Source organism: Streptosporangium sp. NPDC050855 (assembly GCF_044456585.1).
GTDB classification, from domain to species: Bacteria; Actinomycetota; Actinomycetes; order Streptosporangiales; family Streptosporangiaceae; genus Streptosporangium; species Streptosporangium longisporum.
The window spans coordinates 1-57137 of the sequence record NZ_JBITFY010000001.1; the positions used below are offsets into that span (position 1 = coordinate 1).

44 protein-coding genes and 2 pseudogenes are annotated in these 57137 nt (G+C 72.9%); 20 read left to right on the forward strand and 26 right to left on the reverse strand.

What is annotated here, in order from left to right:
* Positions 1–268 precede the first annotated feature (268 nt).
* Positions 269–1321 (reverse strand): hypothetical protein, encoded by a 1053-nt coding sequence (locus ACIBCT_RS00005; RefSeq protein WP_399185149.1) that lies wholly within the window; start codon positions 1319–1321, stop codon positions 269–271.
* 359 nt (positions 1322–1680) lie between these two features.
* On the opposite strand from ACIBCT_RS00005, the gene ACIBCT_RS00010 reads away from it, so the two are divergent.
* Positions 1681–3021: an aspartyl protease family protein gene (locus ACIBCT_RS00010; protein ID WP_399185150.1), complete on the forward strand. Its 1341-nt coding sequence runs from the start codon at positions 1681–1683 to the stop codon at positions 3019–3021.
* Positions 3022–3267: 246 nt separating this feature from the next.
* Here ACIBCT_RS00010 and ACIBCT_RS00015 read toward each other — a convergent pair whose 3' ends face one another.
* A complete protein-coding gene (locus ACIBCT_RS00015) occupies positions 3268–4203 on the reverse strand; it encodes an isopenicillin N synthase family dioxygenase (RefSeq protein ID WP_399185151.1) in 936 nt (311 codons plus the stop codon).
* Positions 4204–4582: 379 nt separating this feature from the next.
* On the opposite strand from ACIBCT_RS00015, the gene ACIBCT_RS00020 reads away from it, so the two are divergent.
* Positions 4583–6112, forward strand: a complete 1530-nt coding sequence (locus tag ACIBCT_RS00020) for a carboxylesterase/lipase family protein (protein WP_399185152.1) — start codon at positions 4583–4585, stop codon at positions 6110–6112.
* Positions 6113–6678: 566 nt separating this feature from the next.
* Complete coding sequence (locus ACIBCT_RS00025; protein ID WP_399185153.1) at positions 6679–10302, forward strand: tetratricopeptide repeat protein; 3624 nt, start codon at positions 6679–6681, stop codon at positions 10300–10302.
* Here the strand turns inward: ACIBCT_RS00025 and ACIBCT_RS00030 are convergent.
* Together ACIBCT_RS00030 and ACIBCT_RS00035 are read right to left on the reverse strand one after the other, a co-directional pair.
* Positions 10265–10825 carry a DUF1697 domain-containing protein gene (locus ACIBCT_RS00030; RefSeq protein ID WP_399185154.1) on the reverse strand — a complete coding sequence of 187 codons (561 nt, stop codon included), beginning with the start codon at positions 10823–10825 and terminating at the stop codon, positions 10265–10267. The genes ACIBCT_RS00025 and ACIBCT_RS00030 overlap by 38 nt on opposite strands.
* Positions 10826–10834: 9 nt before the next feature.
* Positions 10835–12304, reverse strand: a complete 1470-nt coding sequence (locus ACIBCT_RS00035; protein WP_399185155.1) for a PLP-dependent aminotransferase family protein — start codon at positions 12302–12304, stop codon at positions 10835–10837.
* A 46-nt stretch (positions 12305–12350) separates the two neighbouring features.
* Here ACIBCT_RS00035 and ACIBCT_RS00040 point away from each other — a divergent pair, with 46 nt between their 5' ends.
* Positions 12351–13493, forward strand: coding sequence for an MFS transporter (locus ACIBCT_RS00040; protein WP_399185156.1), 1143 nt, complete (start codon positions 12351–12353; stop codon positions 13491–13493).
* On the forward strand, positions 13490–14062 hold the full coding sequence (locus ACIBCT_RS00045) for a dihydrofolate reductase family protein (RefSeq protein ID WP_399185157.1): 573 nt from the start codon (positions 13490–13492) through the stop codon (positions 14060–14062). The genes ACIBCT_RS00040 and ACIBCT_RS00045 overlap by 4 nt, the downstream gene beginning before the upstream one ends.
* Positions 14063–14197: 135 nt before the next feature.
* On the opposite strand, the gene ACIBCT_RS00050 is transcribed toward ACIBCT_RS00045, so the two are convergent.
* Positions 14198–15145 (reverse strand): helix-turn-helix domain-containing protein, encoded by a 948-nt coding sequence (locus ACIBCT_RS00050; protein ID WP_399185158.1) that lies wholly within the window; start codon positions 15143–15145, stop codon positions 14198–14200.
* Positions 15146–15246: 101 nt separating this feature from the next.
* Here ACIBCT_RS00050 and ACIBCT_RS00055 point away from each other — a divergent pair, with 101 nt between their 5' ends.
* On the forward strand, positions 15247–16278 hold the full coding sequence (locus ACIBCT_RS00055; protein ID WP_399185159.1) for a saccharopine dehydrogenase family protein: 1032 nt from the start codon (positions 15247–15249) through the stop codon (positions 16276–16278).
* A gap of 49 nt (positions 16279–16327) precedes the next feature.
* Here the strand turns inward: ACIBCT_RS00055 and ACIBCT_RS00060 are convergent, their stop codons facing one another.
* Genes ACIBCT_RS00060 through ACIBCT_RS00085 form a run of 6 tightly spaced genes read right to left on the reverse strand, consistent with a single transcriptional unit; the run spans position 16328 to position 21346 of the window.
* Entirely contained in the window at positions 16328–17386 is a 1059-nt protein-coding gene (locus ACIBCT_RS00060) for a VWA domain-containing protein (RefSeq protein ID WP_399185160.1), read from the reverse strand.
* Positions 17387–18337: a VWA domain-containing protein gene (locus tag ACIBCT_RS00065; RefSeq protein ID WP_399185161.1), complete on the reverse strand. Its 951-nt coding sequence runs from the start codon at positions 18335–18337 to the stop codon at positions 17387–17389. It abuts the gene before it with no gap.
* Positions 18334–18474, reverse strand: a complete 141-nt coding sequence (locus ACIBCT_RS00070; RefSeq protein WP_399185162.1) for a hypothetical protein — start codon at positions 18472–18474, stop codon at positions 18334–18336. The genes ACIBCT_RS00065 and ACIBCT_RS00070 overlap by 4 nt, the downstream gene beginning before the upstream one ends.
* Positions 18471–19463: a DUF58 domain-containing protein gene (locus ACIBCT_RS00075; protein ID WP_399185163.1), complete on the reverse strand. Its 993-nt coding sequence runs from the start codon at positions 19461–19463 to the stop codon at positions 18471–18473. Before ACIBCT_RS00075 ends, ACIBCT_RS00070 begins: the two co-directional genes overlap by 4 nt.
* A 5-nt stretch (positions 19464–19468) precedes the next feature.
* Positions 19469–20458, reverse strand: coding sequence for an AAA family ATPase (locus ACIBCT_RS00080; protein ID WP_399185164.1), 990 nt, complete (start codon positions 20456–20458; stop codon positions 19469–19471).
* 42 nt (positions 20459–20500) lie between these two features.
* A complete protein-coding gene (locus tag ACIBCT_RS00085; protein ID WP_399185165.1) occupies positions 20501–21346 on the reverse strand; it encodes a S1C family serine protease in 846 nt (281 codons plus the stop codon).
* A 175-nt stretch (positions 21347–21521) separates the two neighbouring features.
* On the opposite strand from ACIBCT_RS00085, the gene ACIBCT_RS00090 reads away from it, so the two are divergent.
* Both ACIBCT_RS00090 and ACIBCT_RS00095 read left to right on the forward strand, forming a co-directional pair.
* A complete protein-coding gene (locus ACIBCT_RS00090) occupies positions 21522–22646 on the forward strand; it encodes an ATP-binding cassette domain-containing protein (RefSeq protein WP_399185166.1) in 1125 nt (374 codons plus the stop codon).
* On the forward strand, positions 22643–23479 hold the full coding sequence (locus ACIBCT_RS00095; protein ID WP_399185167.1) for an ABC transporter permease: 837 nt from the start codon (positions 22643–22645) through the stop codon (positions 23477–23479). Before ACIBCT_RS00090 ends, ACIBCT_RS00095 begins: the two co-directional genes overlap by 4 nt.
* Before the next feature lie 1689 nt (positions 23480–25168).
* On the opposite strand, the pseudogene ACIBCT_RS00100 reads toward ACIBCT_RS00095, so the two are convergent.
* Positions 25169–26632, reverse strand: a pseudogene (locus tag ACIBCT_RS00100) (BTAD domain-containing putative transcriptional regulator); the annotation flags it as partial.
* A gap of 458 nt (positions 26633–27090) precedes the next feature.
* On the opposite strand from ACIBCT_RS00100, the gene ACIBCT_RS00105 reads away from it, so the two are divergent.
* On the forward strand, positions 27091–28563 hold the full coding sequence (locus ACIBCT_RS00105) for an MDR family MFS transporter (protein WP_399185168.1): 1473 nt from the start codon (positions 27091–27093) through the stop codon (positions 28561–28563).
* 146 nt (positions 28564–28709) lie between these two features.
* Here the strand turns inward: ACIBCT_RS00105 and ACIBCT_RS00110 are convergent, their stop codons facing one another.
* The 8 genes from ACIBCT_RS00110 to ACIBCT_RS00145 form a co-directional block, all read right to left on the reverse strand.
* Positions 28710–30314 carry an ABC-F family ATP-binding cassette domain-containing protein gene (locus tag ACIBCT_RS00110; RefSeq protein ID WP_399185169.1) on the reverse strand — a complete coding sequence of 535 codons (1605 nt, stop codon included), beginning with the start codon at positions 30312–30314 and terminating at the stop codon, positions 28710–28712.
* 285 nt (positions 30315–30599) lie between these two features.
* Positions 30600–32639: a cellulose binding domain-containing protein gene (locus ACIBCT_RS00115; RefSeq protein WP_399185170.1), complete on the reverse strand. Its 2040-nt coding sequence runs from the start codon at positions 32637–32639 to the stop codon at positions 30600–30602.
* Positions 32640–32908: 269 nt separating this feature from the next.
* Positions 32909–34033: a polysaccharide deacetylase family protein gene (locus tag ACIBCT_RS00120; protein WP_399185171.1), complete on the reverse strand. Its 1125-nt coding sequence runs from the start codon at positions 34031–34033 to the stop codon at positions 32909–32911.
* A 333-nt stretch (positions 34034–34366) separates the two neighbouring features.
* Positions 34367–34528, reverse strand: coding sequence for a hypothetical protein (locus ACIBCT_RS00125; protein ID WP_399185172.1), 162 nt, complete (start codon positions 34526–34528; stop codon positions 34367–34369).
* Positions 34529–34660: 132 nt separating this feature from the next.
* On the reverse strand, positions 34661–35119 hold the full coding sequence (locus ACIBCT_RS00130; RefSeq protein WP_399185173.1) for an SRPBCC domain-containing protein: 459 nt from the start codon (positions 35117–35119) through the stop codon (positions 34661–34663).
* Entirely contained in the window at positions 35116–35451 is a 336-nt protein-coding gene (locus ACIBCT_RS00135; RefSeq protein ID WP_344891666.1) for a metalloregulator ArsR/SmtB family transcription factor, read from the reverse strand. The genes ACIBCT_RS00130 and ACIBCT_RS00135 overlap by 4 nt, the downstream gene beginning before the upstream one ends.
* A 62-nt stretch (positions 35452–35513) precedes the next feature.
* Positions 35514–36008 carry a GNAT family N-acetyltransferase gene (locus tag ACIBCT_RS00140; RefSeq protein WP_399185174.1) on the reverse strand — a complete coding sequence of 165 codons (495 nt, stop codon included), beginning with the start codon at positions 36006–36008 and terminating at the stop codon, positions 35514–35516.
* 11 nt (positions 36009–36019) lie between these two features.
* A complete protein-coding gene (locus ACIBCT_RS00145; protein ID WP_399185175.1) occupies positions 36020–36562 on the reverse strand; it encodes a CGNR zinc finger domain-containing protein in 543 nt (180 codons plus the stop codon).
* 84 nt (positions 36563–36646) lie between these two features.
* Between ACIBCT_RS00145 and ACIBCT_RS00150 the strand changes: the two genes are divergently transcribed.
* From ACIBCT_RS00150 to ACIBCT_RS00165, 4 genes are all read left to right on the forward strand, one after another.
* Positions 36647–37552, forward strand: coding sequence for an alpha/beta fold hydrolase (locus ACIBCT_RS00150; protein ID WP_399185176.1), 906 nt, complete (start codon positions 36647–36649; stop codon positions 37550–37552).
* A 676-nt stretch (positions 37553–38228) separates the two neighbouring features.
* Positions 38229–38636, forward strand: a complete 408-nt coding sequence (locus ACIBCT_RS00155) for a hypothetical protein (RefSeq protein ID WP_399185177.1) — start codon at positions 38229–38231, stop codon at positions 38634–38636.
* Positions 38637–38767: 131 nt separating this feature from the next.
* Positions 38768–39952, forward strand: a complete 1185-nt coding sequence (locus tag ACIBCT_RS00160) for an acyltransferase family protein (protein WP_399185178.1) — start codon at positions 38768–38770, stop codon at positions 39950–39952.
* 108 nt (positions 39953–40060) lie between these two features.
* Entirely contained in the window at positions 40061–40882 is an 822-nt protein-coding gene (locus tag ACIBCT_RS00165) for an alpha/beta fold hydrolase (RefSeq protein ID WP_399185179.1), read from the forward strand.
* Here ACIBCT_RS00165 and ACIBCT_RS00170 read toward each other — a convergent pair.
* Positions 40834–43230: a DEAD/DEAH box helicase gene (locus tag ACIBCT_RS00170; protein ID WP_399185180.1), complete on the reverse strand. Its 2397-nt coding sequence runs from the start codon at positions 43228–43230 to the stop codon at positions 40834–40836. The genes ACIBCT_RS00165 and ACIBCT_RS00170 overlap by 49 nt on opposite strands.
* A gap of 216 nt (positions 43231–43446) precedes the next feature.
* Between ACIBCT_RS00170 and ACIBCT_RS00175 the strand changes: the two genes are divergently transcribed.
* Both ACIBCT_RS00175 and ACIBCT_RS00180 read left to right on the forward strand, forming a co-directional pair.
* Positions 43447–43974 (forward strand): GNAT family N-acetyltransferase, encoded by a 528-nt coding sequence (locus ACIBCT_RS00175; RefSeq protein ID WP_399185181.1) that lies wholly within the window; start codon positions 43447–43449, stop codon positions 43972–43974.
* Between the two features lie 158 nt (positions 43975–44132).
* A complete protein-coding gene (locus ACIBCT_RS00180; RefSeq protein ID WP_399185182.1) occupies positions 44133–44606 on the forward strand; it encodes a hypothetical protein in 474 nt (157 codons plus the stop codon).
* A gap of 174 nt (positions 44607–44780) precedes the next feature.
* Here the strand turns inward: ACIBCT_RS00180 and ACIBCT_RS00185 are convergent, their stop codons facing one another.
* Complete coding sequence (locus ACIBCT_RS00185; RefSeq protein ID WP_399185183.1) at positions 44781–45704, reverse strand: NAD(P)-dependent oxidoreductase; 924 nt, start codon at positions 45702–45704, stop codon at positions 44781–44783.
* Between the two features lie 190 nt (positions 45705–45894).
* Here ACIBCT_RS00185 and ACIBCT_RS00190 point away from each other — a divergent pair, with 190 nt between their 5' ends.
* A complete protein-coding gene (locus ACIBCT_RS00190; protein WP_399185184.1) occupies positions 45895–46248 on the forward strand; it encodes a winged helix-turn-helix transcriptional regulator in 354 nt (117 codons plus the stop codon).
* A 10-nt stretch (positions 46249–46258) separates the two neighbouring features.
* Here ACIBCT_RS00190 and ACIBCT_RS00195 read toward each other — a convergent pair whose 3' ends face one another.
* Positions 46259–49594: a BTAD domain-containing putative transcriptional regulator gene (locus ACIBCT_RS00195; RefSeq protein WP_399185185.1), complete on the reverse strand. Its 3336-nt coding sequence runs from the start codon at positions 49592–49594 to the stop codon at positions 46259–46261.
* A 140-nt stretch (positions 49595–49734) separates the two neighbouring features.
* On the opposite strand from ACIBCT_RS00195, the gene ACIBCT_RS00200 reads away from it, so the two are divergent.
* Positions 49735–50331: an NADPH-dependent FMN reductase gene (locus ACIBCT_RS00200; protein WP_399185186.1), complete on the forward strand. Its 597-nt coding sequence runs from the start codon at positions 49735–49737 to the stop codon at positions 50329–50331.
* A gap of 152 nt (positions 50332–50483) precedes the next feature.
* The gene (locus ACIBCT_RS00205) at positions 50484–51059 is read left to right on the forward strand and encodes a dihydrofolate reductase family protein (RefSeq protein WP_399185187.1); all 576 of its coding nucleotides are present in this window, start codon (positions 50484–50486) and stop codon (positions 51057–51059) included.
* A 135-nt stretch (positions 51060–51194) separates the two neighbouring features.
* Here ACIBCT_RS00205 and ACIBCT_RS00210 read toward each other — a convergent pair whose 3' ends face one another.
* The gene (locus ACIBCT_RS00210) at positions 51195–52679 is read right to left on the reverse strand and encodes an MFS transporter (RefSeq protein ID WP_399185188.1); all 1485 of its coding nucleotides are present in this window, start codon (positions 52677–52679) and stop codon (positions 51195–51197) included.
* A 106-nt stretch (positions 52680–52785) separates the two neighbouring features.
* On the opposite strand from ACIBCT_RS00210, the gene ACIBCT_RS00215 reads away from it, so the two are divergent.
* Positions 52786–53601, forward strand: coding sequence for a winged helix-turn-helix transcriptional regulator (locus ACIBCT_RS00215; protein ID WP_399185189.1), 816 nt, complete (start codon positions 52786–52788; stop codon positions 53599–53601).
* A gap of 197 nt (positions 53602–53798) precedes the next feature.
* Positions 53799–54308: a hypothetical protein gene (locus tag ACIBCT_RS00220; RefSeq protein WP_399185190.1), complete on the forward strand. Its 510-nt coding sequence runs from the start codon at positions 53799–53801 to the stop codon at positions 54306–54308.
* A 196-nt stretch (positions 54309–54504) separates the two neighbouring features.
* On the opposite strand, the gene ACIBCT_RS00225 is transcribed toward ACIBCT_RS00220, so the two are convergent.
* Together ACIBCT_RS00225 and ACIBCT_RS00230 are read right to left on the reverse strand one after the other, a co-directional pair.
* A complete protein-coding gene (locus ACIBCT_RS00225; protein WP_399186074.1) occupies positions 54505–55533 on the reverse strand; it encodes a LacI family DNA-binding transcriptional regulator in 1029 nt (342 codons plus the stop codon).
* Positions 55513–56916, reverse strand: a pseudogene (locus tag ACIBCT_RS00230) (GH1 family beta-glucosidase); the annotation flags it as partial. The gene ACIBCT_RS00225 and the pseudogene ACIBCT_RS00230, both read right to left, overlap by 21 nt.
* Positions 56917–57137 lie beyond the last annotated feature (221 nt).

The window sequence follows — 57137 nt, forward strand, 5'->3', positions numbered from 1 at the left end:
CGCATCCGCTGGGAAGTCCGCGACGACATCCACGAAGCCTTCCTCAGCCTCGGCTGTGCCCTGATCTGCTGGCGTCGCCTCAGCTCATTGTGTTAGCGGCTCTAATAGGGCCTCCTCCCTACTCGCCGACGGCGTCCGCGAAGACATCGGCTACGGAGGCTTCCGCTGCTCGGATCACGTGAGCGTAGACGCGGAGCGTGATGGACGGATCGGCATGGCCGGGTCGAGCGACGACGTGGACCGGGGCGCCGGCCAGGAGCGCGTCTTCCTACCACCAGAACGGGAGGTTGGTTCGGCGGTCCTGTACGTCGTCGTGAACCGCACGCAGCCATGGCTGACGAACCTCCGGCAGTCGTGCCAGCGCGTCGAGGAACATTTGCCGGTCGAGCCGGAACGGGCTGGGTGGCGGCGGTGGTGGAGGGTCATCGCGGTAGACGCCGTCAGGTAGCCCGCCCGACGCGGGGCGGAGCCGCCGATTGCCGCTGAAGGCCATGTACGTCCACACCTCGGCGGCCAGTGGCACCACCGCCTCCGTGCCGGACGGCCATGTCTCCCCGGTCTGCGGGTGTCGCGGAACCAGGGCGATGTCCGTGACCGTGTCGGGCAGGCCCGGTCCGGCCAGGGCCAGGCTCCTCGTCGGCGGCCCGGCAGGAAGCAGGACATCGAGCGCCGGACGGAACGCATCGGCGACAGGGCCGTCGGGAACCACGACCCGCGCACCGCCCGACGCGGCCAGCAGGTGTGCCAGCGCCACCGAGACCGCGGCCTCCCACACCGGACTCCACGCCCCGATCGGATCAACCGGTGGCCTCTCCGGCTGCTCCCGCAGCTCCTCCCAGCCGAGCACTCGGCGAGCGGGCGCATCGACGTCGAGGAGACGGACGGCGCACGGGTCCAGCCACACCACCTGCCAGTGCCCGCAGTCGTCGATGAGGGTGGCCACGGCATGACCGCACCGCGCGCACGCCAGGTTGGGGCCGTTCCTGCTGTCCAGACCGCAGCAGAGGCCGTCGCATCGCTCCGGAATCAGAACGGTCCCGCGAATGTCACCCAATGTGATCGCGACCGCTCCCGGCGGCCCGTACGACAGGGCGAAGACCGGTGCGTACACACCTCGGGCCTCTGCCTCCTCCGCGCCGATCTCCTCCCATCGACGCCACGGCGGTCCGAAGGGTTCCGGATCCACCGCGTAGGTCCCAGGTTCCATGAGCGCGGGCAGGAGTTCGTGGCCGTACCTCTGATGGGCGTGAGCGGGGAGCACGACCCGCGACACGGGCAAGGTCAGCGAGGCATCACAGCCCGTACACGCGAACACGATCACGCACCCTCCCGGATCAGGGGACTCAGGTCATCTTGGCTCAAAGCCGATCCCGAGAGGGTCGCTCGACGGCCGCCACCGCCGACGCGGCCGTGACACGACCATGACACGGCACGAACGGGGCGGGGACACGGCTCGGAGACAGTGGGTGGCGTCGACGGGCGAGCCGCGGGCCGGTCACCGAGGGCGCGGTAAGACCCGGCGGCGTGTCGCGAGTGTTGTCGATCGGAAACGACCCGGCCGTGCGAGAGGGCCTTGAGCCGGTCTTCCCGGGCTGTCCACGGCGGACGGGAGCCCAGAGCCGCTGTGTCCGTCCGCCCGGCGGAACGTCACGGTGAAAATGATCATGAATAGGAGAAGGCATGGCTGATGACAGGCGATGGGACCGGCGTTCGCTGTTGCGGGGCGCCGCCGTGCTGGCCGGTACGGCCGCGACGGTGCCGCTGCTCGGCAAGGCGGCCACGGCGGTGACCGGCGGCGGTGACACCGACGCGTTGTTCAAGCCCGACGGCGGTGACGCGGACGCGTTGTTCAAGGCCGGGAGGTTCGAGCAGGCCGGCCGCGCGTACGAGGAGATCCTGAGAAAGAATCCCGGGAACGTGCACGCGGCTCGCCAGCGCGGTTACGTGGGGCTGCTGGCCAACCGGTTCCCCGACGCCGAGAAGTACCTCAAGCTGGCCGTCGAGCTGGCACCCGGGGACAAGCAGGCCAACCGGCTGCTGGCCGACTGCTACATCCGGCAGGACAAGCTCTCCCTCTCGGCACCGCACTGGCGAGTCGCCGGCGAGGAGAGCTACGCCAAATGGTTCGCGGCGTTCTCCGGCGAGCCGTACCAGGTCCACGGCGGCACCGCGCAGCTGCCCTGGAAGCAGATGGACCCGGGACCGCTGGTGGAGGCCTCGGTCAACGGCGGATCGCCGAAGCGCTTCACGTTCTACACCGGCGCCCCGTCGCTGCAGGTGTCGGCGAAGGTGGCCAAGGAGGCCGGGCTGAGCCCTGTCGTCAGCGAGAAGATGGATTTCCTGGACGGCGTCGTATGGGCACACTACGGGGTCCTGGACTCGTTCAGGCTGGGCGGCATCGAACTGCGCAACGTCCCCGTGAGCTGGTCGACGGCGGAGTCGGGCGGAGATGTCAGCACCGACAACGACGGCATGATCGGCATGTGGGTCTTCTACCACCTGCTGACCACCTTCGACTACGCGGGCCGGCAGCTGATCCTGCGGCGCCGGACCCCCGAAACGGCAGGTAAGGCACGCGCCGCCGCCAAACGGGCGGGTGCCGATCCCTTGCCGATGTGGATGGCCCGCGAGCACGGGCTCCACAGCAGGGGCGGCATCGCCGGTGCCGCCGGCTCCGGCACGGGGGTGGTGGGCGTGCTCTTCGGCGGACACAGCGAGGTCGCCGGGATCGTGAAGAAGGAGACGGCCAAGCAGTTGCGGGTCCGCGTCGACCGCGATCGCCCGGTCGAGACCTTCGCCGGCAGCCACCCGGCCGTCGCCTACCCCTGCTACCCGAAGGAGATGCGCCTCGGCGACGTCGCCGCCGATGACATCTACTGCTTCACGAACCCGGACGCGCCGCTCGCCCCCGACGGGTTCGACGTGCCGGCCGTCTTCTTCCACAGTTTCCACAAGCCCAACACCATCACCCTCGACTTCACCGACATGAAGCTCTACGTCACCCGCGGGCAGGCCGCCTGACCACCGCGACTGCAGGGATGTCGCGGGAGCCGGACCCGCAAAGGAGCCGGTCACCTCGGATGACGGGGCGTCCGCCGGTGCCGTGAGCGGAAACGTCGGCCGGGTCGGCGGTCAGGCTCGGATGTGAGAGGGTGTCCGCCTCGGTGGACGCCCTCTCGCTGCGGGGCCGAACGGGCTTCTCCTGCCTGCTTCGAGCCGGCGCACCGGAGTCCGCGCGCTCGGCCGCGCTCCCCGCCGGGTCCCCCCTCAGATCTCGGCGGCCAACTCGGGGAAGACCTTGGCGACCTTGGCCGTCAGGTAGTCGCCGTACCTGCCGGAGAAGGCCCTGAGGTCTTGGCCGTCCCAGCGAGGGCGGTCCTCGCGGCCGGGGACCGACGGGAGGGGCGGGACCTCGTCGTGCCAGCCGGGGTCGAAGAAGAACGGGAACGACAGGCGGTCGCGGCCGGAGGCGTTGCGGACGCGGTGCGGCGTGGAGCGGTAGTGGCCCGCGGTCAGCCTGTCGAGCATGTCGCCGATGTTGCACACGAACGTGCCGGGGATCGGCGGGGCGTCGATCCAGCCGTCGCGGGTACGGACCTGGAGGCCGGCGTTGTCGTCCTGGAGCAGCAGGGTCAGCAGCCCGTAGTCGGTGTGCTCGCCGACGCCCCACTCCTCGGCGGCGCCCGTGCCGGGCGGATAGTGGAAGATCCGGAACAGGATCGTCGGGTCCCTGGTGTACCCGTCGGCGAAGTAGCGCTCGGGCAGGCCGAGGCTCAGCGCGATGCCGCCCATCACCCGCTGCGCCGTCGTGGTCATGACGTCGAGGTACGTCAGGACGGCCGCGCGCAACTCGGGGACGTCGGCGTCGGGGAACAGGTTGCGGCCCTTGAGCGGGGTGCCGTCGGGCTCGGCCTCGGCGCCGAAGTAGACGCCCTCCTTCAGGTCGGGGCGGCCCGAGGTGAGCTCGCCGCCGACGGGGAAGAAGCCGCGCCAGGCCCGGCCGCCGCGCGCCATCGCGATCTGGAGCTTGCGCTCCTCGGGCAGCGCGAAGAAGCGGCGCGCGGCCGCGTCCAGCTCGGCGATCAGGCTCTCGGGGACGCCGTGGCCGCTGACGTAGAAGAAGCCGTTGTCGACGCACGCGGCCTCGATACGGGCAGGGACATCGGGGCCCGACAGGTCGACGACCGGCAGTTCTCTCGTCATACAGGCATTGTGCCGTCTTCGTCCGGTCGGTGTTCGAGCCGTCGGTGGGCGCGGACCCCGGCACGGACCACATCGGGTGTGATGCGCCCTCCACGGGTCATCGGCCCGGCGGGGGCCGCGATCACCGGGTCGAAGGACCGAGCGAGAACACGTCGCCACCCGGATCACGGTGCTCGGACGAGAGCCGAGACGATTCGGGACAGGAGCCGCCCGGTCTGCCGGGAGAAGGGCTCCGGCACGCGGAGGAACCGTTTTCCGAAGGCGTTCACGGTCAGGCCGACGCGGGTCTCGGGCTCAGGCAGGCCGCCCCCAAATGCTTTGCCCGCGGCCTGCGCGCGCTGGGATGCTCGGTGAGGCCGAACGGAGAGGAAAGCGCGAAATGGCCGTCACCGCCTCCCGCAAGCCGTCCGAGTCCGAGCCGGAGGTCCGCACGAGGGCCGGCGTTCTCCGCGGCGGCCGTGAGGCGGGCCTGGCGGTCTTCCGCGGCATCCCGTTCGCCGAGCCGCCGGTCGGCTCCCTCCGTTTCGCCGCGCCAGAGCCGGCGCGTGGCTGGGACGGGGTGCGCCCGGCGGTCGCGTACGGCCCGCCGCCCCCGCAGTCCGGCGTGCTCGGGGCGTCCCGGGACGCCGTCGGCGACGACTGGCTGACGGTCAACGTCTGGACACCGGAACCGGATCCGGAAGCGGGACTTCCGGTGATGGTGTGGATCCCCGGCGGCGGTTACGCCATGGGCCACTCCGGCTTCCCGGAGTACGACGCCGGGCACCTGGCCGGGAGCGGGGTCGTGGTCGTGACCCTCAACTACCGTCTCGGTGTCGAGGGTTTCGCGCAGATCGAGGGAGCCCCGGCCAACCGGGGACTGCTCGACCAGGTCGCGGCCCTGCGGTGGGTGCGGGACGACATCCGGGTGTTCGGGGGCGACCCGGACCGGGTCACGGTCTTCGGCCAGTCGGCGGGCGGCGGATCGGTCGCCGCGCTGCTCGCCATGCCGCGCGCTGCCGGGCTCTTCCACCGGGCGGTCGCGCAGAGCGTGCCGGGGACGTTCTTCTCCCCCGAGCTGGCCGCCGACATCGCCGCCACCTTCGCCGCCGAGCTGGGGGTAGGGCCCACGGTGTCCGGCCTGTCGGCGGTGGCCCCGGCCCGGCTGCTCGCCGCGGGCGATGCGGTCTTCGCCAGGACGGCGCGGTCGCGGGAGCGCTGGGGACGGATCACCCACCGGCCGATCCCGTTCGCACCGGTCGTCGACGGTGACGTCCTGCCGATGACCCCATGGCAGGCGCTGGCGGGCGGCGCCGCCCGGGGAGTCGGGCTTCTCGCCGGGCACACGCGTGACGAGCACCGGTTGTTCGGCCTGATCGACGGCGTGCTCGGCCAGGTCACGCACAAGCAGGCCGAGACCGCCCTGCGCATGCTCGCCCCCGGCCCGGACGGGGCGCGCCGGTACCGGGAGGCGTTCCCGGCCGCGACCGACGAGGAACTGTACGAGCTGGTGAACGCGGACTGGTTGTTCCGCATGCCGAGCCTTCACCTCGCCGACGCGCAGATCGCGGGCGGTGGCCGGGCTCACCTCTACGAGCTGACCTGGCCCGCCCCGGGACTGGACGGTGTCCTCGGCGCCTGCCACGGCCTGGACGTGCCGCTCGTCTTCGGCAACCTGGGCAGCGGGCAGACCGCCGCGCTGATCGGCGACCCGCCCTCCCCGGAGGCGGAGGAGTTGTCCGCGCGGATGCGCCGGGCGTGGACGGCGTTCGCCGCTCACGGCGACCCGGGCTGGCCCCCGTACGACGCCGATCGCCGCCTCGCGCACCTCTTCGACACGCCGTCGACGGTCGCCGCCTACCCGGAGGAGACCTCGCGGCTGCTGTGGCGGCACCACGGCTTCCCGGCGCTGCCGCTGCTCGCGCGATGACGGGGGCGGAAGGCCGCTTCCCGTCGTCGCCTCCCGTCCTGTCGCGGTGGACGGCGTGGCCGTGCGTGACCTCGCCGCCGACGGAGGTGCCGGCAGCGCCGGATCGCCGTCGACCCGACCACGTGGCCGAGGGCGACCTGTCCGAGGCTGTCCAAGGCTGTTCGAGGCTGTTCGAGCGGTCGTACACCCCGTGACGGCGTCCGGACGGAGATTCGCTCCGGGGCGCGAACGGGGCTGTCATCGCCGATGCGACGTGACGGCCTTTCTCCGGTGACATCGGCCCGAAACGGATCACCGTCTTCGCATGATCGCGGTCACGGGCCGTCCCTTCCGAACGAAACGGAACCTCCATTGTCGCCTTCGGGCCATGGTTTTTCGGCGAGCCGGGCGTACGGGACCGACGGCCGGAGATCGAACATCACCTGGACGACGCACCTGCGCCGATGCCACTCAAGAAGGGATATATCGCTATAAGTCGCTTACTGCTAGAGAAATCACGATGCCTTAAACGGTGGTGACGCAGTAGTTTGTCGAATTGACGGGGATCATGTCTCGGGGGAGGCGCCATGACGCTCGGTGAAATGCTGCTCGCGTACCGGAAGAGATCAGGCGTCACCCAGCGGGAACTGGCCGATCGTGCCGGCGTCGGCATCCGGACGCTGCGCGACATCGAGCAGGGCACGGTCCAGCGCCCCCACGCCCGATCCGTGCGCAGGCTGATGGAGGCGGCCGGCCTGTCCGGCGCCGATCTCGATCTGCTCCGGGAAACCGGCGACGGCCGGTCGCGGCACCCCAGGGACCCGGTGCTGCGGATCGACCTCCTGGGGCCGCTGGCGGTTCGCGTGCACGGGCACGCCGCCGACCTGAAGCCTCCCATGCAGCGCCGTCTCCTGGGCCTGCTCACGCTTCAGGCCAACCGCGTCGTCACCCAGACGGAGATCGTCGACTTCCTCTGGGGAGAGGAGATCCCCGCCACCTACGCGAATCTGGTGCACACCCATGTGTCACGCCTGCGGAGGTTCCTCGACGGCGGCGCGGGCGAGGGGCCGATCAGCCGTACCGGCGCGGGCTACCGCCTCACCCTCGCGGACGGTCAGAGCGACCTGCTGGACTTCGCCGACCTGACGGCACGGGCGGCGGCCCATCGTGACGCGGGCAGGACCGAGGACGCCGAACAGGCCTATGAGCGGGCGCTGTCGTTATGGCGGGGGCAACCGCTGGCCGACCTCGCCCCGCACGCGCTCCACCATCCGGTCATCGTCGCCGTGTCCCAGCAACGCCTCGCCGCGGTCCTGGACCACGCCGATCTGGCCATGGGGCGAGGACACCATCAGGCCGCGCTGGAGCGGCTGCGTGAAGTCCTCCCGGCTGAACCGCTGCACGAGGGACTGAACGCGCGGATCGTGCTGGCACTGGCCGCGTCCGGGCAGCGGGCCGCGGCGCTGCGCTTCTTCGGCGACCTCCGCGATCGGCTCAGGAACGACCTCGGCATCGAACCGAGCCCCGAGCTGCAGGACGCCCACGCAAGGGCCCTCGGCCGGGAAACCGCGGCGGACAGGCCCGTCTTCCTCCCGTCGAACCCCCGCCCCGGCGTCCCTTCCGGCCGCCGCGCCGGCACTCCCTCGGGTCCCCGCGCCGATGCTGCTTCCGGCCCCCGCCCCGGCACCGTCCCCGCCGAGCTCCCGGCCGACATCGCCACCTTCACCGGCCGCGAGCGGCAGATCAGGCAGCTGAACGCCTACCTGACCACCGCGGAGGCCCATCCCACCGCGGCCAGGCTGTCAGTGATCAGCGGTACGGCCGGCGTCGGCAAGACCTCGCTCGCCGTGCACTGGTCCCACCGCGTGCGCCACCGCTTCCCCGACGGCCAGCTCTTCTACAACCTGCACGGTTACTCCGACAGTGCCGCCAAGACGGCCGCCGACGCGCTGGGCAGCTTCCTGACGTCCCTCGGCGTGCCACCGGCGAGCGTCCCGCTCGACGTCGACGCCAGGATCTCCCTGTTCCGCACCATGACGGCGGATCGCCGGCTGCTGCTGGTGCTCGACAACGCGACCGATCCCGAGCAGGTCCGCCCGCTCCTTCCGGCCAACCGCGACAGCGCGGTCGTGGTCACCAGCCGCAACGACCTGTCCGGCCTGAAGGTCCACCACGACGCCCTGATCGTGGAGCTGGACGTGCTCGACGACGAGGAGGGCGTGGCCCTGCTGACCCGGCTGCTCAGCGCGAGCCACCACGAGGCGTCGCCCGGCCTGCTGGGCGAACTCGCCCGGCTGTGCGCCCATCTGCCGCTCGCGCTGCGGATCGCGGCGGCGAACATCAGCCGGGGCGCCTACGGCACGGTGCGGGAGTACCTCACGGCGCTTCGCGCCGGTGACCGGATGGCCGGACTGGCGATCGACGACGCCGGGAGCACGGCGGTGGAGGCGGCGTTCGCCCTCTCCTACGCCGCGCTGCCGCCGCGCGCGGCCCGGCTGTTCCGGCTGCTCGGGCTCGTCCCCGGGGTGGATTTCACCCTCGACGCGGCCGCGGCCCTCACGGGGTCCCTCCCGGCCGGGACCAGGCAGGAGCTCACCCGGCTGGCCACCGCACACCTGGTCGACCAGTACGAGCCCGGCCGTTACCGCTTCCACGACCTGTTGCGGCTGTACGCGGCGGAACGCGCCGTCGAGGACGAGCGCCCGGAGGACGTCGCGAAGGCCAGGCAGCGCCTCTACGACTGGTACCTGCTGAACGTCCGGGCCGCCGTCGGGCAGAGCCACGCCCACTGGGTCAAGCTCCCGCCGGGCGCGACGTCCGAGGGCGTGACGCTCACCTCGTTCGCCGACCCGGCCTCGGCTTCTGCGTGGCTGGCCGCCGAACATCGCAACCTCGTCGCCGCCGTCCACCAGGCGGCCCGATCCGGTCCCCGGCCGTCCACCTGGCTCCTGGCCGACGCGATGCGCAGCCATTTCTGGGCCAGCGGGAGCACGAGCGACTGGCTCTCCTGCGCGCAGGCGGCCGTGACGGTCGCGGAGGAGGAGGGGGACGTGCCGGGCCTGGCCGCGGCCATGCTGGCCCTGGCGAACGCGCACGCGTTCCAGGTACGGCCCGACGCGCTCTCGCTGCTCGACCGCGCTCGCTCGCTCGCCGAGCAGGGCGGGTGGACGGAGGGCGCCGCCGCCATCCGGAACAACCTCGCCGCCTACTACCTGCGCGCCGGGCGGCTGGACGACGCGGCCCGTTGCCTGGTGGAGGGCATCGCGCTGGACGAGGAGGCCGGCCGGTCGGGCATGCAGGGCATCAAGCACATCAACCTCTCGCAGGTCTACGTGCAGATGGGCCGGCTGGAGCCCGCGCTTGGCCACCTCGACCGGGGCCTGGAGCTCCACCCGGACACGGACGGCATGACCGCGCTCAACCTCGGCGAGGTCTGCTACCTGCTGGGAAGGTTCGACGACGCGCTCCGGCATCTCCATCGGGCGCATTCGCTGTCGAAGGAGGCCGGATCCCACGCCGTCGAGCTGCACTGCCTGGCCTACCTCGCCGACGTCCACTGCGACCTGGGCCGGTACGAGGCGGCGCTGGCCTACGGGGAACGAGCGCTGCGACGCAGCCGCGACATCGCGGACCGCTACTTCGAGTCGCTCGCGCACATCGCGCTGGGCAGGCTCAGCCACACCTCCGGCCGTCACGTCCAAGCCGCCGAACACCATCGCCGGGCGGTGGAACTGGCCGGTGACACCCACGTGTTCGAGAAGACCATCGCTCTCGTCGGGCTGGCGAACGCGACCCGCGAGCTCGACGTGACCGAGGCCCTCTCCTTCGCCGAGCAGGCCCTGCGGATCGCCCGCGAGCGATCCTTCCGCCTGCTGGAAGGGCTCGCCCGTACCGCGCTCGCCGACATCGCGCTGACCGCGGGAGACCCCTCCGAGGCGGTACGGCAGGCCCTGCCGGCCCTGGAGATCCACCGTGACACCGGCCATCGGCTGGGAGAGGCCCGCGTCCTTCGCACGCTCGGTGAGGCCACCTCCGGAGCCGACGCCGACGCCTACAGGAACCGGAGCGTGCGGTTGTTCCACGAGCTCGGCAGCGCCGAGGCCGCCCGGCGGCCCGTCGGCCCGGCGCGGGCCGGTGAAGGCGACGACGGTGACCCGCCGCTCGCGGCTGTGGTCAGGCGGGATGGGCCCGGGTCAGTTCCACCAGCTTGACGACGGTGTTCCAGTTGCGGGTGGTGGCGATGACACCGTCGGCGGGCGCGGACCTCGTCAGGGCCTCCGCGAGCCTGGAGCGGCCCAGACCGCCCGGGGTGTAGAGGTAGAGCGCGCGGTCGCCGAGCCGGCACTCCTCGGGGAGGTACATCGCCGCGTCGAGGAACGCCAGGCGCGACGCGGTGACCGGCTCGGAGAAGTACGTGACGTGCAGCTGCCTGCCTTCGAGCGAGGCCGCGGGGAACGGGCAGCTGTCGGCCACCGCCCTCAGATACGCGTGATCACGCACTAGGACGTCGACGCCGAAGCCGAAGCGCTCCTCGACGGCCTGCTCCAGCCGTGCCGCGAGCGCCTGCTCGTCGTCCAGGGCGCTGGTGAAGACGGCGTTGCCGGTCTGCAGGTAGGTGCGTACGTCGCCGTGGCCGAGGTCGGTGAGCAGCGTTCGTAGTTCGGCCATCGGGACCCTCTTGTGGCCGCTCACGTTGACGCCCCGAAGGAGTGCCGCGTACGCCTTCGTCGTCATCTCCACACCTTACCGACGATCAACGGCGCCGTGGCGGGCAGCGGCCTTCGTCCCGGGCGGTTCCGGCGAGGCGTCGGCCACGTCCCGGGCAGGAACTCGGCCGCCGATCAGGTCGGCGACGGCGGCGACACCCTCGGAGATGGCGTCGGGGGTCAGGTTCCCGAACCCCAGGACGAGCCGGGGACGACCGTCCCGGACCCGGTAGGGCTCCATGCCGTACAGGCCGACCCCCCGTTCCAGGGCCGTGGCGACGACGGAACGCTCGTCGGCCCCGGCGGGCAGCGGGACGACCGCGTGGAACCCGGCGGCGAGGCCGAGGAGTTCCACCCCGGGCGCGTGGCGCGCCAGGGCGCCCACGAGGGCCGCACGGCGAGCCGCGTACCGCTGCCGCATCCGGCGAAGGTGCCGGTCGTACTGCCCGTCGCGGACGAGGCTCGCCAGGGCCAGCTGGTCGAAGCCCGGAGAACCCAGATCCGCGAGCCGCTTGTTCCGCGCGACCGCCGCGGACAACCGGGGCGGGGCGACGACCCAGCCCAGCCGCAACGCCGGCGAGAGCGACTTGCTCACCGAACCCAGCAGCGCGACCCGGTCGGGAGCGAGCCCCTGCAGCGCCCCGACCGGCTCCCGGTCGTACCGGAACTCCGCGTCGTAGTCGTCCTCGATGATCGTCGCGTCACGGGAGGCCGCCCAGGTGATCAGGGCCTGCCGCCGGTCGGGCGCGAGGACCACGCCGGTCGGTGACTGGTGCGCGGGCGTGAGGACCACGGCGCGCGCGCCGGTGGCGGCCAGGGCGTCGACGTCCATGCCGTGTTCGTCCACCGGGACGGGGACCACCTCCAGCCCGAGCATGCCCGCGATCGCGCGGTGGTCCGGGTCGCCGGGATCCTCGAAGGCCACGGTCCGTACGTCGCCCAGCGAGCGCAGGACCAGCTGCAGGCCCTGCGTGTAGCCCGCGCTGACGATCGTGTGGGCCGGGTCGGCGGCGGCACCCCTGACCCGCCGCAGGTAGGCGGCGAGGACCTCGCGAAGTACGGGGCTGCCGCGCGGGGGCGAGTAGCCGAGCTCCTCGGTGGAGGCCTCCCGGCAGGCCCGACGAAGAGCCCGGCTCCACTGCTCGCGGGGGAAGCTCCCCAGGTCGGGGACGCCGGGACGGAAGTCGACGCGGATCGGGGGCGGCGGCGCCGGCCGGGCGGGAGCCGCCGGGGACGCGTGCCCGGTGGCGGCGACCCGGGTACCGGAGCCGGGGCGGGTGACCAGGTAGCCCTCGGCGTGCAGCTGCGCGTACGTCTCGGTGACCAGGCCGCGCGAGACGCCGAGCGCGCGGGCCAGCGCGCGGGAGGAGGGCAGCCGCTCGCCCGCGGCCAACCGGCCGGTGCGGACGCCCTCGCGCAGGGCCAGTTCGAGCTGTACGCGCAACGGCCTGTCCCGGTCCAGCGGGACGAGCAGTTCGGGACCGGAACCGGTCCACTCGACGGGCATCGAACTGGACCTCCTTTCCGGACCGGTCGGATTCTAGGCTCACGGCATGAGCAACGTCGAGGCGCCGCGGCAGCCGATCGTCACCCGCCCGATCGCCATGCTCCTCATCTTCTCCGTCGGCGCCATGTCGGCCTTCTACCTGCTGATGCCCGTCGTCCCGCTGTACGCGGCGGGCATCGGCGCGGACGACGTCGGCGCGGGCCTGGCCACCGGCACCCTGATGCTCGGGACGGTGCTCGCCGAGTTCGCGGTCGTGCGGCTGCTGGCCAGGCTCGGCCACCGCACGGTCGTCGGGCTGGGCCTGCTGCTCCTCGGGGTTCCCGCCCTCCTGCTCGCGGCCCATCCACCGCTCGTCGTCGTCCTGGTCGTCTGCCTGTTCAGGGGCGCCGGACTGGGAATCGTGGTCGTGTGCGGTGCCGCGCTGATCGGTGACCTCGTCCCGGCCGAGCGCAGAGGCGAAGGACTGGGCCTGTACGGCCTCGCGGTCGGGGTCCCGTCGATCGCCTGCCTGCCGGCCGGGCTCTGGCTGCAGGAGCGGTTCGGCTTCACCCCGGTGTTCCTCCTCGGCGCGGGGCTGGCCCTGCTCGTGCCGGTCGCGGTCCTCGGCCTGCCCGCCAGGGGCACGCGGCAGGAACACCACGGCGGCGTTCTTGCGGCCCTCCGTGACACCGACCTGGTCAGGCCCGCGTACATCTTCGCCACCATCACGATGGCGAGCGGAATCCTGCTGACCTTCCTGCCGCTGGCCGCGGGCTCGGCCGCGACGGCCCTGCTCGTGCAGTCCTGCGTGACCCCCCTGGCCCGCTGGTGCGCGGGCTGGTTCGGGGACAGGTACGACCAGGGCGTCCTTCTCCTGCCGTCGGTCCTGTCGGCCGCCGTCGGCGTCTCCCTGATGGTCCTCGTCCCGCACCAGGGGGCCCTGCTCGCCGGAACGGCCCTGTTCGGGATCGGTTTCGGCGCGGCCCAGAACGTCACGCTGTCGCTGATGTTCGCGCGGGCCTCCCGCGCGAACTTCGGCCAGGTCAGCGTCGTGTGGAACCTGGCCTACGACGCCGGGATCGGGATCGGCGCCCTCGGGTTCGGCCTGCTGGTCCACCCGCTCGGCTACCCCGCGGCCTTCGCCCTCACGGCCGCCGTCCTGTTCGTCTCGCTCGTTCCCGCCCTCAACGACAGGAAGAAGACCCGATGACCGTCATCATGCAGTCCTCGATCTCGCTGGACGGCTTCAGCGCCGGCCCCCGGATCAGCCGCGACCGTCCGCTGGGCGAGGGCGGCGAGCGCCTCCACACGTGGATGCCGGACGAGCCCGAGCTGACGGCCGCGCTGTCCGCGGAGTCCGGCGCGACGATCATCGGCCGGCGCATGTACGACGTCGGGGCCGGCCTGTGGAAGGACGTCCCCTTCCCCGGCCGCTGTTTCGTGCTCACCCACGAGGTCCGCGCGGATCGGCGGATGCCGAGCGGCTCGTTCACCTTCGTCGGCGACGGCCCGCGAAGCGCGCTCGACCAGGCCCGGGCCGCCGCCGGGGACAGGCCCGTCGTCGTGCTCGGCGGCGCCGAGGTCTGCCGGCAGTTCCTCAGGGCCGGTCTGATCGACGAGATCCGGCTCCAGCTGGTGCCGGTCCTGTTCGGCGCGGGGACCAGGCTGTTCGACGACCTGGAACCCCGCCGGGTCGAACTGCGGCCGCTCGACACGATCACCTCGAGGAACGGGGACGTCGTCCACCTCCGCTACCGGGTCGTCCGGGGGACCTCCTGAAACTCGCGGCGCGTCCGGTGGCGGAGGCGGCCGCGACGCGCCGCTGGGCGCTGACCTTCACTTCGGTCACCGTCGGCCACCTCTGAGCGTGCATGGCCGCCCCCTCCCTTCGGTGGTCGGGGGGTCGCCGTGCCGTCACGGCCGGAACGTGCGGCGGTAGGCGTCCGGTGGTACGCCGACCGTGCGGTGGAAGTGGCGGCGCAGCGTCGTCGCCGTGCCCATGCCCGCGGCCGAGGCGATGGTCTCGACGCTGTCGTCCGTGGTCTCCAGCAGCTCCTGCGCGCGGCGGATCCGCTGCGTCAGCAGCCACCGCAGCGGGGTCGTGCCGGTGAACGAGTGGAAGTGGCGGGCCAGGTGGCGCGAGCTCATGTTCGCCCGGCGGGCCATGTCCTCCACGGTGATCGGCCGGTCCAGCCGCCGCATCACCCAGGTGAGCAGCTCGGCCAGGGGGTGGCCGTCCCGGGCGGGCACCGGTGTGGTGACGAACTGGGCCTGGCCGCCGGCCCGGTGGGGCGGCACGACCAGGCGGCGGGCCACCACGTTGGCGATCGCCGAGCCGTGGTCGCGGCGGACCAGGTGCAGGCACAGGTCCATCGCCGCGGCCTTGCCCGCGGACGTGAGCACGCTGCCGTTGTCGACGTAGAGCACGTCCGGGTCGACCTCCACCCGGGGGTGGCGCGCCGCCAGGTCGTCGGTGTGCGCCCAGTGCGTGGTCGCGCGCAGCCCGTCCAGCAGGCCCGCGGCGGCGAGCACGAACGCGCCCGTGCACAGGGAGACCACCCGCGCGCCCGACGCGTGGGCCGCGCGCACCGCCTCGACCAGCTCGGCGGGCGGGTCCTCGTCGACGTCCGCCAGGGCGGGGACGATCACGGTGCCGGCCCGCGTCAGCCGGTCGAGCCCGTGATCCGGCTCCAACAGGAACCGGCCGATCCGGACGGCGTGCGTGCCGCACACGTCGACGTCGTACCAGGGGCCGGGCACGGCGTCCGGGGCGGAGCCGAAGACCTCGTAGGCCAGGGCCAGCTCGAAGTGCAGCATTCCCTCGGTGGCGGCGATCGCGACGGAGCGCGGGACAGGGGCCATGTCGGAAATTGTATGGGACGTGTCATTCCGGACACTGGGCGCCGGTGGGCCGGAAGGACAGGATCGATCCCGTGAAGCACTTCGAGCATGCGGGGGCAGGCATGGGATCAGGTCCGATCGTGGCGGTGTTCGGCGCCTACGGGCACACCGGGCGGTTCGTGGTCGCGGAGTCGATCGAGCGCGGGCACGTCCCGCTGCTCCTCGGCCGCGACCGGGAGAAGCTGGCGGCACTGGCGAAGGCCCGTCCCGGGTTCGAGGCGCGGCAGGCGTCGGCCGACGACCCGGCCTCGCTCGACCGCGCGCTGGACGGCGCGGCCGCCGTGATCAACTGTGCCGGGCCCTTCGCCTCGACCGCCGCCCCGGTGATCGAGGCGGCGCTGCGGGCCGGCATCCCGTACGTCGACGTGGCGGCCGAGATCGAGGCGAACGCCGACACGTTCGCGCACTTCGCGGAGCGCGCCCGTGCCGCGGGCACCGTGGTGGTCCCGGCGATGGCCTTCTACGGCGGCCTCGGCGACCTGCTGGTCACCACCGCGATGGGCGATCGGACGTCGGCGGACGAGGCGCACATCGCCTACGGCCTGAGCGGCTGGCACCCCACCGGGGGAACGCTCGCCGCGGGCGCGGTCTCGACGCGGCGGCGGGGCGGCCGGCGGGTCCGCTTCACCGGCGGGCGGCTGGAGTACCACGATGACGCCCTGCCGACCCTGGAGTGGCCGTTCCCGGCCCCGCTCGGCCCCCAGAGCGTGATCGGGGAGTTCACCATGGCCGACGTCGTCACCGTTCCCAGCCACCTGGACATCCCGGAGGTGCGCACCTACATGACAGCCAGGGCGGCCGCGGACCTGTCGGCTCCCGGCGCCTCGGCACCGACCGCCGTCGACGAGCGCGGGCGCTCCGCGCAGACCTTCGTCGTCGACGTCCTCGTCCGCTCCGGCGACACGGAACGCCGCGTGACCGCCGCCGGTCAGGACATCTACGCCGTCAGCGCGCCGCTCGCGGTGGAGGCCGTCGACCGCATCCTCACCGGCCGGACCAGGACCGTCGGCGTCGCCTCCGCGGGCGCGGTCTTCGACGCCCCGGACTTCCTGCGCGCCCTGTCCTCGCACCTCTCGCTGCACGTGCACGGCTGATTCGTACGTCCCGGCCCGGCACGCGCGACCGGGTGGCCGCGCGGGCGCGTCAGCGGGCCGGGGTCCGGGGGCGGTTCCACCACAGGGACACCGACAGGGCCGCGGCGACGAGGACACCGCCGCCGGCGGCGAAGGCCGCGGAGGTGTCGACCCGCTGCTGGACGACGGTGAAGCTGCCGGGCAGGGCGTCGAGGGCGTTCTGGAGCTGGCCGGCGTTCTCGGCGCGGTGGTAGGAGCCGCCGGTGGCCTGGGCCATCTGCTTGAGCGCGGGCTCGTCGATGGTGCGGGGGCTGCGGCCCCTGTCGAACCCGCCCCGGCCACCGGAGCCGCCCCAGCGGCCGAAGCCCTGGCCGTCGAACTGCGAGTTCTCGCAGACCATCGGGGCCGGTTCGGTGGTGCCGAAACCGATGGGGAAGACACGGACGCGGCGCAGGGCCGCCTCCCGGGCGGCGACCTTGGGGTCGACGCCCTGGGTGTTGGCGCCGTCGGTGAGCACGACGATCGCGGCACCGGCGTAGCCCGCCCCGCCCACGGGGTTCGGGTCCGCCCCGGTGGGGGCGACCGACGGGTCGGCCTCCGCGATCGCGTCGATCGAGGTGAGCACGGCCTGCCCGATCGCGGTACCGCGGGACACGGTGAGGCCGTCCAGCGCCTTGACCAGTGCGTCGGTGTCGTCGGTGGGCGGGACGAGCAGGCCCGCGCTGCCCGCGAAGGTGACCAGGCCGATGCGCGGCCCGCCCCGCTGCGACTCGATGAACTCGGCGGCGGCCTTCCGCGCGGCGGTGAGACGGTTGGGGTCTACGTCCGTGGAGCACATGGAGCCGGAGGTGTCGAGCGCGAGCAGGATCGTCACCGACGTCTGCGGTACCGGGACCGACGCCTGCGGCCGCGCGGCCCCGACCCCGAGCAGCGCGAGCCCGGCCAGGAACAGTGCCGTGGGGATCTTCCGGGTCCAGCGCGTACGGCCGGGCAGGGCGCTGCGCACGAGCGCGATCGAGGTGACGCGCACGGCGGCCCGCCGGCGACGGCGCCGTGCCCACTCGCGGAGGGCGAGGATCAGCGGGACGACCAGAAGGGACAGCAGTGCCCACGGCCATGAGAAGGACATTCAGATCACCCGTCCGGACCGGAGCACGGTGAGCGCCGCGCCCGCGGTGAGCAGCGCGAGGGCGAGCCCGGTCAGCCCGCCGGCGAGGGGCAGCGGCTCGTCGGAGACGGTGAGCCGCAGGTCGATCGTGTCGGCGATCCCGTCGAGCCGCGCCGCGTCGGAGGCGGGGTGGTAGGTGCCGCCGGTGGTCTGCGCGATCGAGGTGAGGGTGCCCTCCTCGAGCGAGGTCTGCAGGTGGTAGCCGTCGACCTTCACCGTCGCCCCGGCCGTGGTGCCGACCCCGACGGTGTGGACGTGGACGCCCGCCCGCTGGGCCACGGTGGCGGCCTGTTCGATGTCCGCGCCCTGGTTCTGGCCGTCGGAGAACATCACGATCGTCGCGGACGGCCAGTAGCCGATGTCGGGCGCGGTGCCGTCGCGGCCGACGGCGACCTGCCTGCCGGTGATCGCCGACAGGGAGGCCGTGATGGCCGTGCCCAGCGAGGTGCCACCGGTGATCCTCAGCCGGTCGATGGCCTTGAGCGCGACGGAGTGGTCGGCGTCGGGCCGCGCGGTGGTGAGCGCGCCCCGCTCGAACGCGACGACCCCGATGTCGACGCTGTCGGGCTGCGCCGTCACGAACGCGCGGGCAGCCCGCTGCGCGGCCGCCAGCCGGGTGGGCGCGACGTCGTCGGCACCCATGCTGTTGGAGACGTCCATGGCCAGGACGACGGTCCCCGCGGTCCGCGGGACCGGCACCATGGCCGCCGGTCCGGCGACGGCGACCGCGAGCACCGCGACGCCGGCGATCGTCAGGCCCACCCCGAGGTACGCCCGGCGGCCGCCCGGCACGACGACCCCGGCGGCGGTGAGGGCGGCCGTGCGGCGGCGCGCCGAGACGACGGCCGCCCAGGCGAGCGCGGCCGTGACGAGCAGCCCGACGGCGAGCAGCAGCGGGGAGGACAGGGTCACGGGGCCTCCCTCACCGGTCTCGTGCCCTGCGCGGCGACGTCGGCGACCTCGGTGACCCCGGTGGTCTCGGTGGTCTCGACGACCTCGGTGGTCTCGACGACGTCGAGGACCCCGGCGGCCCCGGTGAACTCCGTCACCGCGACCGGTCCCGGGTCCGGGCGACGACCTCGACGAGCGCCTCGGCCAGATCGCGGTCGGTGTCGACGCGGTGGACGGGCACCCCGGCCCGGCGCATGCCCGCCTCGAGCCGGGCGTCGCGGGCGTCGACGGCGGCGCGGAAGCGGACCCGCAGCAGCGGGTCGGCGGAGTCGACGACGAGCTGCTCGCCGGTCTCGGCGTCCTCGACCACGATCAGCCCGGCCTCGGGCAGCACGTCGTCGGCCGTGTCCACGATCCGCAGGGCGACCACCTCGTGCCGCCGCGCCAGGCGCTGCAGCGAGCGCTCCCAGTCGCCGTCGCCGATGAAGTCCGACAGCACGACGATGAGCGCGCGGCGGCGCGCGAGCCGTCCGGCCGCGTCCAGCATCTCCGCCAGGTCGGTGGTGGTGCCGCGCGCCCCGGAGGTACGGCCGCCGCCCGCCCCGGAGCCGGCACCGCGTGCTCCGAAGATACGGCCGCGCACCCCGGAGGTACGGCCACCGCGTGCCCCGGAGCCGGCACCGGGCGACGTGGAGGTGCGTTCCAGCTCGGCGCCGATCCGCAGCGCGTGCCGCCGGGAGGTGCCGGGCGGCACGACGCGCGGCGTCCCGGTGTCGAACAGCAGGGCGCCGACGCGGTTGCCGCCCCGGCCGAACAACCGGGCGAGGGCGAGGGCGAGCTCGGCGAGCACGTCGTGCTTGCCGCGTCCGGGCCGGCCGGCCGCCATCGACGCCGACCGGTCGAGGACGAGCCACACCGTCAGCTCCCGGTCCTCGGTGAACACCCGCAGGTACGGCTCGTCCAGCCGTGCGGTCACGTTCCAGTCGATGTTCCGGGCGTCGTCGCCGTCGCCGTAGGCGCGCAACCCGGTGAAGTCGATCCCGGAGCCGCGGTGCGCGGTGCGGTGGGCGCCCTGGAGCCGGCCGTCGAGCCTGCGGACGACCTTCCACTCCAGGCGGAGCAGGAGCCTCTCGGAGGCGGTGGCCACGGCGCTCAGCGCTTCTGCAGGACGACGTCGGGCACCCGGACGGCCCCGAGCACCCCGGTGACGATCGTGTCGGCGTCGACGTCGTCCGCGAGGGCCTCGTAGGAGAGCACCAGACGGTGGCGCAGCACGTCGAGCGCGAGCTCGGACAGGTCGTGCGGCAGGACGTAGTCGCGGCCGCGCAGGAACGCCAGCGCCCGCGCGCCCGTGACGAGCGCGATGGACGCCCTCGGGCTGGCCCCGTGGGTGACGTACCGCTCCAGCTCGCCGAGCCCGGCCGTCGCCGGGGAGCGCGTCACGGAGACCAGCCGTACCGCGTAGTCGACGATCGCCGGATCGACGTAGACCTGCCGGGCGCGGTCCCGCATCGCCATCAGGTCCCCGGCCGTCACCATCGGCTGCGGCGGCTCGGGCGGGCGCAGCGCCCGCGTGACGATCGCCTGTTCCTCGGTCTGCGTCGGGTAGTCGACGATCACCTTCATCATGAAACGGTCGACCTGCGCCTCGGGCAGCGGGTAGGTGCCCTCCGACTCGATCGGGTTCTCCGTCGCCATGACCAGGAACGGCTCGGGCACCCGGAACGTCTCGCGGCCGATCGTCACCTGGTGCTCCTGCATCACCTCCAGCAGGGCGCTCTGCACCTTGGCGGGGGCGCGGTTGATCTCGTCGGCCAGCAGGAGGTTCGCGAACACCGGGCCGAGCTCGGTCCTGAACTCCCCGGAGTGCTGGTGGTAGACCCGCGTGCCCACGAGGTCGGCCGGCACCAGGTCGGGGGTGAACTGGACGCGCTGGAAGCTCCCGTCGATCGCGGCGGCCAGCGACCTCACCGCGAGGGTCTTGGCCAGTCCCGGCACGCCCTCGACGAGCAGGTGGCCGTCGGCGACCAGCGCGACGGCCATGCGCTCCAGCAGGACGTCCTGTCCGACGATGGTGCGTTTGACCTCGAAGAGCACGTGTTCGAGTGGATGGGCCGGATCGGGGGACGTGGTCGAGGTCATGTGGTGTTCCTTCTCGTGACGTCGTGGCGTCGTGGCGCTTCGTCAGATCTGGGGTCCGTCGCCCGGTGGTCCGTCGCCGTCACCACCGCCCAGGGCCGCGCCGATCGGCACCGCGAACGCGATGCCCGCGAACGCCTCGTCGCCTCCCGGGTCGGCGATGGAGACGACGATCCCGATGACCAGGCCGCGGGCGTCCAGCAGGGGGCCGCCGGAGCTGCCCGGGTTCGCGGAGGCGTCGAACTGGATGAGCCCGCTCAGGCCGCGGCCCTTGTCGATGCGGGCGGCACTCCGGTTCAGGCCGGACACGACGCCGGTGGAGACGCTGTAGGTCAGGCCCAGCGGGTTGCCGATCGCCACGACGGGCGCGCCCACGGCCGCGGCACCACCGAGCGTCGCCGGGACGAGGATCTCCGGCAGCTTCGCGGGCCGTAGGGTCGCGATGTCACGTTTCGGATCCGACGAGGCGACGACGGCCTTCGCCCGGGTGCCGTCGGCGAACGTCACGGTGACGTCCCCGTCGCCCTTGCCCGAGGCGCCCTTGCCGGGGGTGCCCTTGCCCGACGCGTCCTCGACGACGTGGTACGCCGTCAGGATCGTCCCGTCCTCGGCCGCGATCACCCCGGTCCCGAGCGACTTGCCGGCCTGGACGACCACCACCGACGGCCCGACCCTCCTGAAGACGTCGGGCACCGTGAGCGCCGCGCCGGGCGTCGGCGTCGCGCTCGGCACGGGTGCGGCCTCCCGGCCGTCCCCGCCACCGCTCCCCAGCCAGTACGCGAGCAGCGCCACGACGACGAGGACGCCACCCCCGGCGGCGAACCGCCGGGTCCGTCCGGCCACGGCTCCCCGAGCCTCGGCCGCCTCGGCCCCCTGCGGCGCACGCTCCATCACCCCATACTCATAGATTTAAGTTGAAAGTGCTACAAACTCCGCCTGGGAACTCCGTGAGAAGCCGCGGTCCCGCGCGCGGCACCCGGACGGGGAAGGGGCTCGCGCAGCCTCCCGGCAACCGGTGAAACCCGGCCGAGGGCGTCGTGAAACCGGCGTCGCCGAGGGTGGGGCCATGAGCATCACAGAACTCGGACGTACCGGGGGCGGTCCGGCCCTCGGCGGAGACGACGGTCCGGCCGTACGCGCGGAAGGGCTGGTGAAGACGTTCGGCGGGCACCGTGCCGTCGACGGGATCGACCTGGAGGTACGCCCGGGGGAGATCTTCGGCGTCCTCGGCCCCAACGGCGCCGGCAAGACCACCATGCTGCGGATGCTGGCCACCCTGTTGAGGATCGACGCGGGCCGCGCCGAGATCTTCGGGATCGACGTGGCCGGAAACCCCCACGTGATCCGGCAGCTGGTCGGCGTCACCGGGCAGTACGCGTCGGTCGACGAGAACCTGACCGCCCGTGAGAACCTCTGGCTCTTCAGCCGCCTTCAGGGCGTCGCCGCGCCGCGCGCCCGGAGCGTCACCACGGACCTGCTGGGCCGCTTCGGCCTGGAGGAGGCCGCCGACCGGCCGATCTCGCAGTTCTCCGGCGGCATGCGCCGTCGCCTCGACCTGGCGGCCAGCCTGATCACCAGGCCACCGCTGATCTTCCTCGACGAGCCGACCACCGGTCTCGATCCGCGCACGCGCGGCCAGATGTGGGACACCATCCGCGACCTGGTCGCCGACGGCTGCACGGTGCTGCTGACCACGCAGTACCTGGACGAGGCCGACCAGCTCGCCGACCGCGTCGCCGTCATCGACCACGGCCGCAAGGTCGCCGAGGGCACCCCCGACGAGCTGAAGACCGCGGTCGGCGACTCCACCCTCCAGCTGCTGCTCGCCGAACCGGACGAGGTGCCCGCCGCGGTGGAGGTGGTGCGGCGCGTCCTGGGCTCCGACCCGGTCCTCAGCCCGGAGCGGGGCCGCCTCAACGTCGCCCTCGACCAGGCCGACCTGGCCGCGGACGTACTGATCGCGCTGCGTACCGCCGGGGTGTCGATCACCTCGGTGAGCGTGGCCAAACCCAGCCTGGACGAGGTCTTCCTCGCCCTCACCGGCCACGAGACCGGCGGCGCGACGGGTGGCCACGACACGGGCGGCCGCGAGAGAGGCGACCACGAGACCGGCGGCCACGAGAGAGGCGACCACGAGAGCGGCGACCACGAGAGCGGCGGTCGCGAGACCGGCACGAAGGAGAACCGATGAGCACCGTGATCGCACCCACCGGCCGGACGGTCCGTACCGCCGAACGCGTGGCGGCCGCCCGGCGGCGCGTCTCGCTCGGGGAGACCGTCGGCCAGACCCTGATGATGGCGTGGCGGGCGCTCAAGAAGATGCGCCGCAACCCCGAGCAGTTGTTCGACGTGGCACTGCAGCCGATCCTGTTCACCGCGATGTTCGCCTTCATCTTCGGCGGCGCCATAACCGGGGACGTGCAGAGCTACCTTCCGCTGATGATCCCCGGCATCCTCGCCCAGACCGTGCTGACGACGTGCATGGCCACGGGCACCCAGCTCCGCGAGGACCTGGAGAAGGGCGTCTTCGACCGGTTCAAGTCGCTGCCGATCGCCCGGATCGCGCCGCTCGCCGGCCCGATGGTGGCCGACCTGCTGCGCTACACGATCGCGGCCACCCTGACCTTCGGCATGGGCCTGGTGATGGGCTACCGCCCGGGCGGCGGGGCGGGCGGCGTGCTCGCCGCGATCCTGCTGGCGATCTTCACGGGCTGGTCGCTCGCGTGGGTCTTCACCTGGGTCGGCACGATCGCCCGGAGCGCCCAGGCCGTACAGGGCATCTCGATGATGATCCTGTTCCCGCTGACGTTCCTGTCGAACGCGTTCGTGCCCGTCGAGACCCTGCCCGGCTGGCTGGCCGCGTTCGTACGGGTCAACCCGGTCTCACACCTGGTCACGGCCGCGCGCGACCTCGCCAACAGGGGCGTCGTCAGCGGAGAGGTGGCCTGGACGCTCCTGGCGGGCCTGGTCGTCATCGCGGTCTTCGCGCCGCTGTCGGTGCGCAGCTACAAGCGGCACATGTGACCTCCCCCCGTCACGGTCGCGGATCCGCTCGACGAGGCCCCGCGCCTCGCCGAGCAGGTCGGGGCCGCGCCGGTCGCCGTACCCGGCCCGCAGGACGGCCGTCATCCCGGGCGCGGCCCGCTCCGCGTACGGCTCGATCCGCCCGAAGGTCATGCTGGGCAGGCTGCCGTGGTACGCGAACCGCTCGGCCAGCACCAGCAGCCTGATCGCGTCGCCCGGGGCCACGGCCCCGCGCAGCAGCCCCCAGGAACCGAGCGCGAACAGCATCGAGCCGCACAGCGGGTAGTCCAGGACCGGGTTCTCCGCGGCCAGCAGGTCGCAGTCCCCGACGGCGGCGAACAGCTCCTCGCCGTACCGGACGTCCTGCTGCGAGGCGTGGTGCGCGTACGCCGTCAGGGCGACCGACATCGCGGCGACCGACCACGGTGTGAGCTCCGTGCCCGGCACCCCCGGCAGGCGCAGGGCGTGCGCCCGCTGGACGGCCAGGCGGTACTGCGCGAGCGCGGCGGCCGTCTCGCCGCGGGCGAGGGCGATCTCGGCCGCGCACAGCGAGCCGGTCGCCACCCCGCTGAGCACCGCCTCGTTGTCGTTGATCCGGGTGATCTCGGCGAGCTCGGTCTCGGCCGCGTCGAGGTCGCCGTCGGCGAGCGCGGAGACCAGCAGCACCGAGCGGAGCTGGGTCTCGTCGTCGCCGGCGCCGAGCCGGCTCAGCACCGGGACGGCGGTCCGCGCGTGCCCGACCGCCCGGCGGCGGTCGCCGACCTGCATGCTCAGGTGGGCCAGTATGGCGTGCGTGATCGCCGTGGCCCACGGTCCCTCGTCCTCGCGGAGCATCGTCAGCGTCCGCTCGGCGGCCTCGATCGCCCCGGTCACGTCCCCCGCGTTCTCCAGGACGTGGATGCTCATCTGCGTCGCCGCGACGGCCACGTCGTGGTCGGGACTCCGGCGCAGCTCCGCCAGCCGCCGGCGCATGCCGTCGCGGCCGGCCTCGTCGCACGCGAGCAGCACCGTGGCCATCGCCACCACGCGGGAGTTCATCGTGTCGTCGACGGGCAGTGCCCGCAGCAGGTCGTACAGCGGACCGGCACGGCGGTCGGTGGCGATCGCGATGTTCATGAGCGTGACCACCGCGGCGACCCTGGCCGGCTGGACGAGGTGCGGCGGCGGCGTCCAGCCGGTGACCACCTCGGTGATCGCGTCCTGGTGGACGAGGATGCGGGAGTGGTCGCCGCGGACCGACCACAGCGCGCCGACACCGGTCAGCAACTGCACCGTCGTGGCCGGATCGGTCTCGCCGAGGGCCTGGCGGAGCAGGTCGGCGAGGTTGCCCTCCTCGGCGCCCAACGCGTCGGCCGCCGCGAACTGCGCCGGGCCGAACAGCTCGAAGGCGTGTCCGAGGGCGTACGACGTCGCCCAGGCCCGCTGCGCCCGCCGGGCGGCCTCCTTCTCCCCGGCCTGTTCCAGCCGCATCCGTCCGAACTCCCTGACGGTCTCCAGCATCCGGTAACGCAGTCCGTACGCCGTCTCGCGGACGCTCAGCATCGACTGCTCGGTCAGCGCGTCCACGGCGCGCAGCGCGTCCGGGCCGAGGACGTGCTCGGCCGCGGCCAGCGTGAAACCGTCGCCGAACAGCGACAGCCACCGCAACGCCCGCCGTTCCGGCTCCTGGAGCAGGTTCCATGACCAGTCGATGACCGCGAGCAGCGTCCGGTGCCGGTCGGGGGCCGTGCGGTTCCCGCCGCGCAGCAGGGCGAACCGGTCCGCCAGGCGCCGCGCGATCTCCTCCACCGACATCGTCCGTACCCTGGCCGCGGCCAGCTCGATCGCCAGCGGCAGTCCGTCGAGGCGGGCGACGACCTCCTCGACCGCTCCCTCGCCGATCCGCACGTCCGGGCGGGCGGCCGTGGCGCGCTGGCGGAACAGCTCGACCGCGTCGCCCGCGGGCAGCTCGCCGAGCGGGTAGACGCGTTCGGCGGGGATCGACAGGGGGGCGCGCGAGGTGACGAGCACCCGCAGGTCGCGGGTCGTCACGGTCAGGAACGACACCAGGTCGGCGACGGCCCCGATCACGTGCTCGCAGTTGTCCAGGATCAGCAGCGCCGGGGCCTGGTCGAGATGCCGGGCGATCCGGGCGCGGACGTCGGAGCGCTGCGCGGTGGTCATGGCGCGGCGCCCGCTGACCGAGTCCCGGATCCCGAGCGCCGACCCGACCTCGCCCACCACGCCCTCCGGGGAGGAGACGCCGACGAGCTCGACGAAGTGGGCGACGGGCTGCGCGGCGTTCCTGCCGACGACATGGGCCAGCCGCGTCTTGCCCAGCCCGCCGGGGCCGACGATGGAGATCACCCGGTTCGTCTGCAGCAGGGCGTGCACCGCGCGGATGTCGCCGTCACGGCCGAGCAGCGAGGAGCCGTCGAACAGGATGCCCTCGCGCACCGGCCGGTCGGCGGCGAGGAGCCCGGCGTACACGCGGGCCAGCTCGGGCCCCGGTGCGGTGCCGAGCCGCGCGGCCACGCCCGCGCGGTACCGCTCGTAGCGCTCCAGGGCGGCGGCGGCACCCCGTACGGCGGCCTCGCTGCGCAGCAGGCAGGCGAGCAGCTCCTCGTCGTGCGGCCGGTCGGCCGCGGCCTCCTCCAGCAGCGGCAGCGCGCTCTCGTGGGCGCCGCTCCGGCCCCGCGCGATCGCCGCCACCCGCCGCGCCTCGGCCGCCCGGCCCGCCGCGGCGTCCCTGAGCTCGGCGAGCGGGCCGGTGGCGCCGTCCGGGCCGCCGGCCGCGAGGTCCAGGGCCTCCTCGGCACGTCGGCGGGCGAGCTCGGTGTCGTCCTCGCCGAGCGCGGCCCGTGCCTGCTCCACCAGCGCGTCGAGCAGCAGCGCGTCCACCTGGCCGGCGGGCAGCCCGAGCCGGTAGCCGCGCGGGATCCGCACCACGACGTCGGCATGGGTCGCCGCCCTGGTACGCGAGACGACCACCTGCAGCGCCTTCGCCGGGTTGGCCGGGGCCTCGTCGGGCCACAGCTCCTCGATCAGGCGCTCGTCACCGACCCCGGCCCGCCCGTGCAGGGCGAGCACGGCCAGCAGGGTCCGCGCGCGATCACCGATCACGCGCGCACCCTGCCAGCGGACGCCGTCGAGCAGGACCAGTACGGGAGACACACCCTCAGCTTACGGACATGTCACCCCGGAACCCGGGCGTCGCTCCACCAGGGCATCGGGGCACCGGGGCACCGGAGCTCCAGGGCTCCAGGGCTCCAGGGCTCCAGGGCTCCAGGGCTCCGGGGCGTCCGGCGGCGGGACGGGCCGGTCGTCCGGGATCGGAGCCCGCTCCCGGTCCGAGATTCTCACCCCGGGGCGGCCCCATCGCCCCAGGAACCCGTGTGCGGGACGTTCTCGCAGGCCACGAGGCGTCACGAGGGTGCTTGCACGTGATCGGGGGCGTCGTCCGCCGGTGAAAACCGGATGACATCTCCCGTAACTTGCCGAAATGCTGGGGTAGGGCGATGAGTTTTGTCGGTGCTGTCCGTCACTCTGACATGACCACGACTTCTTGTGAGACCCCCGGCTGGGACGCCAGCCATGACCGTGCCATGCCCGACGATCCAGATCGAGGAACCGTGTCGACCCCGCAGACCGACTCACCCGCCAAGCAAGCGACCACCGCCCCGGGTCGCACCCCGCCCGTGATCCGGCTGCTGGTGCTCGCCACGTTCGTGGTCATCCTCAACGAGACCATCATGATCAACGCGATCCCGCGGCTGATGGGCGCGCTGAACATCACCGAGCAGACCGCGCAGTGGCTCTCGACCGCCTTCATGCTGACCATGGCCGCCGTCATCCCGATCACCGGCTGGTTCCTGCAACGGGTGTCCACCCGGGGCGCGTACGCCACCGCGATGAGCCTGTTCCTGCTCGGCACCGCGCTGGCCGCCGTCGCGCCCTCGTTCGAGGTGCTGCTGGGCGCCCGCATCATCCAGGCGTCCGGTACGGCGGTGATGATGCCGCTGCTGATGACCACGCTGATGCAGGTGGTGCCCGAGGAGGACCGGGGCCGGGTGATGGGCACCCTCTCCCTGGCCATCTCGGTCGCGCCCGCCATGGGCCCGACGGTCTCGGGGGTGATCCTGCAGTTCGGATCCTGGCGGCTGCTGTTCGCCGTGGTGTTCCCCATCGCCGCCGTGATCACCTGGTTCGGGCTGAAGCAGCTCAAGAACGTCGGCGAGCCCAAGTACAGCACCGTCGACTGGCTGAGCGTGGTGACCGCGGCCGCGGGCTTCGGCGGCCTGGTCTACGGGCTCAGCCGGTTCGAGGGCGGCGACACCGGCACCGCCGTCACGATCGTGGCGGCCGGCCTGGCCGCCATCGTGGTCTTCGTGTTCCGCCAGCTGTCGCTGCAGAAGCGCGACGTGCCGCTGCTGGACCTGCGCACCCTGCGCCACCGCACCTACACGATCGCTTTGATCCTGATGTCGGTGGCCTTCATGGCCATGCTCGGATCCATGATCCTGCTGCCGCTGTACCTGCAGAACGTCCGCGGCCTCAGCGCCCTGGAGACCGGCCTCCTCGTGATGCCGGGCGGTCTCGCGATGGGGCTGCTCGGCCCGACCATCGGCCGCCTGTTCGACCGGTTCGGCGGCCGGGTCCTGGTGATCCCCGGGGCGATCGGGATCACGCTCGCGCTCACCGGCTTCACCCAGATCACGATGACCATGCCGATCTGGCAGCTCCTCGGCCTGCACGCGCTGCTGATGGTGAGCCTGGCCGCGACGTTCACCCCGGTGTTCACCCTCGGGCTCGGCGCGGTCCCGTCGCCGCTCTACTCCCACGCCAGCTCGATCCTGAGCACGCTGCAGCAGGTGGCCGCGGCCATCGGCACCGCGCTCGTGGTCACCGTGATGAGCGCGCGATCCGAGACCCTGGTGTCCGAGGGGGCCACGAAGGTGCTCGCCGACCTCGGCGGCATGCGGCTGGCCTTCATCATCGGCGCGGCGCTGTCCGTGGCCGTGGTCGTCGCCGCCCTGCTCCTGCCCGCCCGCGCGGACAGGAACGACGAGGCCGAGGAGGAGACCCGGCCGATGGTTCCGGCCTGACGACGGCGGAACGGACGACGGCGGAACGAGAGGACGTGATCCTCCCCGCCGGGCAGGCCGTGCCCGGCGGGGAGGATCACGTCCACGGCCGCGGACCCCGGTGAGGGGACGGCCGGCCCTCCGGGGGAGAGCCGGTCGCCCGTGGGTCAGAGGGTCAGCCGGCGGGTGATGCCGATCGCGTCCAGGAACGGCGCGTCGTGGCTCGCGACGATCAGCGCGCCCTCGTACGCGCGCAGCGCCTCCGTGAGCCGCCTGGTGCTCGCCAGGTCCAGGTTGTTGGTCGGCTCGTCCAGCAGCAGCAGCTGTGGCGCGGGCTCCGCCAGCAGCAGTGCCGCCAGTGAGGCGCGGAAACGCTCCCCGCCCGACAGGGTGCCGGCCGGCCGGTCGGCGCTCGCCCCCCGGAAGAGGAAGCGCGCGAGCCGGGCACGGATCGCGTTGTTCGTCGCCCCGGGCGCGAAACGGGCCACGTTCCCGGCCACGCTCAGGGAGTCGTCCAGGATGTCGAGCCGCTGCGGCAGGAACCGCAGCGGGACGTGGACCTGCACCTGTCCGGAGACCGGCTCCAGCTCTCCGGCGATCGTGCGCAGCAGCGTCGTCTTGCCCGAGCCGTTGCGCCCGGTCAGGGAGATCCGTTCCGGGCCGTGGACCTGGAGCCCGCCGCCCGCCTGCCCGAAGGTCCCGCCGGCCGGGGCTCCGTACCGCAGGCGCAGGTCGCGCAGGGTCAGGACCGCCCGGTCCGGCGGGACGGCGGTGCGCGGCAGCTCGATCCTGATCTCGTCGTCGTCCCGTACGGCCTCCACCGCCTCGTCGAGGCGCTCCCTGGCCTCCGCGAGCTTCTCGGAGTGCATGATCCGGTGCTTGCCCGCGGACACCTGGGCCGCGCGCTTGCGCGCCTTCATGACGACCCGCGGCTCCCGTTTCGTGTCGTACATCTTCTGGCCGTACCGAACCCGCCTGGCCAGTTTCACGTGGGCGTCGGCCAGCTCCCGCTTCTGCCGCTGCACGTCGGCCTCGGCGACGCGGACCATCCGCTCGGCCGCCTCCTGCTCCTGGGCCAGCGCCTCCTCGTAGGCCGAGTAGGTCCCGCCGTACCAGCGCACCTCGCCGTCGCGCAGGTCCGCGATCCGGTCGACCCGCTCCAGCAGGGCGCGGTCGTGGCTGACCACGACCATCACCCCCGACCAGGAGTCCACGGCCGCGTACAGCCGCTCCCTGGCGACCAGGTCGAGGTTGTTGGTGGGCTCGTCCAGCAGCAGGACGGCGGGGCGGGCCAGCAGCAGCGCGGCGAGCCGGAGCAGGACGCACTCGCCGCCCGACAGCTCGCCGACGGTGCGGTCGAGGCCGATGTGCCCGAGCCCGAGCTGGTCGAGGGTGGCGCGGGCCCGTTCCTCGACGTCCCAGTCGTCGCCGACCGCGGCGAAGTGCTCCTCGCTCGTGTCGCCCGCCTCGATGGCGAGCAGCCCGGCCCGTACGGCGGCGATGCCGAGGGCCTGGTCCACCCGCAGGCCGGTGTCGAGGACGACGGTCTGCGGGAGGTACCCGATGTCGCCGGAGGCCTTGACCGTGCCCGCGGAAGGAGTGAGCTCACCGGCCAGCAGCCGCAGCAGGGTCGACTTCCCCGAGCCGTTGAGCCCGATCAGGCCGGTCCTGCCGGGGCCGACGGCCAGCTGGAGGCCGTCGAAGACGGTCGTCCCGTCGGGCCAGGCGAAGGAGAGGGACGAGCAGGTGACAAAGGTGGGGGTATGAGACATGGAGGCCTCCGGTCGTTGCGAGAAGAGCAGGGCAACGGATGGAGACACCGTGAGGGGAGACAGGTCCCGGTCGGGCGGACGGCTCTGCGGCCGAGGTCGCACGCGAGCACACGGACAGCGACGGAGGGTCGCTGCGCGGCACGGTGTCTCAGACCTCAGACGTACAACGTCCTGGCTCCGATCGACGACGACGGGGACCTGTCAACCGTACGAGCGGGACGCGAGGGTTGTCAACGCCATTACCGGGTGACGGGGGCCGTCCAGGCGGGACGGCCCCCGTCGCCGCTAGCGGGTCGTGCAGACGGTTCCATTGAGGGTGAAGACGGAGGGCAGCGTGTTCGGGCCGCTGTAGTTGCCGACGAAGCCGACCGTGGCCGTCGCGCCGGTGGCCAGCGAGCCGTTTCCGGGCTCGTTGACGACCTTGACGTTCTGCCCGGTCTGCGTCCAGACGGCGCCCCAGCCGCTGCCCAGGCTCTGCCACGTCCTGGGCCAGCCGAAGGTCAGGGTCCAGCCGTTGACCGGCGCGCCGTTGTTGGTGATGTCGATGGCGCCGACGTAGCCGTTGGCCCAGTCGGACTGCTTGGTCAGGCGTACCGAGCACGTGCTGGAGGCGGGGGTGCCGGTCGTGAACGTCAGCGGCGCGGAGGGGGCGGAGGTGCCGCCGCCGCCGTCCCGGGCGATCACGTTGACCGTGTAGCGCGTGCCCGGCTTCAGGTTGTTCACGGTGACCGAGGTGCCGCCCGTCTCGCCGACCTGCTCGCTGACGGCCCCGTTCTGGCGGCTGACCTCGTACTTCACGACCGGGCGCGTACCGGCGGAGGCGGCGGGCCAGGAGATCGTGGCGGTGGTGTCCGTCACGTTCGAGACCGTCGGCTGCCCCGGCGCGCCCGGCAGGCCGGCCTGGACGGAGGAGGGACGCAGGACGAGCGTGGTCAGCGAGAGCGGCGGCAGCGTCCGGCCGGTCGCGCTGCCCGTGGCCGACTCGGTGATGCTCGTGGCGCCGTTGGTGTGCGTCAGCACGGTGGGAGCGCCGGGCGCGGGGCTGAAGCCGGAGTAGTCGATCGTGACGGGGTAGGACGTGTCGGACGACGTGTTGATCAGCATGACGGCCAGGTCGCCGTTGGCGCGGCGCACGGCGTGCGCGGTGACCTTCGCCTCGTCGGTCGCGGCCCGGATGAACCGGTCACCGGAGCGGGCGAACCTGCTCACCATCTGCAGCGCGTAGTACGGCGCGAAGGGCGTGTTCACCGCCGGCTCGCAGACGCTGCCGTCGGCGGTGCACGTCCCGCTGGACAGCAGGCCGAAGTCGCCGTAGTCGGTGTGCCCCTCGACCTGCGTGACGGTGCCGATGCCGTTGCGGACGTTCCACCAGTCGACCGTGAACACCCCGTTGGCCAGCAGCGTCGCGTAGGCGTCGGCCGCGGCCAGCGCGCCGGGCTGGGTGTTGGTGCCGTTGGTGTTCGACCCGGTGTTGAACTCGGTCATCGCGATGCCGATCCGCTCCGAGCCCGCTCCGACGTGCCTGGCGATCTGCCGCCGGGTGAGGTCGATCATGTCGGGGATGTGACCGGTCTTGTCGAGGGATCCGGGGTACCAGTGCAGGATCACGAAGTCGATCTTCGATCCGGCGGCGGCCAGGACGACGTCGTTCCAGCTTCCGGTGTCGCCGTCGGCGACGATGGCGTCGGGCCAGTTGGCCGGGGTGGTCAGCACGGCGCCGATCTTGATGGTCGGGTCGACGGCCTTCATCGCGTCGGAGTAGGCCACGACGTGGCGCGCGTACTCGGCCGGGCTCTTGTCGGCGTGGTCGTCGGCCTCCCAGGCGGCGCCGTAACGGCCGTTGCCGTAGTTCTCGTTGCCGATCTCCCAGTACTTGACGCCGTAGTCCTTGGTGACGTTGGCGTACCGGACCCAGGCCGCGGCCTCGGCCGCCGTGCCGGTGCCGTAGTTGGCGGTCACCATCGGCTGCGCGCCGGTGCGCCGCACGCCGCGCATGAAGGTGTCGAAGTCGGTGTTGGGGGCCACGTAGCCGCCGGGAGCGGTGTGGTCGGCCCAGTGGTAGATGTCGGAGTACGAGCCGCCGGGATAGCGCAGCACCTTCACGCCCGCGTCCTTGAGCAGGTCGGCGGTCGTGTCGTTGCCCAGCTGTGTGTCCCAGATCGCATGGTTGGTGCCGATGCCGGTCTCGGGGACGGGGGCGAGCGCGGCGCGGGCGTTCACGGTCACCGCGACCGGATCGGCCTCGTCGGCGTGCGCCACGGGGACGTTCAGGGTGGCCAGCGTCAGCAGAACGGCGGACGCGGCCCGTAACAGGGTTCTTGGCATCGGTGCACCTCGGCAACGGATAGTGGCATTCACACGACGCCCCCTCCTGACCCGGAGGCACCATGATCATGGGTGGTCGCACCGCATCCGTCAACCGTCGGTGAAACTTTCACATCCGCTGGTCACGGCGGTGGACACCGGCCGCGCGCGGGGTCCGGTGCCACGTTCGTCGGGGGGCCGTGCGGTGTGACGATCGGGGTGATCCGGGGTCGCCGGACGATCGGGGACCGTCACACCGCACGGCCTCGTACGGGGTCCCGGCGCGGGCCTCAGGCGGCGCGGCAGGAGACGGACGGCCAGGTCCGGTCCCCGCCGTGCTGGACCGTGAAGCCGAACGTGTTCCCGCTGCCGTTGGGCCTCATCGTCATGACGGTGCCGCTCGAGTCCCAGCTCGGGGTGCCGTTCCAGGTGTTGATGATCCTCTGCGGGCTGCGCACGGTCACCGTGGCGACCCACGCGCCGGTCCCCGAGACGGTGACCGACAGGTTGAACCGGTCACCCCACTGCTGTCCCGGGGAGATCGTGGCCGTGCAGCCACCGGAGGGCGTCGGCGTCGGCGTGGGGGTCGGGGTGGGCGTCGGGCCGGGACCGTCGGCCGGCGCGACGGCCCTGCCGGTCGAGGGCGAGATCATGCCCGCGCACAGGTTGCGGCTCCTGAGGCCGGCGGCGATCTGCGGGATCGCGGCGATCGTCGTCGCGTAGTTGTCGTGCATGAGGATGATCTGGCCGTTCTGCAGGGTGCCCGCGGCCTGCACGATCTGCGCGGTGCTCGCGCCGTTCCAGTCCCGGGAGTCGACGTCCCAGAGGATCTCGGTGAGGCCGAGCTGCTGCTCGATCGACCTGACCGTGGCGTTGGTCTCCCCGTACGGCGGCCGAAACAGCCTCGGCGCGGTGCCGGTGACCTGCTGGAGGGCCTGCTGGGTCCGCTGGAGCTCCGACTGGATCTGCGAGCCGCTCATCTGGGTCAGGTGGGGATGGGTCCAGCTGTGGTTGCCGATCCACATGCCGGCGTCCCGCTGGGCCCGGACCAGTGCCGCGTTGTTCTGGACGTTCTGCCCGACGTTGAACATCGTGGCGCGCAACCCGTTCGACGTGAGCGCGTTCAGCAGGGAGGCGGTGGTACCGGGGTTGGGGCCGTCGTCGAAGGTCAGGCCGACGTATCCGGCGCTGCAGTCGGCCCGGGCACCGCTACCGCCGCTGTCGAGGGAGCGGCCCGTCCCGGTCACCGCGCCGGGCGTGCTCGCGGCGCCCGCCGGGACCGACAGGGCCGACAGGGCCGACAGGGCCACGGTGAACGCCGCGACGAGAATTCCCACGGTGCCCATGACGAGCGCGTTCCGGAGAGCCGGGCGGCGCTTCCGGTGCCCGCCGAGGACGAGAGAGCGATCGATCATGTCTGTTCCTCCACTGGAACACCGATCGGAGACGGGGGATGCGCGTGTTCCGGCCGCGGCTCGCCGCGGCCGGAACACGCAGGTCACAGGGCCGCGCCGAGACGCGATCCGTCATCGTTCACCCGGGTGAAGGTGTGGAGAGCTCCACTCGGGACTCATTCTGTGAAGGCCCACGAAATGTGTCAATGAACTTTCGGAATGTTTCGAAAAAATGAATGTTTCACAGACTTATTGCGCTATGTGCCTGCTGATAAGCGGATGAAACTTTCGGGGGCCGATATTCGGACCGTGGGCGGCGTGGTCGATCCGCAGGTGGCCGGGGGCGTCCGGGCCCTACGGCCGCGTGCCGTGCCCGCCGGACCCGACGGAAGCGTCCGGCCCGCGATCGAGCCCGCGTATCGCCAGGAGTCCCGCGACCGTGACGGGCGCGAGAACGACGTGGCACAGTGCCGGCGTGACCGTGGAGACGGTGTCGAGGTCGGCGGGAATCGTCATGACGGGAATGGTCACAAGGGCGAGCAGTGGGGCGACGACGCTGCCGTGCCGGCGTCGCGCCCCCGCTCCCGGGTCCGGTCGTCGACGCCGGGCGACGTGGTCACGCGCGTCTCCGTCGTACGGTGCGGGTCGTCACCGGCGGAGAAGGTAGGCCTCGATGCGGTCGAACGCCCCGACCCAGGCGTGCCGGCTGAAGAAGTCGCGCGTCTCGGCGTCGGGGAAGCCGCTCTGCACCACGGTGAGGAGCGTCCCCTTCTCGTGCTCCTCGAAGGTGATCTCGACCGTCGTCGTCATGGTCGTCCCGTCCGGGCTGCTGCCGGTGGACTCGGTGACCAGGCGCTTCGGAGGGTCGATCACCATGAAGGTCTGCGTCTCGCGGAACAGGGTGTCGCGATCCGGTCCCCAGACGGCGGTCTGCAGGCCACCGACCCGCAGGTCGACCTCGATCTCGACGACCCCGGGGGTCTCGTCGAGGATGCTGAACCAGATCTTCTGCTTCTCCGCGTCGGTGTAGGCGTCGAAGACCTCCTCGGGGGTGGCGGGGAGCACGCGGGTCAACCGCAGCTGTGCGGTTCCGGTCTGAGCGGTCACTGTTCGGTTCCTTTCCTGAGGGTGAAGTAGGCGTCGAGCCCGTCGAGCCTGCGTTCCCACAGACGCTGGTAGAAGGAGATCCAGGCCATGGCGTCGTCCAATCGTTCGGTCCCCAGGCGGCACTGCCGCGACCGGCCGACCTTCTCGGTGGTGACCAGGCCGGCGTTCTCCAGAACGAGGACGTGTTTCTTCATGCCGGTCAGCGACATGCCGAACGGCTCGGCCAGTTCGCCGATCGATGCCGGCCCCTCGCTCAGGCGGACCAGGATCTGCCGCCGTGTCGCGTCCGCCAGCGCTGAGAACGCTCGATCGAGCGCCAATTGCTGAACCATATGGTTCAGTGTAGGACACTGAACCGAAAGGTGCAATGTCGAGGGCGAGCGGGTTCCGCGGACTACGACGCGGGCTCCGCGTGCCGCAGCCACACGTAGTCGACCGGCTGGGGGGCGTTCCACGCCGCGGCCAGCGCGGGATCGACCGGCAGGAAACCGGCCCCCCGGTAGCAGCGCAGGGCCCGGTCGTTGTCCGGGTGGACCCGCATGAAGACGTCCGCCAGGCCCGTGTCCCGGGCCAGGACGGTCAGCGCCCGCACCAGTTCCCGGCCGACGCCCCTGCCGCGGGCGCCGGGCGCCACGATGAGCCGGGCGAGCTCGACCTCGTCCTCCTCGGTGTCGAGCCAGAGCTCCCCGTAGCCGAGCGGGTCGCCGTCGCCGGAGGGGCCCTCGAAGAGCAGGTGGGAGCGGACGTCCTCGTCCAGCTGCCACCCGGTGACGGTCCGGGGCGACAGCGGGAACTCCGTCCGCGCGCACCACATCTCGACCTCGCGCGCCGAGGTGGGCCAGCCGGCGACCGTGGTCGCGTGGGCCTCGGTGAAGGGCCGCAGATCCATGTCGTGTCCTCTCACTCCGGGGACGCGCCGTCCGCGGGCGCGTTGTGGCGCCGGTAGTAGCGGGCGACGCGGACCCGGTTGCCGCACAGCGCGGCCGAGCACCAGCGACGGCGCGGATGGGCCGGGAGGAAGAGTAACCGGCAGCCCGGCCCGGCGCAGCCGCGGACCCTGCCGATGTCGGGACCGGCGAGCAGGTCCACGGCGGACTCGGCGAGCTCGGCCAGCAGCCTGGCGGTGGGGTCGCCGCCGCGCCTGACCAGGACGTCCGGCCAGTCCAGCTCGCGGTGGGCGGGCGCGTGCCGCAGCGCCTCGTTGAGGACGCGCAGTGCCGGGGCGGGGGGCGGGCCGCCCGCGCGGACGTGCTCGACGCACTCCTGGACCGCCTGGCGCAGCCGCCGTACCGCGTCGAGGTCGACCTCCGCCTCCGGCGGGGTCAGGCGTCCCTGCTGGGCGGCCAGCCAGTCACGGAACGACGCGTCCTCCTCCAGCAGGTCGCCGTCGCGCCACCGGGTGTTGAGCAGGTCGAGCGCGAGCGGCTCTCCGACCAGGATCATGCCGTTAATGGTACATCCGGCGATTGACGCATTAGAAACCTCCTGGCTATAACTAATGCATCATCATCTCTGAAAGGCATGTGGATGACCGTTCCGCACGTGTTCCACCGCTTCCTGGACGTCGGCGGGGTCCGCGTCTTCTATCGGCAGACCGGCCCCGCCGGGACGCCGGACGCGCCGGTGCTGCTCCTGCTGCACGGTTTCCCCTCGGGCTCGCACCAGTTCCGCCGGCTGATGGACGCCCTCGGCGACCGGTACGTGATGATCGCCCCGGACCTTCCCGGCTTCGGGCACACCGAGGTGCCCGAGGGCTTCACGTACTCCTTCGACCGGCTGGCGGACGTCCTGGAGGGGTTCGTGTCGGCGCTGGGGCTCGACAGGTTCGTGATGTACACCTTCGACTTCGGGGGACCGGCCGGCCTCCGGCTGGCCACCCGCGACCCCGGGCGGATCGCCGGTCTGATCGTGCAGAACGCCAACGCCTACGAGGACGGCCTGTCGGACGTGGCCCGGGAGACGATCGCCAACCGGCCGGGTGTCCCCGGGGCCGAGGAGAACGTCCGGCGGCTGTTCGAGCTCGAGGTGACCCGCGACCAGTACGAGGGGGGCACCACCGACGTCGAGCGCATCGCCCCGGACGGCTGGACCCTGGACCAGCACTTCCTCGACCTTCCCGGCCGCAAGGACGCGCAGGCCGGCCTGGCGCTGGACTACCACTCGAACGTCGCCCTCTACCCCGAGTGGCAGCGCTGGCTGCGCGAGCACCGGCCACCCGCCCTCGTCGTGTGGGGCACCCGGGACCCGTTCTTCACCGAGGCCGGAGCCCGCGCCTACCTCCGCGACCTGCCGGACGCGCGGCTCCACCTCTTCGAGACCGGGCACTTCGCCCTGGAGGAGAACCTCCCCGAGATCGCCCCGCTCATCGCGGACTTCGTCGACGACCTGTACGGGACGACACATGCGACGACGGCTCGTACGGCGACGACCTGAGCAAGGACGCCGCGCGACGACGGCCCGCATGGGAACGGCCCGCACGGCGACGGCTCACACCGGGACGGCCCGCGCGACGACGGCCCGCACCGGGACGGCCCGCACGGCGACGGCCCGCACGAGGAGGGTCTCCGCGGGGGCGGGACCGTCTCCTCGCCGGGGACGGGACCCGGTGACCGGCCCCGGGAAAGACGGGGGAACCCGGGCCGTCGTCCTGACGACCCGGGTTCCCCTGCCCGCTCCGCGCGTCCGGGCATGCCCGGTTCCCCGTACGGCGCGGGTGTGACCCCCGGCGACGGATCCGCCCCGGACGCGGCCCCTGCGGCCGTCCCGATCGGAGATCGGGAACCACCGCGAGCGACGCTCCCCGGGCGGCCCGTCATCGGCCTGTCAGCCTCCCATGTGGACGGGGCGCGGTCCGGGGAAGGGCGGCCGCGGTGCCGGATAGGGCGGTCGCGGACCCGGACCCGGAGGGATCGGCGCCGCGTACGGAGGACGCCACCCCGGGTACGGCGGGCGCGGAGCCGGGTACGGCGGTCGCCACGACGGGTACGGCGGGCGCCAGCCCGGGTACGGCGGACGCCACTGGGTCGGGTACGGCGGTCGCCACGACGGGTAGGGCGGGCGCCAGCCCGGGTACGGCGGACGCCATCCCGGATAGGAGGGCCAGTAGCCCGTGTTCGGTATCGACGGGATCGGCACGCAGTCGTACTGCGGGCAGGGCGTGGTGAAGCAGTGCTTGGGCGAGGGCACGCAGATGCGTCCCGGACCGCAGTTGACCAGCGCGCAGGGCGATCCGGGGCTGCACGTGCCGGTCGACCGCCCGTCCGACACGGCGGCCGTCCGCACCTCCGCGGCGGTCCTCGTGCTCTCCCCCCACGCCGCGGTCACGGTGGCCGGTGACCCGGCGGCCGCAACCACGACCAGGGCCGGGATCAGTTTTCGGAGCATTTTTCCCCCAGTTATCATGATCGGTTCTAGCTCTCCGGCGATGCTCGCACCGGCCGTTCCTGCTAACGGCAAAACGACTCTCAGCAGGGAGGATGGCTTACCGAAAAGGCCGCGGGACGGTGCCGCCGATTAACGGAGAGAAGGCGAAATATCCCTTCATCGACCAGGGATGCCGCCTGCCGCGTCGCACGGCCCGGTGGTGCGGGCGACAGCCGGGCGGGGGTTCACGCCCGGATGTCCGCGGGATCCCCTAAAGTCGGGCGAATGGCTCCGACCCCCTCGCGGCTGGCCTGGCTGGACGCGCTGCGCGGACCCGCCGCGCTGGCCGTCGCGCTGCACCACTCCGGCTGGACCTTCGTCCCGGGCCTGTGGGCCGAGGTGGACCGCAGGATCGATGTCGGGACCTGGGGCGTCTTCGTGTTCTTCCTGGTCAGCGGGTACATCATCCCCGCCTCCCTGGAACGGCGCGGTGACCTGCGGGCCTTCTGGATCGGCCGGGCCTTCAGGCTGCTGCCGCTGCTGCTGGCCGCGCTCGGCCTGGCGCTCCTGCTCGCCCGGACCGGCGCTTTCGCGTTGCATCCCGGTACGGCGACGCGTCCGCTGCCGCTCGTCGCGCTGGGGAACCTGACGATGCTGCAGGAACTGCTCGGCGTGCCCGCCGTCATCGACGTGATGTGGACGCTCTCGTACGAGATGGCGTTCTACCTGATGGCGGTCGGGTTGTTCGCGACGGGGCGGGCGCACCGGTCGGCCGCCGTCGCGGCCGTGCTGGCGGTGGTGGCCGTACCGCTCGGGCTGCTGCTGCCGGGCCCGCTCATCCGCGGTCGTGCCGACCTGACCGCCGCGCTCCTCGCCGTCGCGGTCGTCGCGGTCGTCGTCGTGTCGGCGTGGGCGCGCGGCACGGCGCGCACGGCCGCCGCGGTGACCGGTGGCGTCCTCGGCCTGGCCCTGGTGATCCTGGGCAGCCGGATCGGGGCGTGGCAGGGGCTGACGATCCTGGCCCTGATGTTCGCGGGCACCGCCGTGTACCGGGCGGAGCAGGGCACGATCCGGTGGCGTACCGCCGTCGCCGCCGTGCTGACGGTGACGGCCTGCGGGCTCCTCGCCAAGGACGACCCCGGCTGGGCACCGGCGATCGTGCTGGCCGCGGGGTTCTTCGGGGGAGCGTTCGCGCTGCGGCACCGGCGGTTCCCCCGGCCGCTCGCCCACCTCGGGGTGATCAGCTTCTCCCTCTACCTGCTCCACCCGCTGCTGCTGCGGGTGAGCCCGAACCTGTGGACGTTCCTGCTCGTCCTGGTGCCGCTCTGTCACCTGACCCACCGCCTGATCGAGGACCCGGGCCGGCGTCTCGGAAGGCGTCTCGTCCGGAGCCCGGCCGGGCGTCCCTCCGGGGACGGATCCGTGGAGGAGGACCCTCGCAAAGCGCCGGCCCGGGTCAAGAGCGGTTAAGTATGTGATCGGATTTCCGGTGATGGGGCCTTCCGGCCGATTGGGAGGGCTTCCGGCTGCCTACCGTCGAAGCATGTCCGGTTCGCCCAGCGCTTCGAGGTAGGCACCATGAGCTTCATCACCACCGACGACGGCACCCAGATCTTCTACAAGGACTGGGGCGCGGGCAGGCCGGTCGTCTTCAGCCACGGCTGGCCGCTCAACGCCGACACCTGGGACGACCAGATGATGCTGGTCGCGGAGCACGGCTTCCGCGCCGTCGCCCACGACCGCCGCGGGCACGGCCGCTCCGGGCAGCCCTGGCACGGCAACGACATGGACACCTACGCCGACGACCTCGCCAAGCTCGTCGAGACCCTCGACCTGCGGGACGCGATCCTGGTCGGCCACTCCACCGGCGGCGGCGAGGTGGCCCGCTACATCGGCCGGCACGGCACCTCCCGCGTGTCCAAGGCGGTCCTGCTGGGCGCGGTCCCGCCGATCATGGTCAGGACGGACGCCAACCCCGACGGCCTGCCGATCGACGTGTTCGACGGCATCCGCGCGGGTGTCGCGGCCGACCGCTCGCAGTTCTACCGGGACCTCAGCATGTCCTTCTTCGGATTCAACCGGCCCGGTGCACAGGTGTCGCAGGGCGCGCGCGACGCGTTCTGGATGTGGGGCATGCAGGTGGGCCTCAAGGGCGCGTACGACTGCGTCAAGCAGTTCTCCGAGACCGACTTCACCGAGGACCTCAAGCGCTTCGACGTCCCGACGCTGGTCGCGCACGGTGACGACGACCAGATCGTGCCCATCGGCGCCGCCGGCCTGAAGTCGGCGAAACTCATCAAGGACGCCACCCTGAAGGTCTACCCCGGCCGTCCGCACGGCCTGGTCGGCGCCTACAAGGACGAGTTCGGCACCGACCTGCTGGCCTTCGTCACGTCCTGAACGGCTCCCGCACCGCCGGCGGGACCCAGCGCGAGCCGCCGCTGCTCCTCCTCGACGATGTGGCGGGCCAGCGCCTGCTCGGAGATGTCGATCGCGTCGGGGGTGGACTCGGCCAGGGCGCTGCGGCGGGCGTACACGTCGAAGAGGCCGGCCTTGCCGCGGAGGATGTCGAGCATGCGCTGGTCGACGCTGTCGGCCGTGAGCAGGCGGTGCACCTGGACCTTGCGGACCTGGCCCATGCGGTGCGCCCTGGCCACGGCCTGGCTCTCCATGGTCGGCTTGACCTGGGGCTCGCAGATGATCACGACGGACGCGGCCTGCAGGTTGACGCCGATCCCGCCCGCCTGGATCTGGCTGAGCAGCACGGCGTGGCCGGGGGCGGAGGTGAACGCGTCCACGATCCGCTGGCGCTCGACGGTGCCGACGTCCCCGGAGATCGGGCCGTGCGCGCGGTCGCCCAGGGCGTCGTGGACGGCGGCGATGACGTCGCGGAAGTAGGAGAAGACCACGACCTTGAGGTCGTTGCCCGCGGCCTCGTCCACCAGTTCCAGCAGCCGGTGCAGCTTGGCCGACGTCCGCGGCACGGCGTAGGCGGCGCGGCGCATCGCCATGAAGTTCCCCTTCGCCACCGCCCTGCGGTAGGCGGCCAGGTCCGCCGCGCTGAACTCCTCCCACTCGTCCACGTGGACGAGGTCGGGCAGCTCGGTCAGCACGTCCTCCTGGTTGCGGCGCAGGTAGACCGGGGCCACGGCCCTGCGGAAGGCCCGCGCGCCCGCAGCCGCGTCACTGCCCCTGATGGAGGCGACCAAGTCGGGCCGCAGCAGGCCGACCAGGTTGCGGAACTCCTCGACGCGGTTCTCCATCGGGGTGCCGGTCAGGAAGAGCACCCGCTCGCTGCGGCCGCACCACGAGGCCACGGCCTTGGACCGGCGGGTCTCGGGGTTCTTGACGTAGTGCGCCTCGTCGACCACGAGCATCCCGAGCCTGAGGTCGGCGGGGATCTCCAGGCGGTGCAGCGTGTCCAGCGTGGTCACCGCGACGTCGCCCGCGCCGATCCAGCCGGTCAGCGCGGCGGCCCGGCCGGGGCCGTGCAGCGGGTGGGCGGCGAGCGTGCTGCGGGCCTCGATCTCGCGCACCCAGTTGAGCAGGACGCTGGCCGGGCAGGCCACCAGGAAGTGCCGCTCGCCCTCCGCCTTGAGGTGCGCGAACGCGGCGATGGCCTCGATGGTCTTGCCCAGGCCCATCTCGTCCCCCAGGATCACCCGGCGCTGGGCGAGGGCGAACCGGGCGCCGAACGACTGGTAGCCGCGCAGCGAGACCCGCCGGTGGGTGTCGTCGAGGTCCTGGGCCTTGACCCGCGCCGATACGTCGTCGGGCAGGAAGCCCTCGGAGGCGACGCGGTCGGGCTTGAGGGCGGCCAGCTCGGCGAGCAGGTTGTAGTACTCGGACGCGCGGAGCTCGAAGTCGACCCACGCCTCGATGTCGGAGACCGGCGGGCGGAGCAGGTCCACCGACGCCTGGTCGAACAGCAGCGACGTGTCGGACGCGTTCGCCGTGTCGAGCACCTCCGCGATCCGCGCGACGGCCTCGCGGGCCCGCTCACGGCCCCCGCGGCCCGAGAGCAGCATCCGCAGCCGCCCGCCGGCCGGCTGCGCGGCGGGCAGCAGCGAGGACAGGCTCCGGTCGATCCCGGTGGCGGCGGCGCGGGCGCGCGGCAGGTCGGGCCCGGCGGTCACCAGCCGGTTCAGCGCGACCAGCAGGGCCGTGGTCTCGGCGTCCTGGGAGTCGACGTCGATCCGCAGGGTCACCGTCTCTTCCGCGGCCCGGGCGATCTGCCCGGCGGCGGCGTGCACCTGCCCCGCCGTCCGCGCGCCCACCCCGGGCAGCAGCTGGAGCGCGTACGGCGTGCTGTCCAGGACGTCGAGGACCGTCGCGTACCCGGCCTGCTCGAAGGTGCCGAGCCGCAGCCGTCCCCCGGTGACGTCCTTCAGCCGCGTCAGCGGGATCGAGGCCAGCTCGGCGCGGGCCAGGCGGGTACGGAGCGAGGAGAGCGCGTGCTGGACGTCGGCGTGGGCCCGCGCGTCGTCGGCGAGCAGCGCGCGTGCGTGGGCCAGCAGGCGGCCGGCCCGCTGGAACAGGGCTCTGGCCTGGCGGGGGGAGGGCGTCTCCCGGGACCCGGGCGCCGGTGCGGGCCCGGGCGTCCGCGGGGGCGGCTGCTCGGACGTAACCGTCCTGGCCGGCCGGGACGTGTCCTCCTCCGGGGGCGTCCTGCGGGACGCGGACGGTCTCCGGGGCGCCGGTGTCCTCCGGGGCGCGGGTGCCGCGCCCTTACGCCCGCTCTCGCCCACGCTCACCATCCCCTCCCGTCGCGGCCGGATCGCAGGCTTCACCGTTGCCAACGGCCGGGCGGGTTGTCAACGACCGGACCGCCGGGGACGGAGGCGCCGCCACAGCATTTGCCCATCGACGGACCATTTATAGGTATTTCGTCCGTCCGACTGTCGGTGGCCCCTGGCAGACTCGGCGCACTCGCGCAGGCGAACGGTCCACGGTGAGGGGAAGACATGCCGGAGCGGACGAACACCCCGGGGGTGCGGCTCGACCCGTGGTCGGAGGACGACCTCGACCTGTTGCGCCGGATCAACGCGCCGGAGATGACCGAACACCTGGGCGGCCCGGAGACCGAGGAGAAGCTCCTGGCGCGGCACCGGCGGTACGTCGAGATCACCGGGAAGGGGGCCGGCCGGATGTTCGCCGTCGTCCTGCTCCCGGAGCTGCGGAAGGCCGGCAGCATCGGCTACTGGGAACGCGTCTGGGGCGAGGAGGTCGTGTACGAGACCGGCTGGGGCGTCCTGCCGGAGTTCCAGGGCCGGGGCGTCGCGGCCGCAGCGGCCCGGGCCGTCGCCGTGGAGGCCGCCGCGGAGCGCAGGCACCGCCACCTCCACGCGTTCCCCTCCGTCGACCATCCCGCCTCGAACGCGGTCTGCCGCAAGGCCGGGTTCGTCCTCGTGGCGGAGTGCGACTTCGAGTATCCGCCGGGAACCGTCATGCGCTGCAACGACTGGCGTCTGGACCTCACCGGAGTGGTCTGAGGCGCCGTCCCGGCGCTCCGCTGCCGGGGCCCCGGAATGGGTAATAGGGCACGCTCGGGCAGATGTGTGCATTCCTGCGCAGAAGGGTTCTTCGGATCTTCCTAGTGTTCGAGGTGTCCGAACGGCAAGACCCCCGAACACCGCACAGGAGCAAGACGATGAGCACGATGCGCACCCTTCTCGCCGGAGCCGCCCTCGCCGGTTCGCTGGTCGCCGGTGTGGCCGCCGCCCCCGCGGCGACCGCCTCGACCGCCGGTACGGCGGCCACCGCCGCCAGCACGCAGCAGGCGTCGGGCAAGCACTTCTTCGGCCCCTACCACTCCGGCTTCGGCCGGGGCGAGAGCTTCGGCAAGCGCTCCTACTTCAAGGGCTACTGGACCAAGGACAGCGGCCGCTACTGGTTCTACGGCGACCTGTTCGACCGTGACCGCGACCGCGACCGCAGCTACGTGTGGTTCAAGTGGCACGACCGCTTCGGCTCGCACACCAAGGTCTTCAAGACCTCCGGCCGCTCGCACTTCCACAGGTTCGGCGGCTTCAAGAAGAGCAACGGCTTCGACGACTTCAAGATCCGGGTCTGCGAGGGCGACGACAAGTTCGACGACTGCGGCCGCTGGGGCGACGCCTTCTGAGCCGGGACGACGCCTTCTGAGAAGGTGACCGCCGACGACCGTCACCGATCGGCGCCCACCGGCTCCGCCGCGGTCCACGAGGCCGGCTCTCCCCCGAGGGAGCCGGCCTCGTGCCGTTGGGTCAGGGGCGGCGACCCGCGAGGCGGCCACCGGCAGGGGCGTGCCGGCAGGCGGTCATCGGGTCCGCGCGTCCCCGGCGGGAGCGGCCCGCAGCAGGTCGACCACGGCGGAGACGTCACCGGCGCCCAGGCCGGCCGCGACCCCCCGGTCGAGGAGCGCCCCCATGGGCTCCAGCAGCCCGGTGTCGACCCCCTGGTCCCTGCTGGTGTCCAGCAGGTTGACGAAGCTGACCGCCTGCATCCGCAGGTTCGAGCCGGTGGAGGGGTGGTCGCCGGAGTCGATCGCCTCCGCCATCCCGGGAAAGGCGGTCGCCATGGCGTTGAGCCACGAGACCACCAGCGGGGTGAACTCCGTCGCCGGGACCCCCTCCGAGCCGGCCAGGGCGACGGCGTGGAAGAACCCGCCGAACATCCCGTACATCGCGCTCAGCAACGCGATGTCGTACAGCGCGGCACGGCCGGGCTCGACGCCCAGGTACATCGCGCCGCCCAGCACCTCGAAGGTGCGCTCGTGGGCGCGGAAGGACTCCTGCGACCCGCTGTAGAGGACGAGCGACCCGGAGGTGCCGATCATCGGAGGCACCGCCATGATGCCGCCGTCCAGGTACTCGGCACCGTGCCCGGCCACCCACCGGGCCGTCTCGCGCGCCTGGGCGGGCGTGCCGTTGGTGAGGTTGACCAGCGTCCGGCCGGCCAGGACGCCGGTCCCGGAACCGGAGGCGCCCGGGGTGTCGAGGACGTCCGTGCCGCCGAGGGCGGCGTCCAGGACGTTCCGTACGGAGGCGTGGTCGAGTACGCAGATCACCACGAGCGGGCTCGCGGCGATCGCCTCGGCGACGGTGGCGGCGGCGGTCGCGCCCCGCGCGGCGAGCTCCTCGCTCCTGGCGGCCGTGCGGTTCCACACGGTCGTGGGGTGACCGTTGTCCAGAAAGGCCTCGGCCAGCGCCCTTCCCATGGCGCCCAGGCCGATGACCGTCACGGGCGGACGGTTGTCGGTGGTCAATGTGATCCCCGGTTCGTTCGATGTCGGCAGGTGAGCACCCGGACCCGGGCCCGTCTCTCATGGCCCGGCCGGTGTGTTCACGATGCTGGTGCCATGCTTGAATTTCCTCAAGTACCTACTATTTTGTTGGGTACTTACCTTTTGGTATGTGGGGAAGGCGGGCGGGATGAAGAAGCGGACGTACTCGTGCGGGCTCGACGCCGCGGTCGACGTGGTCGGCGGCAAGTGGAAGGCGCTGGTGCTGTGGGCGCTCCACCACGGGCCCATGCGGTTCGGGGAGCTCAGGCGGTCGGTCTCGGGCATCAGCGAGAAGATGCTGATCCAGCAGCTGCGCGAGATGGAGGCCTACGGCCTGGTGCACCGCGAGGTGTACCACCAGGTCCCGCCGAAGGTGGAGTACTCGCTGACCGGGTTCGGCCGCTCGCTCAACGAGGCCCTGATCCCGCTCGGCGACTGGGGCGAGCGGCACATGGAGACCATCGAGGCCCTTCCCCGCGCCGAGAACCCCGCCAAGGTCTGACCGGGCGGGGTCAGGCGACGACCGGCAGGCCGGCGAGGGACTCGGCCTCGCCGGGGGTGAGGCCGCCACCGTGTTCGAGTCCGGCCGCCAGACCGTCCTCGCCCAGCGCGTCACGCACCCGCCCGGTGATCCGGTCCACGTCGTCCTGCTCGGCGGGTGCCGGTGGCATGCCCGTGGACCGGCGGGCCGTGGCGGCCGCCCCGAGCAGCATGGCGGCCCGGTCGTGACACCCGGCCAGGGAGAGCGCGCCGGCCAGGCCCTCCAGGGCCCGCGTCACGTCCCGGGAGGCGTCGAGCTCGCGCGCCACGACGAGGCCCTCCAGGTGCAGGGCGCGCGCGGCCTCGGCGTCGCCGAGCAGTTCGGCCGCGAACCCCAGCTCGGTCAGGACCATCGGCTCGTACACGGCGCGGTCCGTCCCGCCGTTCTGCCGCGGGGTCCACGCCAGCACGGCGCGCAGATGCGTCGTCGCGGCGTCGAACCTGCCCTCCCTGCGGGCGGTGTACCCGAGCACCATCCCGGCGAAGATCTGCATGCTCCGGTGGCACTGCTCGGCGGCCAGCCGCGCCGCCCGCTCGCCGTAGGCGCGGGCACGGGCGTGGTCGCCGCGCTGCAGGGCGATCCAGCCGAGCCAGCCCAGCCGGCCGGCCACCTCGGGCCAGAGCTCCAGCTCCTCGGCCATGCGCAGCCCCTCGCGGTGCAGCCGGTCGGCCCGTTCGTGGTCACCGGTCATCTCCGCCAGCCCGCCGAGCCACTCGGTCGCCTGCAACCGGCCCCAGCGGTCGCCCAGCTCGTCGAAGAGCTCCGCGCCCCGCTCGCTGTCGCGTTCGAGCGCGGCCAGGTCACCCCGCAGGTGCGCGTACTGGGCCCGGGTGACCAGGGCCGCGGCCGTCCCCCACCGGTCGCCGAGGGCGTCGAAGGCCGTCAGGGCCCGGTCGAGGAGTTCCTCGCAGAGCGCGACCTCACCGGCTCCCATCCCGCAGAAGGCCAGGAACCACAGGGCGCGGGCACGCTCGGCCGGGTCGGCGACGTCCTCGTACAGCCGCAGGGCGGCGGCCCGGTCGGCGGTCTCGCCGCGCAGCAGGGCGATTCCCGCCCGCCAGGCCAGGACGCGGGGACGGAGCGCGGCGACCCGGCCCGTGGGCGTGTCGCCGGGAGGCACGGGCGTGTCACCGGCGACGGCGGGCGTCCCGGTGGGAGCCGCGGGAGTCTCGGCGGGAACGGGAACCGCGGGCGTCCCGGCGGGGACGGTCAGCGCCGCGGACAGGGAGCGTCCCGCCTCGGCCGTCCGGCCGCGCAGGAACCAGTACCAGGCCAGCGCGTTCACCAGCCGCAGGCCCTGCTCGGCGTCCCCGGCGGCGACCGCGCCGTCGAGTGCCGCCCGCAGGTTGGCGCTCTCCGCGTCCAGGCGGCGCAGCCACCGCTGCTGGTCGTGCCCGTACAGCAGGGGCGCGGCCCGCTCGGCGAGGGCGGTGTAGTGGCGCCGGTGGCGCTCGCGCGACCGCGCGGTCTCGCCCGCCTCGTGCAGGCGCAGCTGGCAGTAGGCGGCCACCGACTCCAGCAGGCGGTAGCGGGGGCCGTCGGCGCCGTGCACGACCGTGACGAGCGAGCGGTCCACCAGGCGCGCCAGCAGGTCGACCACGTCCGCGGCGGGAAGGTCGTCCCCGCCGCAGACGGCCTCGGCGCCGTCCAGGGAGCACCCGTCGGCGTGTACGGCCAGCCGGCGCAGGACCAGCCGCTCGGGGTCGCCCAGCAGGTCCCAGCTCCAGTCGATCATCGCCTGGAGGGTCCGCTGGCGGGGCGGGGCGCCCCGGTGCCCGGTGGCCAGCAGCCGGAAGCGGTCGTCCAGGCGTTCGGCCAGACCGGCGACGCCCAGCGAGCGGACCCGGGTCGCGGCCAGCTCCAGGGCCAGCGGGATGCCGTCGAGGCGGCGGCAGAGCGTGGCGACCGCAGGGGCGGTCGCGGCGTCGAGGACGAACCCGCGGTCCGCCGCGCGGGCACGGGCGACGAAGAGCCGTACCGAACCGAGCCGCTCCAGCGAGGCCGGGTCACCGGCGGCACCGGCACCGGGCGTCTCCAGCGGCGGGACGTTCCAGACCGTCTCGCCGGTCACCGCGAGGGGCTCCTGGCTGGTCGCCAGGACGCGCAGGTCCGGGGCGGCGCGCAGCAGGAGCTCCACCAGTTCCGCGACGGGCTCGACGAGGTGCTCGCAGTTGTCCAGCACCAGCAGCAGCCGCCGGGGACGCAGCGTGCCGGCCAGGCGGTCCCGGGGCGTTCCCGCGGCGACGGTGTCGTGCACGCCCAGCACCCGCATGATCTCGTCGGCCGCCGAGTCCGCGGTGTCCCCCGCGCCCGGACGGCCGAGCGCGGCCAGCTCGACCAGCCACACCCCGTCGGGGAGGTCACCGGCCCGCAGCCGCGCGGCCTCGACGGCGAGGCGGGTCTTGCCCACCCCGCCCGGACCGGTGAGGGTGACCAGACGTCCGGTGCGCAGCAGGTCGCCGATCTCGGCCGTGGCCTCGTCCCTGCCGATCAGCGGGCCGAGCGGCGCGGGCAGGTTCGTGGCGGGCCCGTCCGCAGGGGGCGGTACGGCGGGCGGGTCGAGCGCGGGGTCCCGGACGAGGATCGCCCGGTGCAGGGCCACCAGATCGGCGCCCGGGTCCAGGCCGAGCTCGTCGGCCAGGTGGACGCGCAGTTCCTCGTAGCCGTCGAGCGCCTCGCTCTGCCGTCCGGACCGGTACAGGGCGGTCATGTACGCGGCCCGCAGCCTCTCCCGCAGCGGGTACCGGCCGACCAGCTCGCCCAGCCCGGCGACGATGCCGTGGTGCTCGCCGAGGGCCAGGCGGGCCTCGGCGAGATCCTCCTGGGCGGTGAGCCACCGCTCGTGCAGCTGGGTGACCACGGACCGGGCGAACGGCTCGTCGGCGAAGTCGGCCAGCGCGGGGCCGCGCCACAGGGCGAGCGCGTCGGTGAGCAGCGCCGCGCGCGATCGCGGGTCACCGGCCCGGGCGGCCTCGTCGGCCAGGGACCGGAAGCGGTGGGCGTCCACGGCGTCGGCGCCGGTGCGCAGCACGTACCCGGGCGGGGGTGACACCACCGTCTCCCGGGCGCCCGGCTCGGCGTCCTCCAGGACCCGGCGCAACTGCGAGACCTTGGCCGACAGCGCCCCGGCCGGGTTGCCGGGCGGGGCGTCGCCCCACAGGTCGTCGATCAGCCGGTCGGCCGGGACCGGGCGTCCCTCGTGCAGGAGCAGGACGGCCAGGAGGGCGCGGACCTTCACCCCGGGGACGGTCACGGGCGTGCCGTCCGCCGTCCACACCGCCAGCGGACCCAGCACCCCGAAACGCATGAACGCACCATACGGGACCGACCGGTACGAGACACAGGAGAGCGCCGTAAGCCCACCGGCGGCCGACCGTAAACATGTCGTAAACACCCTCCGGCATGGTGGAACACATCAGCCGGGCACGAGAACGAGGGAGGTGGCAGATGTCCGAAAAACAGAGCGGGGAGCGGCTGCGGGTGGCGGTGATCGTCGGCAGCACCCGAGCCGGCCGGTTCGGCCCCACGGTGGCGAACTGGTTCGTGGCGCGGGCGCGCAGGCGGGCCGAGCTGGAGATCGACCTGATCGACCTGGCCGAGGCCGCGCTTCCGCAGACGCTCACGGACACCGACGAGCCGCCTCCCGCCCCGGTGGCGGCACTGGCACCGCGCCTGGCCGGGGCCGACGCGTTCGTGGTGGTGACCCCCGAGTACAACCGGAGCTTCCCGGCCCCGCTGAAGAGCGCGGTGGACTGGTTCTACCGGGAGTGGCAGGCCAAGCCGGTGGCGTTCGTCTCCTACGGCAACGACTCCGGCGGCCTGTTCGCCGCCGCGCAGCTACGGCAGGTCTTCACCGAGGTGCACGCGGTGGCCGTCCACGCGGGGGTGACGCTGCCCCGGTACTGGGAGCAGTTCGCCGCCGACGGCGGCTGGCCCCGGGCCGGCACCGAGTACGACACCGCGGCGACGACCACGCTGGACCAGCTGACCTGGTGGGCCCGCGCGCTGCGCGACGCCAGAGCCGGGCACCCCTACCCCTGCTGACCACGCGGAAGCCCTTCCCGCGGTACGAGCCGACACGGGGCTGACGAACCACCACGGGAAAGCATGAAGACCCCCGGACCGGCAACGAACCCCGTGCCGGGCCACGACATCACGAACCTCCCCATCGAACACGCGAACCAACGGAGATCCCCATGCGTAAGATCATTTCCTCGACCTACGTGTCCCTCGACGGCTACATCGGCGACCCCGGCACCTGGGCCATGCCCTACTTCGACGAGGACGCGGGCCGGTTCGCCCGCGAGCAGCTCTTCGCCTGCGACGCCCTGCTGATGGGCCGCCTCACCTACGAGGGCTTCGCCGAGGCCTGGCCCGCCATGACCGACGAGGACGGTTTCGCCGACCGGATGAACTCCATGTCCAAGTACGTCGCCTCCCGCACCCTGGAGAAGGCCGAGTGGAACAACTCGACCGTCATCGGGGGCGACCTCGTCGAGGAGATCACCGCCCTCAAGGGGCAGCCCGGCCAGGACATCCTGATGTACGGCTACGGGCCGGTCGCGCTCACCCTGCTGGAGCACGGCCTCCTCGACGAGCTCCGCCTCTGGGTGCACCCGATCATCGTGGGCGACGGCGACCCCGGGGACCTGCTGTTCAAGAAGACCGGCAGGTTCCCCTTCGAGCTCGCCGGGACGACCACGTTCGGCAGCGGCGTGGTCGTCCTCTCCTACCGGGCAGCGGCCCGGACGGCGGAGACGGACGCCGGGTGACGGACGCGGGGTGACGAGCACCGGATGACGGGCACCGGGCGCTCGTCACCCGATGGCCCGGCACCCGGTGACCGAGCACCGAGCACCGGGCGCCGGCCGGTGATCGCCCGGTGACGAGCCCGCCCCGCGGCCCGGCTACCGGGTCTCGGCGGCGGGACTCCCGGGACGGGCCCCGACGGCCGTGCCGCCGCGTCCGCGCAGGCCCGAGGCCATGACGACCGCCCCGGTGACGGCCATCACGACCGGGACGAACAGGGCCGTGCGGAAGCCGCCGAGCGCGGCCTCCGGTGATCCACCGGCCCCGGTGGCGGCGACGTACACGGCGGTCGCCGCCGACAGGCCGAGTGCCGCGCCGAACTGGAACGAGGTGTAGAGCAGCCCGCCCGCGAGCCCCTGCTCGTCCTCGGACACCCCGTCGGTCCCGGCGATGGTGAACGGCCCGTACGCCAGCGAGAAGGCGAGACCGAGAATGATCATGGTGGGGAACATCGCCGCGTAGGTCCAGTCCAGGCCGACCGGCAGGAACAGCAGGTAGGCCACGGCGGCCAGGCAGAGCCCGCCCAGGATCACCCGGACGTTGCCGAAGCGGTTCACCAGCCGGGGGGTGAGGGTCGGCGCGAGCACGGCGTCGATGCTGATGACCAGCAGGGCCAGGGCCGCCTGCAGCGACGACCATCCGCGCAGCTCCTGCAGGTAGAGGACCACGAGGAACTGGAATCCGAAGAACGACCCGGAGAACAGCAGGAAGCCGAGGTTGGCCCGCACCAGCGGGCCCGAGCGCAGGATCCCCAGGCGCACCAGGGGCGCCGCCGAGCGCCGCTCGATCATCGGGAAGGCGGCGAGCAGCGCGAACCCGGCGACGAACGCGCCGGCCGTCCAGCCCCATCCGACGGACGGGGCCTCCAGCCGGACGACCCCGAACACGAGCGCGAGCATCGCGCAGGTCACGGTGACCGTACCGGCCAGGTCGAAGCCCCGGACGGACCCGCGCGGGCGGCCGTCGTCCGGGATCAGGACCAGGGCGGCGACGAGGATCACGGAGGCCAGGATCACCGGCGCGAAGAACACCCAGCGCCAGCTGATCGCGGAAAGCAGGCCGCCGACGACCAGGCCGAGGGAGAAACCGGCCGACGCCGTCCCCGCGTAGACCAGCAGGGCGCGGTTGCGCTGGGGACCCTCGGCGAAGCCGGTGGTGATGATGGAGAGGCCGGCGGGCGCCATGAACGCGGAGGCCACCCCCGTCACGAAACGCGCGAGGATGAGGACCCACTCCTCGGTCGCGAACCCGCCCAGCCCGGAGAAGACGACGAACACGCCGAGCCAGAGCAGGAACATCCGCCGCCGGCCGAGCAGGTCGGCGGCCCGGCCGCCCAGCAGCATGAAACCGCCGTAACCGAGCACGTAGGAGCTCATCACCCAGCTCAGCGAACCGGTGCTCAGCCCCAGGTCGGTACGGATCGAGGGCAGGGCGACGTTCAGCATCGCCACGTCGATGCCCTCCAGGAAGATCGCGCCGCACAGCACGAACAGCACCCCCCAGGCCCGGCCGTTCATGCGGTCCGGGCGGCCGGGGCGGTCTGGGGGCGCCGGAGAGATCGACGGGGACGACGGTGTGGACACGGGACGACTCCTTGGGCACGGGGAGACCGCCGGGACCGCGGCCACTCTGCCGCGATCGACGGTTCCCTCTTGTAAGTAATCGCATCCTGAGGCAGCATCGGTGGGCATGGAAGAAGGCACTTCGAAGTCACCGAGTCGCTGCGCGGATACCGGCGACGCCTACGTCGACGCCAGGCAGTGGGACACCCGGGAGGACTGCGAGGTCCGCCAGATCCTGGACCGCGTCGCGGACAAGTGGTCGCTGCTCGTCATCGCGCTCCTGGACCGGCGCTCCCTGCGGTTCACCGAGCTGAGCCGCGAGATCGACGGGGTCAGCCAGCGCATGCTCACCGTCACCCTGCGCCACCTGGAGCGGGACGGCCTGGTGCGCCGTACCGTGCACCCCGTCGTGCCGCCGAGGGTCGACTACGAGCTCACCCCCCTCGGCGTGACCCTGCACGACACCATCCAGTCGCTCGTCACCTGGACCGAGCGGCACCAGAACGAGATCGCCGCGGCCCGTGCGGACTACGACACCCGCGCGGAGACCGCACCCGTCACGCCCGCGGTGACCGCCATGCCCACGGCGTCCGCAGCGTCCGCAGTGCCCACCCGGCCGGTCACGCCGGCCGCGCCGGTCACCCGGGCCCCGTCCCCACCCCGTAACGAAACGAGGGTCACGCCACCGCCCCGTAACGAAACCCTGATCCCTTCCTCCCCTCGTAACGAAACCCGGGCCATGTCGTCCTCCCGCGACGAACCCCGGGCCGCCTCCCTGCTCCGGGACGAGGGGACGGGCGGTGCCGGTACCTCGCGGTGCGAGATGTGCGGTGCCCCGATCCACGGGGCGCGCACGGGACGTCCCGCCCGGTTCTGCGGTACGGCATGCCGTCAGAGGGCGCACCGCCACCGCTCCCGCGCCACCTCCCGCCCCTCCGGCTGAACCGCTCCCGCGCCACTCTTGCTCGTCCGGCCGAACCGCTCCCGCGCCGGCCGGGTCACGGCCCGAGGACCGGCGCGGGGGCGGTGCTGCAAAGGAGGGCAAAGGCCTGTCCAAAGGCTCCGTGTCGTGGCCCCGCACCGGCTCCGCAGCGTGTCTGCTGAGCAGCGGTAATGGCACCGCTCACTGGAGGGTCGGAGATGAGGAAGTTGCTTCGTGCCGGCGTGCTCGCGCTCGGCGTGTTCACGGCCGGATGCGGCGGCGCCGACGACGGGAGCACGACCGAACCGATGGTCGCGGACCAGGTCAAGGCGTCACCCACCTCGCCCGCGGACCCCTCGGCGACGACCCGGGCCAGGGTCGAGCTGGGCGAGACGAGGATCGGCAGGGTCCTGGTCGGGGAGGGGGGCCGCACGCTCTACCTCTTCGAGAAGGACAGGAACGGGAAGTCGTCGTGTTCGGACGCCTGCGCGCGAGCCTGGCCGCCGTACGTCACGGACGGCGAGCCGGAGGCCGGCAAGGGCGTCAAGGCGGACCTGCTGGGCACCACCGAGCGGGACGACGGCACGACGCAGGTGACCTACGACCGCCACCCGCTCTACTACTTCGCCAAGGACACCGCGGCCGGGGAGATCAAGGGACACGACGCCGACGGCTTCGGCGCCGACTGGTACGCGTTGAACGCCGACGGCAAGCAGGCCCGCGACTGAGCCCCGGGCCGTCGTCGCCGGCCGATCTCGTCCGAGGGGGGATTGCGACCGGATCCACCGGGCATGGACAGGAGTGATCCCGTCCGGTGGGGCCCCTCCACCCGGAGCGCGGAACGTGAAGGGTCCGTCGTCACCGCGGCGGACCCTTCCACCGTTTTCACCCGGCAAAGCCGTCGACCACCCGGGATCGGCGGGATCAGGCGGACTCGCGGATCACCAGCTCCGTGGGCAGGATCACCGACGAGGCCGGGCCGCCGTCGAGGTGGCGGAGGAGCAGGCGGGCCGCGGTGCGGGCCTGCTCCGCTTCCGGGGTGCACACGGTGGTGAGCGCGGGCACGGTGTGGGAGGCGGCCGGGACGTCGCCGAAACCCACGATCGCGACGTCCTCCGGCACCCGCCGCCCGGACCGGATCAGCACCCCCAGGGCCCCGATCGCCATCGGGTCACCGGCCACGAACACCGCGTCGAGCGCGGGGTCGTCCCGCAGGAGCTGGCGCATCGCGTCCGCGCCCGAGGCGAGGGTGAGGTCGCCGATGGCGATGATCGACCGGTGCCCGGTGTCGCGCAGACCCTCGCGATACCCTCCCAGCCTGGCCTGCGAGGCCGTCGAGTCCGGGGGGCCGGAGACGGCGGCGATCCGCCGTCGTCCCCGGGCCAGCAGGTGCGCCACCGCGGCCGCGGCCCCGCCCGCGTCGTCGACGGCGGCGTACGGCATGTGCGCCGCCACCCCGGGCCTGCCCAGCAGGACGACCGGGACGCCCGTGCGGGCCAGCGCCGCGGGAAGCGGGTCGGCGCCGTGGGAGGACACGAGCACGACCCCGTCCACGTACCCGGAGGCGGCGTAGCGCTCCACCCGCAGGCGGCCGTCCGCCGAGTCGGCGAGCATCAGGGTGACCCGCTTGCCCGCCTCCTCCAGCTCCCGGGTGACCGAGCGGAGGACGGCCGAGAAGGCCGGGTCGTCGGCACCCGCGACCGCGGACGGGTCGGACACGACCAGCGCGATCGAGTCGGTGCGCCGCGTCACCAGGCTGCGGGCCGCCGAGTTGGGGACGTACCCCAGTTCGTTGACGGCGTTCATGACGATCGCGCGGAACTCGTCGCTGACCGTGCCCTCGCCGTTGATCACCCTGGAGACGGTGGACCTGGACACCCCGGCGCGGGCGGCGACCGCCTCCAGGGTGGGCCGCCTGGCGCGCTCGCGGTGCAGCCCGTTGTGCCGGATCACCTCGCGGTACCACAGCGCGCTGTCCTTGGGCAGCCGCCGCTGGGTCTCGAAGTCGACGTGCACGATCCCGAAGCGCTTGTGGTAACCCTCGGCCCACTCGAAGTTGTCCAGCAGCGACCAGACCAGGAAGCCGCGCAGGTCCGCCCCGGCCTCGATCGCGGCGTGCGCGGCCCGCAGGTGCCCCTCGAAGAAGGCCGTCCTGTCGGTGTCGTGCACGCGGTCACCGGTCACCACGTCGTCGAACGCGGCGCCGTTCTCGGTGACCAGCAGGCCGACCTCGGGGTAGTCGCGCGAGAGCCGGGTGAGCACCTGGGTCAGGCCGGTGGGCACGATCGCCCAGCCCATCGCGGTCGTCGGGGCGTGGGCCCCGCTGAAGAGGATGTCCTCGGTGCCGGGATAGGCGGCGTTGGCCGGTTCGCCCGGCTCGGACCGTACGACGCAGGGGGTGTAGTAGTTGATCCCCAGCAGGTCGACGGGCTGGTTGATGGTCTTCAGGTCGCCGTCGCGGATGTGGCCCAGGCCGCCGTGCCTGTCCATGATCGCGAGCACCGGTGCGGGGTACTCCCCGCGCAGGGTGGGGTCGAGGAACTGGCGGTTGATGAGGCAGTCGACCCGGTCCACCGCCTCGGCGTCCTGTTCGGACAGCGTGAGCTCCGGGTCGTTGAGCCGGCCGGGCGTCAGGACGGGGGCCAGGTTCAGGGTGAGGGCGATCTCGCGGGCGCCTCCCTCGCGCAGCACCCGGGCGCCCAGCCCGTGGGCGAGCAGGAGGTGGTGGGAGGCGCGGAACGCCTCGGCGGCCGACGCGCGGCCCGGCGCGTGCACGCCGATGCCGTACCCCAGCACGGCGGCCACCCAGGGTTCGTTGACCGTCATCCACGTCCCGACCCGGTCGCCGAGCCGGTCGTGCACGGCCCGCGTGTAGTCGGCGAAACGGTAGGCCGTGTCGCGGTCGGTCCACCCGCCGCGATCCTCCAGCGCCTGCGGGAGGTCCCAGTGGTACAGCGTCGCGTACGGCGTGATGTCGGCCGCCAGCAGCTCGTCCACCAGCCGTTCGTAGAAGTCCAGCCCCGCGGTGTTGGCCGGGCCGGACCCGTCCGGCTGGATCCGCGGCCAGGCGACCGAGAACCGGTAGGCCCTCAGGCCCAGCTCCGCCATCAGCCGGACGTCGTCGGCGTGACGGTGGTAGTGGTCGCACGCCACGTCCCCGGTGTGGCCGTCGGCGGTCCTGCCCGGCGTGTGGGAGAAGGTGTCCCAGACGGACGGGCCTCGCCCGCCCTCCCGCACCCCGCCCTCGATCTGGTACGCGGCGGTGGCCGCCCCCCAGACGAAGCCGGGGGGAAAGGCCAGGGTCTCGCCCCGGGACGAGACGGTCGTTGCGGTCATGCTCCGAAAACCCCCGTTGGTTCTCGCGACTGCCGAGATGCACGGGCGGTGGCGGGTCGCCACCGTCCCGGCCGGTGGAAGCACCTCACCGGCATCATGGGGGCGGTGTGCCCGGAATGTCGAGAGGACCGCCGGGCCCCGCGTGGGTGCGCTTCCCGCTCATCGCGCCCATGATCGGCGACACAGTAACCGATTACACCGACAAAACGGATGAGAGGGGC

What these genes read in the sequence shown, in the direction of transcription:
- ACIBCT_RS00175 (WP_399185181.1), top strand. Translation starts at nt 43,447, where the DNA reads ATGCCGGAGCGGACGAACACCCCGGGGGTGCGGCTCGACCCGTGGTCG.
- ACIBCT_RS00035 (WP_399185155.1), bottom strand. Translation starts at nt 12,304, where the DNA reads ATGCCCGTCGAGTGGACCGGTTCCGGTCCCGAACTGCTCGTCCCGCTG.
- ACIBCT_RS00220 (WP_399185190.1), top strand. Translation starts at nt 53,799, where the DNA reads ATGAGGAAGTTGCTTCGTGCCGGCGTGCTCGCGCTCGGCGTGTTCACG.
- ACIBCT_RS00080 (WP_399185164.1), bottom strand. Translation starts at nt 20,458, where the DNA reads ATGACCTCGACCACGTCCCCCGATCCGGCCCATCCACTCGAACACGTG.
- ACIBCT_RS00085 (WP_399185165.1), bottom strand. Translation starts at nt 21,346, where the DNA reads ATGGAGCGTGCGCCGCAGGGGGCCGAGGCGGCCGAGGCTCGGGGAGCC.
- ACIBCT_RS00030 (WP_399185154.1), bottom strand. Translation starts at nt 10,825, where the DNA reads ATGACGACGAAGGCGTACGCGGCACTCCTTCGGGGCGTCAACGTGAGC.
- ACIBCT_RS00115 (WP_399185170.1), bottom strand. Translation starts at nt 32,639, where the DNA reads ATGCCAAGAACCCTGTTACGGGCCGCGTCCGCCGTTCTGCTGACGCTG.
- ACIBCT_RS00205 (WP_399185187.1), top strand. Translation starts at nt 50,484, where the DNA reads ATGCGTAAGATCATTTCCTCGACCTACGTGTCCCTCGACGGCTACATC.
- ACIBCT_RS00195 (WP_399185185.1), bottom strand. Translation starts at nt 49,594, where the DNA reads ATGCGTTTCGGGGTGCTGGGTCCGCTGGCGGTGTGGACGGCGGACGGC.
- ACIBCT_RS00055 (WP_399185159.1), top strand. Translation starts at nt 15,247, where the DNA reads ATGGGATCAGGTCCGATCGTGGCGGTGTTCGGCGCCTACGGGCACACC.
- ACIBCT_RS00125 (WP_399185172.1), bottom strand. Translation starts at nt 34,528, where the DNA reads ATGACGATTCCCGCCGACCTCGACACCGTCTCCACGGTCACGCCGGCA.
- ACIBCT_RS00040 (WP_399185156.1), top strand. Translation starts at nt 12,351, where the DNA reads ATGAGCAACGTCGAGGCGCCGCGGCAGCCGATCGTCACCCGCCCGATC.
- ACIBCT_RS00045 (WP_399185157.1), top strand. Translation starts at nt 13,490, where the DNA reads ATGACCGTCATCATGCAGTCCTCGATCTCGCTGGACGGCTTCAGCGCC.
- ACIBCT_RS00050 (WP_399185158.1), bottom strand. Translation starts at nt 15,145, where the DNA reads ATGGCCCCTGTCCCGCGCTCCGTCGCGATCGCCGCCACCGAGGGAATG.
- ACIBCT_RS00145 (WP_399185175.1), bottom strand. Translation starts at nt 36,562, where the DNA reads ATGATCCTGGTCGGAGAGCCGCTCGCGCTCGACCTGCTCAACACCCGG.
- ACIBCT_RS00120 (WP_399185171.1), bottom strand. Translation starts at nt 34,033, where the DNA reads ATGATCGATCGCTCTCTCGTCCTCGGCGGGCACCGGAAGCGCCGCCCG.
- ACIBCT_RS00190 (WP_399185184.1), top strand. Translation starts at nt 45,895, where the DNA reads ATGAAGAAGCGGACGTACTCGTGCGGGCTCGACGCCGCGGTCGACGTG.
- ACIBCT_RS00200 (WP_399185186.1), top strand. Translation starts at nt 49,735, where the DNA reads ATGTCCGAAAAACAGAGCGGGGAGCGGCTGCGGGTGGCGGTGATCGTC.
- ACIBCT_RS00135 (WP_344891666.1), bottom strand. Translation starts at nt 35,451, where the DNA reads ATGGTTCAGCAATTGGCGCTCGATCGAGCGTTCTCAGCGCTGGCGGAC.
- ACIBCT_RS00140 (WP_399185174.1), bottom strand. Translation starts at nt 36,008, where the DNA reads ATGGATCTGCGGCCCTTCACCGAGGCCCACGCGACCACGGTCGCCGGC.
- ACIBCT_RS00110 (WP_399185169.1), bottom strand. Translation starts at nt 30,314, where the DNA reads ATGTCTCATACCCCCACCTTTGTCACCTGCTCGTCCCTCTCCTTCGCC.
- ACIBCT_RS00215 (WP_399185189.1), top strand. Translation starts at nt 52,786, where the DNA reads ATGGAAGAAGGCACTTCGAAGTCACCGAGTCGCTGCGCGGATACCGGC.
- ACIBCT_RS00060 (WP_399185160.1), bottom strand. Translation starts at nt 17,386, where the DNA reads ATGTCCTTCTCATGGCCGTGGGCACTGCTGTCCCTTCTGGTCGTCCCG.
- ACIBCT_RS00015 (WP_399185151.1), bottom strand. Translation starts at nt 4,203, where the DNA reads ATGACGAGAGAACTGCCGGTCGTCGACCTGTCGGGCCCCGATGTCCCT.
- ACIBCT_RS00165 (WP_399185179.1), top strand. Translation starts at nt 40,061, where the DNA reads ATGAGCTTCATCACCACCGACGACGGCACCCAGATCTTCTACAAGGAC.
- ACIBCT_RS00010 (WP_399185150.1), top strand. Translation starts at nt 1,681, where the DNA reads ATGGCTGATGACAGGCGATGGGACCGGCGTTCGCTGTTGCGGGGCGCC.
- ACIBCT_RS00095 (WP_399185167.1), top strand. Translation starts at nt 22,643, where the DNA reads ATGAGCACCGTGATCGCACCCACCGGCCGGACGGTCCGTACCGCCGAA.
- ACIBCT_RS00160 (WP_399185178.1), top strand. Translation starts at nt 38,768, where the DNA reads ATGGCTCCGACCCCCTCGCGGCTGGCCTGGCTGGACGCGCTGCGCGGA.
- ACIBCT_RS00150 (WP_399185176.1), top strand. Translation starts at nt 36,647, where the DNA reads ATGACCGTTCCGCACGTGTTCCACCGCTTCCTGGACGTCGGCGGGGTC.
- ACIBCT_RS00180 (WP_399185182.1), top strand. Translation starts at nt 44,133, where the DNA reads ATGAGCACGATGCGCACCCTTCTCGCCGGAGCCGCCCTCGCCGGTTCG.
- ACIBCT_RS00090 (WP_399185166.1), top strand. Translation starts at nt 21,522, where the DNA reads ATGAGCATCACAGAACTCGGACGTACCGGGGGCGGTCCGGCCCTCGGC.
- ACIBCT_RS00020 (WP_399185152.1), top strand. Translation starts at nt 4,583, where the DNA reads ATGGCCGTCACCGCCTCCCGCAAGCCGTCCGAGTCCGAGCCGGAGGTC.
- ACIBCT_RS00025 (WP_399185153.1), top strand. Translation starts at nt 6,679, where the DNA reads ATGACGCTCGGTGAAATGCTGCTCGCGTACCGGAAGAGATCAGGCGTC.